General features: G+C 73.1%; 54 protein-coding genes and 1 pseudogene (1 of these 55 cut by a window edge). 45 read left to right on the top strand and 10 right to left on the bottom strand.

The annotated features are described in order from the left end of the window. The 23 genes and pseudogenes from AC1DT4_RS12440 to whiG all read left to right on the top strand — a co-directional run. Window positions 1-345, top strand: partial view of a DUF4233 domain-containing protein gene (locus AC1DT4_RS12440; RefSeq protein WP_477090104.1) — the 3' portion only. 57 nt of this gene lie to the left of the window's left edge; 345 of the gene's 402 nt are visible here — the last part of the coding sequence; its start codon lies off the left edge, out of view; its stop codon occupies window positions 343-345. A 43-nt stretch (window positions 346-388) separates the two neighbouring features. Then, complete coding sequence (ndk, locus tag AC1DT4_RS12435) at window positions 389-823, top strand: nucleoside-diphosphate kinase (RefSeq protein ID WP_477090103.1); 435 nt, start codon at window positions 389-391, stop codon at window positions 821-823. 46 nt (window positions 824-869) lie between these two features. Further along, window positions 870-4,436, top strand: coding sequence for a chromosome segregation protein SMC (gene smc / locus AC1DT4_RS12430; protein ID WP_477090102.1), 3,567 nt, complete (start codon window positions 870-872; stop codon window positions 4,434-4,436). Between the two features lie 115 nt (window positions 4,437-4,551). Beyond that, window positions 4,552-4,881, top strand: coding sequence for a hypothetical protein (locus AC1DT4_RS12425; protein ID WP_477090101.1), 330 nt, complete (start codon window positions 4,552-4,554; stop codon window positions 4,879-4,881). A 76-nt stretch (window positions 4,882-4,957) separates the two neighbouring features. Continuing rightward, complete coding sequence (ftsY, locus tag AC1DT4_RS12420) at window positions 4,958-6,145, top strand: signal recognition particle-docking protein FtsY (protein ID WP_477090100.1); 1,188 nt, start codon at window positions 4,958-4,960, stop codon at window positions 6,143-6,145. A 155-nt stretch (window positions 6,146-6,300) separates the two neighbouring features. Next, window positions 6,301-7,608, top strand: coding sequence for an ammonium transporter (locus AC1DT4_RS12415; protein ID WP_477090099.1), 1,308 nt, complete (start codon window positions 6,301-6,303; stop codon window positions 7,606-7,608). After that, window positions 7,608-7,949, top strand: a complete 342-nt coding sequence (locus AC1DT4_RS12410; protein ID WP_477090098.1) for a P-II family nitrogen regulator — start codon at window positions 7,608-7,610, stop codon at window positions 7,947-7,949. Before AC1DT4_RS12415 ends, AC1DT4_RS12410 begins: the two co-directional genes overlap by 1 nt. Before the next feature lie 22 nt (window positions 7,950-7,971). Further along, complete coding sequence (locus AC1DT4_RS12405) at window positions 7,972-9,768, top strand: [protein-PII] uridylyltransferase (protein WP_477090097.1); 1,797 nt, start codon at window positions 7,972-7,974, stop codon at window positions 9,766-9,768. 35 nt (window positions 9,769-9,803) lie between these two features. Next, on the top strand, window positions 9,804-11,393 hold the full coding sequence (gene ffh, locus AC1DT4_RS12400) for a signal recognition particle protein (protein WP_477090096.1): 1,590 nt from the start codon (window positions 9,804-9,806) through the stop codon (window positions 11,391-11,393). 6 nt (window positions 11,394-11,399) lie between these two features. Beyond that, complete coding sequence (locus tag AC1DT4_RS12395; RefSeq protein ID WP_477090095.1) at window positions 11,400-12,494, top strand: amidohydrolase family protein; 1,095 nt, start codon at window positions 11,400-11,402, stop codon at window positions 12,492-12,494. A gap of 172 nt (window positions 12,495-12,666) precedes the next feature. After that, a complete protein-coding gene (gene rpsP, locus AC1DT4_RS12390; RefSeq protein WP_477090094.1) occupies window positions 12,667-13,095 on the top strand; it encodes a 30S ribosomal protein S16 in 429 nt (142 codons plus the stop codon). Beyond that, window positions 13,095-13,334: an RNA-binding protein gene (locus tag AC1DT4_RS12385; protein ID WP_055922281.1), complete on the top strand. Its 240-nt coding sequence runs from the start codon at window positions 13,095-13,097 to the stop codon at window positions 13,332-13,334. Before rpsP ends, AC1DT4_RS12385 begins: the two co-directional genes overlap by 1 nt. A gap of 76 nt (window positions 13,335-13,410) precedes the next feature. Further along, window positions 13,411-13,968, top strand: coding sequence for a ribosome maturation factor RimM (rimM, locus tag AC1DT4_RS12380; protein WP_477090093.1), 558 nt, complete (start codon window positions 13,411-13,413; stop codon window positions 13,966-13,968). Between the two features lies 1 nt (window position 13,969). Beyond that, entirely contained in the window at window positions 13,970-14,740 is a 771-nt protein-coding gene (gene trmD / locus AC1DT4_RS12375) for a tRNA (guanosine(37)-N1)-methyltransferase TrmD (RefSeq protein ID WP_477090092.1), read from the top strand. Between the two features lie 234 nt (window positions 14,741-14,974). Next, window positions 14,975-15,343 carry a 50S ribosomal protein L19 gene (gene rplS / locus AC1DT4_RS12370; RefSeq protein WP_477090091.1) on the top strand — a complete coding sequence of 123 codons (369 nt, stop codon included), beginning with the start codon at window positions 14,975-14,977 and terminating at the stop codon, window positions 15,341-15,343. Between the two features lie 185 nt (window positions 15,344-15,528). Beyond that, a complete protein-coding gene (lepB, locus tag AC1DT4_RS12365; RefSeq protein ID WP_477090090.1) occupies window positions 15,529-16,395 on the top strand; it encodes a signal peptidase I in 867 nt (288 codons plus the stop codon). A gap of 2 nt (window positions 16,396-16,397) precedes the next feature. Next, window positions 16,398-17,093, top strand: a pseudogene (locus AC1DT4_RS12360) (ribonuclease HII); the annotation flags it as partial. A 417-nt stretch (window positions 17,094-17,510) separates the two neighbouring features. Next, window positions 17,511-17,834, top strand: coding sequence for a DUF2469 domain-containing protein (locus AC1DT4_RS12355; RefSeq protein WP_055922267.1), 324 nt, complete (start codon window positions 17,511-17,513; stop codon window positions 17,832-17,834). A 101-nt stretch (window positions 17,835-17,935) separates the two neighbouring features. Next, window positions 17,936-18,292 carry a YraN family protein gene (locus AC1DT4_RS12350; protein ID WP_477090089.1) on the top strand — a complete coding sequence of 119 codons (357 nt, stop codon included), beginning with the start codon at window positions 17,936-17,938 and terminating at the stop codon, window positions 18,290-18,292. After that, window positions 18,293-19,816 carry a YifB family Mg chelatase-like AAA ATPase gene (locus tag AC1DT4_RS12345; RefSeq protein ID WP_477090088.1) on the top strand — a complete coding sequence of 508 codons (1,524 nt, stop codon included), beginning with the start codon at window positions 18,293-18,295 and terminating at the stop codon, window positions 19,814-19,816. A 171-nt stretch (window positions 19,817-19,987) separates the two neighbouring features. Continuing rightward, window positions 19,988-21,199: a DNA-processing protein DprA gene (dprA, locus tag AC1DT4_RS12340; protein ID WP_477090087.1), complete on the top strand. Its 1,212-nt coding sequence runs from the start codon at window positions 19,988-19,990 to the stop codon at window positions 21,197-21,199. A gap of 198 nt (window positions 21,200-21,397) precedes the next feature. Continuing rightward, window positions 21,398-22,330, top strand: a complete 933-nt coding sequence (locus AC1DT4_RS12335) for a tyrosine recombinase XerC (RefSeq protein ID WP_477090086.1) — start codon at window positions 21,398-21,400, stop codon at window positions 22,328-22,330. Between the two features lie 20 nt (window positions 22,331-22,350). Further along, complete coding sequence (gene whiG / locus AC1DT4_RS12330) at window positions 22,351-23,289, top strand: RNA polymerase sigma factor WhiG (RefSeq protein ID WP_477090085.1); 939 nt, start codon at window positions 22,351-22,353, stop codon at window positions 23,287-23,289. Between the two features lie 17 nt (window positions 23,290-23,306). Here whiG and AC1DT4_RS12325 read toward each other — a convergent pair whose 3' ends face one another. Beyond that, on the bottom strand, window positions 23,307-23,858 hold the full coding sequence (locus AC1DT4_RS12325) for a murein hydrolase activator EnvC family protein (protein WP_477090084.1): 552 nt from the start codon (window positions 23,856-23,858) through the stop codon (window positions 23,307-23,309). A gap of 562 nt (window positions 23,859-24,420) precedes the next feature. On the opposite strand from AC1DT4_RS12325, the gene rpsB reads away from it, so the two are divergent. The 7 genes from rpsB (at window position 24,421) to AC1DT4_RS12290 (ending at window position 30,385) form a co-directional block, all read left to right on the top strand. Beyond that, window positions 24,421-25,455, top strand: a complete 1,035-nt coding sequence (gene rpsB, locus AC1DT4_RS12320; RefSeq protein WP_477090083.1) for a 30S ribosomal protein S2 — start codon at window positions 24,421-24,423, stop codon at window positions 25,453-25,455. 108 nt (window positions 25,456-25,563) lie between these two features. Beyond that, window positions 25,564-26,409, top strand: coding sequence for a translation elongation factor Ts (gene tsf / locus AC1DT4_RS12315; protein ID WP_477090082.1), 846 nt, complete (start codon window positions 25,564-25,566; stop codon window positions 26,407-26,409). 83 nt (window positions 26,410-26,492) lie between these two features. Further along, the gene (gene pyrH / locus AC1DT4_RS12310) at window positions 26,493-27,236 is read left to right on the top strand and encodes a UMP kinase (protein WP_477090081.1); all 744 of its coding nucleotides are present in this window, start codon (window positions 26,493-26,495) and stop codon (window positions 27,234-27,236) included. A 47-nt stretch (window positions 27,237-27,283) separates the two neighbouring features. Further along, window positions 27,284-27,841: a ribosome recycling factor gene (gene frr / locus AC1DT4_RS12305; RefSeq protein ID WP_477090080.1), complete on the top strand. Its 558-nt coding sequence runs from the start codon at window positions 27,284-27,286 to the stop codon at window positions 27,839-27,841. After that, the gene (locus tag AC1DT4_RS12300) at window positions 27,841-28,683 is read left to right on the top strand and encodes a phosphatidate cytidylyltransferase (protein ID WP_477090079.1); all 843 of its coding nucleotides are present in this window, start codon (window positions 27,841-27,843) and stop codon (window positions 28,681-28,683) included. Before frr ends, AC1DT4_RS12300 begins: the two co-directional genes overlap by 1 nt. Window positions 28,684-28,706: 23 nt before the next feature. Then, window positions 28,707-29,834, top strand: coding sequence for a dual-specificity RNA methyltransferase RlmN (gene rlmN, locus AC1DT4_RS12295; protein WP_477090078.1), 1,128 nt, complete (start codon window positions 28,707-28,709; stop codon window positions 29,832-29,834). Next, entirely contained in the window at window positions 29,831-30,385 is a 555-nt protein-coding gene (locus AC1DT4_RS12290) for a DivIVA domain-containing protein (RefSeq protein WP_477090077.1), read from the top strand. Before rlmN ends, AC1DT4_RS12290 begins: the two co-directional genes overlap by 4 nt. Before the next feature lie 62 nt (window positions 30,386-30,447). Here AC1DT4_RS12290 and AC1DT4_RS12285 read toward each other — a convergent pair whose 3' ends face one another. The 3 genes from AC1DT4_RS12285 to AC1DT4_RS12275 all read right to left on the bottom strand — a co-directional run bounded on the left by AC1DT4_RS12285 (window position 30,448) and on the right by AC1DT4_RS12275 (window position 32,989). After that, on the bottom strand, window positions 30,448-31,260 hold the full coding sequence (locus AC1DT4_RS12285) for an ABC transporter permease (RefSeq protein ID WP_477090076.1): 813 nt from the start codon (window positions 31,258-31,260) through the stop codon (window positions 30,448-30,450). Next, window positions 31,257-32,246 carry an ATP-binding cassette domain-containing protein gene (locus tag AC1DT4_RS12280; RefSeq protein WP_477090075.1) on the bottom strand — a complete coding sequence of 330 codons (990 nt, stop codon included), beginning with the start codon at window positions 32,244-32,246 and terminating at the stop codon, window positions 31,257-31,259. The genes AC1DT4_RS12285 and AC1DT4_RS12280 overlap by 4 nt, the downstream gene beginning before the upstream one ends. 65 nt (window positions 32,247-32,311) lie before the next feature. Further along, window positions 32,312-32,989 carry a PadR family transcriptional regulator gene (locus AC1DT4_RS12275; RefSeq protein ID WP_477090074.1) on the bottom strand — a complete coding sequence of 226 codons (678 nt, stop codon included), beginning with the start codon at window positions 32,987-32,989 and terminating at the stop codon, window positions 32,312-32,314. Window positions 32,990-33,020: 31 nt separating this feature from the next. Here AC1DT4_RS12275 and dxr point away from each other — a divergent pair, with 31 nt between their 5' ends. After that, on the top strand, window positions 33,021-34,187 hold the full coding sequence (gene dxr, locus AC1DT4_RS12270; protein ID WP_477090073.1) for a 1-deoxy-D-xylulose-5-phosphate reductoisomerase: 1,167 nt from the start codon (window positions 33,021-33,023) through the stop codon (window positions 34,185-34,187). 78 nt (window positions 34,188-34,265) lie between these two features. Here dxr and AC1DT4_RS12265 read toward each other — a convergent pair whose 3' ends face one another. The 3 genes from AC1DT4_RS12265 to AC1DT4_RS12255 are packed head-to-tail and all read right to left on the bottom strand — an operon-like array spanning window position 34,266 to window position 37,470. Then, complete coding sequence (locus AC1DT4_RS12265) at window positions 34,266-35,624, bottom strand: NAD(P)/FAD-dependent oxidoreductase (protein ID WP_477090072.1); 1,359 nt, start codon at window positions 35,622-35,624, stop codon at window positions 34,266-34,268. Next, complete coding sequence (locus AC1DT4_RS12260; RefSeq protein ID WP_477090071.1) at window positions 35,621-36,997, bottom strand: aspartate aminotransferase family protein; 1,377 nt, start codon at window positions 36,995-36,997, stop codon at window positions 35,621-35,623. The genes AC1DT4_RS12265 and AC1DT4_RS12260 overlap by 4 nt, the downstream gene beginning before the upstream one ends. Beyond that, complete coding sequence (locus tag AC1DT4_RS12255) at window positions 36,994-37,470, bottom strand: Lrp/AsnC family transcriptional regulator (RefSeq protein ID WP_477090070.1); 477 nt, start codon at window positions 37,468-37,470, stop codon at window positions 36,994-36,996. The genes AC1DT4_RS12260 and AC1DT4_RS12255 overlap by 4 nt, the downstream gene beginning before the upstream one ends. 173 nt (window positions 37,471-37,643) lie before the next feature. On the opposite strand from AC1DT4_RS12255, the gene AC1DT4_RS12250 reads away from it, so the two are divergent. The 6 genes from AC1DT4_RS12250 to AC1DT4_RS12225 all read left to right on the top strand — a co-directional run bounded on the left by AC1DT4_RS12250 (window position 37,644) and on the right by AC1DT4_RS12225 (window position 44,731). Next, window positions 37,644-39,092, top strand: a complete 1,449-nt coding sequence (locus AC1DT4_RS12250; RefSeq protein WP_477090069.1) for a gamma-aminobutyraldehyde dehydrogenase — start codon at window positions 37,644-37,646, stop codon at window positions 39,090-39,092. 153 nt (window positions 39,093-39,245) lie between these two features. Beyond that, a complete protein-coding gene (locus AC1DT4_RS12245; protein ID WP_477090068.1) occupies window positions 39,246-40,469 on the top strand; it encodes an ABC transporter substrate-binding protein in 1,224 nt (407 codons plus the stop codon). Continuing rightward, on the top strand, window positions 40,466-41,644 hold the full coding sequence (locus tag AC1DT4_RS12240; protein ID WP_477090067.1) for an ABC transporter ATP-binding protein: 1,179 nt from the start codon (window positions 40,466-40,468) through the stop codon (window positions 41,642-41,644). The genes AC1DT4_RS12245 and AC1DT4_RS12240 overlap by 4 nt, the downstream gene beginning before the upstream one ends. Further along, the gene (locus tag AC1DT4_RS12235) at window positions 41,641-42,564 is read left to right on the top strand and encodes an ABC transporter permease (RefSeq protein ID WP_477090066.1); all 924 of its coding nucleotides are present in this window, start codon (window positions 41,641-41,643) and stop codon (window positions 42,562-42,564) included. Before AC1DT4_RS12240 ends, AC1DT4_RS12235 begins: the two co-directional genes overlap by 4 nt. 86 nt (window positions 42,565-42,650) lie before the next feature. Then, window positions 42,651-43,427: an ABC transporter permease gene (locus AC1DT4_RS12230; RefSeq protein WP_477090138.1), complete on the top strand. Its 777-nt coding sequence runs from the start codon at window positions 42,651-42,653 to the stop codon at window positions 43,425-43,427. 17 nt (window positions 43,428-43,444) lie between these two features. Beyond that, the gene (locus AC1DT4_RS12225; RefSeq protein ID WP_477090065.1) at window positions 43,445-44,731 is read left to right on the top strand and encodes a saccharopine dehydrogenase family protein; all 1,287 of its coding nucleotides are present in this window, start codon (window positions 43,445-43,447) and stop codon (window positions 44,729-44,731) included. Here the strand turns inward: AC1DT4_RS12225 and gabT are convergent. Continuing rightward, entirely contained in the window at window positions 44,728-46,074 is a 1,347-nt protein-coding gene (gabT, locus tag AC1DT4_RS12220; RefSeq protein ID WP_477090064.1) for a 4-aminobutyrate--2-oxoglutarate transaminase, read from the bottom strand. The genes AC1DT4_RS12225 and gabT overlap by 4 nt on opposite strands. Before the next feature lie 213 nt (window positions 46,075-46,287). Here gabT and AC1DT4_RS12215 point away from each other — a divergent pair, with 213 nt between their 5' ends. From AC1DT4_RS12215 to AC1DT4_RS12205, 3 genes are all read left to right on the top strand, one after another. After that, window positions 46,288-47,598, top strand: coding sequence for a M50 family metallopeptidase (locus AC1DT4_RS12215; RefSeq protein ID WP_477090063.1), 1,311 nt, complete (start codon window positions 46,288-46,290; stop codon window positions 47,596-47,598). A gap of 106 nt (window positions 47,599-47,704) precedes the next feature. After that, complete coding sequence (ispG, locus tag AC1DT4_RS12210) at window positions 47,705-48,841, top strand: flavodoxin-dependent (E)-4-hydroxy-3-methylbut-2-enyl-diphosphate synthase (protein WP_477090137.1); 1,137 nt, start codon at window positions 47,705-47,707, stop codon at window positions 48,839-48,841. A gap of 80 nt (window positions 48,842-48,921) precedes the next feature. Beyond that, window positions 48,922-49,851 (top strand): GNAT family N-acetyltransferase, encoded by a 930-nt coding sequence (locus tag AC1DT4_RS12205; protein ID WP_477090062.1) that lies wholly within the window; start codon window positions 48,922-48,924, stop codon window positions 49,849-49,851. A 3-nt stretch (window positions 49,852-49,854) separates the two neighbouring features. On the opposite strand, the gene AC1DT4_RS12200 is transcribed toward AC1DT4_RS12205, so the two are convergent. Continuing rightward, entirely contained in the window at window positions 49,855-50,745 is an 891-nt protein-coding gene (locus AC1DT4_RS12200; RefSeq protein WP_477090061.1) for an Fpg/Nei family DNA glycosylase, read from the bottom strand. A gap of 67 nt (window positions 50,746-50,812) precedes the next feature. Here AC1DT4_RS12200 and AC1DT4_RS12195 point away from each other — a divergent pair, with 67 nt between their 5' ends. Next, the gene (locus AC1DT4_RS12195; protein WP_477090060.1) at window positions 50,813-52,609 is read left to right on the top strand and encodes a proline--tRNA ligase; all 1,797 of its coding nucleotides are present in this window, start codon (window positions 50,813-50,815) and stop codon (window positions 52,607-52,609) included. Window positions 52,610-52,741: 132 nt separating this feature from the next. Here AC1DT4_RS12195 and AC1DT4_RS12190 read toward each other — a convergent pair whose 3' ends face one another. After that, complete coding sequence (locus AC1DT4_RS12190) at window positions 52,742-53,803, bottom strand: DUF4439 domain-containing protein (protein ID WP_477090059.1); 1,062 nt, start codon at window positions 53,801-53,803, stop codon at window positions 52,742-52,744. Window positions 53,804-53,932: 129 nt separating this feature from the next. On the opposite strand from AC1DT4_RS12190, the gene AC1DT4_RS12185 reads away from it, so the two are divergent. The 4 genes from AC1DT4_RS12185 to AC1DT4_RS12170 form a co-directional block, all read left to right on the top strand. Further along, window positions 53,933-54,511: a ribosome maturation factor RimP gene (locus tag AC1DT4_RS12185; RefSeq protein ID WP_477090058.1), complete on the top strand. Its 579-nt coding sequence runs from the start codon at window positions 53,933-53,935 to the stop codon at window positions 54,509-54,511. Between the two features lies 1 nt (window position 54,512). Beyond that, complete coding sequence (gene nusA, locus AC1DT4_RS12180; protein ID WP_477090057.1) at window positions 54,513-55,574, top strand: transcription termination factor NusA; 1,062 nt, start codon at window positions 54,513-54,515, stop codon at window positions 55,572-55,574. Beyond that, a complete protein-coding gene (locus AC1DT4_RS12175; protein WP_477090056.1) occupies window positions 55,571-55,960 on the top strand; it encodes a YlxR family protein in 390 nt (129 codons plus the stop codon). Before nusA ends, AC1DT4_RS12175 begins: the two co-directional genes overlap by 4 nt. A 148-nt stretch (window positions 55,961-56,108) precedes the next feature. Continuing rightward, a partial coding sequence (locus AC1DT4_RS12170) for a translation initiation factor IF-2 N-terminal domain-containing protein (protein ID WP_477090055.1) occupies window positions 56,109-56,374 on the top strand: 266 nt, incomplete at its 3' end.

Genomic DNA, 56,374 nt, shown 5'->3' with positions numbered 1-56,374 from the left:
CAGTTCACGCAGACGATCCTCATCCTCGAGGCCGTCGTCGTGTTCTTCGCGACGCTCGTGGCGTACGGCCTGCGGGTCGCCCCCGTGTCCACGATCTGGCTGGTCGGTGGGTGCCTGTCCGTGGTGCTGATCCTGCTGTCCGGCCTGGTCTCGCGGCCGGGCGGCTACCTCGCCGGCTCGATCGTCCAGGTGTTCGTGCTGGCGGGCGGGTTCGTCATCCCGATGATGTTCGCGGTGGGCGTGATCTTCGTCGTCCTGTGGGTGGTGGCGCTGCGGCTGGGCGGCCGGATCGACCGCGAGCGGGCGGAGTACGACGCCGCCCACCCGGGTGCGGTCGGGCCCTGACGCACGGCGCCTGACGTCCCTGACGCGACATAGGGTTGCGCCCATGACTGACGCACCCGCCACGCAGCGCACCCTCGTCCTCGTCAAGCCGGACGGTGTCCGCCGCGGGCTGTCGGGGGAGGTCGTGCGCCGCATCGAGGCCAAGGGCTACACGCTCGTCGCCGTCGAGCTGCGCGAGGCCGACGAGGCCCTGCTGGCCGAGCACTACGCCGAGCACGCCGGCAAGCCGTTCCTCACGCCGCTCATCGAGTTCATGCGCTCGGGTCCGGTGCTCGCCGTCGTGGCCGAGGGGCACCGCGTGATCGAGGGCTTCCGCTCGCTCGCCGGCGCGACCGACCCGACGGTGGCGACCCCGGGCACGATCCGCGGCGACCTGGGCCGCGACTGGGGCCTCAAGGTCATCCAGAACCTGGTGCACGGGTCGGACTCCGAGGAGTCCGCCGCGCGCGAGATCGCCCTCTGGTTCCCCGCTCTCTGAGGGCAGCCTCCCGGGAGCTGGGGTGCGCGCACCTTAGGCTTCGTGCGTGCACCTCAAGACCCTCACCCTGCGGGGGTTCAAGTCGTTCGCCTCGGCGACGACCCTGAACTTCGAGCCGGGCGTCACCTGCGTGGTCGGGCCCAACGGCTCGGGCAAGTCCAACGTCGTCGACGCCCTGGCCTGGGTGATGGGGGAGCAGGGCGCCAAGTCGCTGCGCGGCGGCAAGATGGAGGACGTCATCTTCGCCGGCACGGCGGGCCGGCCGCCGCTGGGCCGGGCCGAGGTCGCGCTCACCATCGACAACTCCGACGGCGCCCTGCCGATCGAGTACTCCGAGGTCACCATCTCGCGGACGTTGTTCCGCAACGGCGGCTCCGAGTACGCGATCAACGGCCAGGGCTGCCGCCTGCTCGACATCCAGGACCTGCTGTCGGACTCCGGCCTGGGCCGGGAGATGCACGTCATCGTCGGGCAGGGCCAGCTCGACGCGGTGCTGCGCGCGACCCCCGAGGAGCGCCGCGGGTTCATCGAGGAGGCCGCGGGCGTCCTCAAGCACCGCAAGCGCAAGGAGAAGGCGCTCCGCAAGCTCGAGGCGATGCAGGCCAACCTCACGCGCCTGTCCGACCTCACGGGGGAGATCCGCCGCCAGCTCGGCCCGCTCGGCCGGCAGGCGGAGGTCGCGCGCAAGGCGGCGGTGGTCCAGGCGGACCTTCGCGACGCCCGCGCCCGGCTGCTGGCCGACGACCTCGCCCAGCTGACCTCCACGCTCGAGCAGGAGATCGCCGACGAGAGCGCGCTGCGTGTCCGGCGCGAGGAGGTCGAGGGCGCGCTGGCCGCCACCCGCGCGCGCCTGGCCACGCTCGAGCGCGAGGCCGCAGAAGCCGCTCCCGCGCTGAGCGAGGCCAGCGAGGTCTGGTACCGGCTGTCGTCGTTGCGCGAGCGCCTGCGCGGGACGGCTTCCCTGGCCGCCGACCGCGTCCGCCTGCTCGGCAGCGCGGGCCCCGAGCGGACCGGCGGCTCCGACCCCGACGACCTCGCCGCGCAGGCCGAGCGCGTGCGCGCCGCGGAGGCCGAGCTGGCCTCCGAGGTCGAGCTGTCGCGGGCCGCGCTCGAGGCCGCTGTCACCGCCCGGCAGCAGGCCGAGGCCGAGGCCGTCGCCGCCGAGAAGGAGGTCGCGACCGCGCTGCGCGGCGCCGCCGACCGCCGCGAGGGCGTGGCACGGCTGGCCGGCCAGGTCGCGGCCCGCCGCAGCCGCGTCGAGGCCACGCAGTCCGAGCTCGGTCGGCTCCGGGAGTCCCTGGCCGCCGCCGAGCAGCGCGGGCAGGAGGCCACGACGCAGTTCGCGGTCCTGGAGTCGCAGGTCGCGGGCGTCGAGGAGGGCGAGGAGGGGCTGGACGCGGAGCACGAGGCCGCCGTCGAGGCCCTCGAGCGGGCGAGCGAGCGGCTGGGCGCGCTGCAGGAGCAGCTGTCGGCCGCCGAGCGCGAGCGTGCCGCCCTGGAGTCCCGCGCCGAGACGCTCGAGCTGAGCCTCACGCGCAAGGACGGCGTGGGCGCGCTGCTCGCCGCGGACGGTCAGCCCGGGCTCGTCGGTTCCGTGGCGGCGCTGCTGGCGGTCGACCCCGAGAACGAGGAGGCGATCGTCGCCGCGCTCGGTGCGGTGGCCGACGCGGTCGCCGTGGACTCGGTCGACGCGGCCGTCGACGCCATCCGCTACCTGCGCACCGAGGACGCCGGTCGCGCGACGCTGCTGGTCTCCGGCGCCTCCACACCGACGACGCCCCTGGCAGACGTGCCCGCCGGCGCCGACCGCGCCGTGGACCTCGTGCGCGCGCCGGACCACGTGCGCGCGGCCGTCGAGACCCTGCTCGCCGACGTCGTCGTCGTCGACGACCTGGCCGCCGCCCGCGCGATCGTCGCGGCCCGCCCCGACCTGGTCGTCGCGACGCGCACGGGCGACGTGCTGTCCCGGCACCGCGCCTCGGGCGGCTCCGCCACGGCCCCGAGCGCGCTGCACCTCCAGTCGGCGCTCGACCAGGCCCGTGCGGGTGTCGCGCAGGCCACCGCCGACGCGGAGCGCGTGCGGTTCGAGCTCGTCGGCGCGACCGAGGCGCAGGCGGCCGCCCGCGCAGCGCACGAGGCCACCCTGGACCGCCTCAACGAGTCGGACGCTGCCCTGGCCGCCGTCGCGGAGCAGCTGGGCCACCTCGGCTCCACGGCCCGCGCCGCGAACGCCGAGGCCGCGCGCCTGCAGCAGTCCCTCGAGGCCGCGTCGCGCACGCTCGAGGACGACAGCACGCAGCTCGCGGAGCTGACCGCGCGGCTCGCCGCGGCCGAGGTCGAGCCCGCCGAGAGCGAGGCGGCGATCGCCGAGGGCAGCGAGCGGCGCGACCGGCTGACGGAGCTGGCGTCGGCGGCACGGGCGCGCGAGACCGAGGCGCGGCTGACGCTGCGCACCGGCGAGGAGCGGGCGCGGGCGCTGTCGGGCCGCGCCGAGTCCCTCGAGCGCGCCGCCCAGGCCGAGCGTGTGGCCCGCGAGCGCGCCGCCGAGCGCGAGCGCGCGCGGTCGCGGCAGGCCACCGTCGCCCAGGCCGTGCGGGACGGCGCCACCCAGGCCCTCGTCGTGCTCGACGAGTCGCTGCGGCGGGCGTCGGCCGAGCGCGACGCCGCGGAGGCGGCCCGGGGCGAGCGGGACCGCGAGGTCACGGCCGCGCGCGCCGAGGTCGACGTGCGCGCCGCGGAGCTCGCGCAGCTCACGGACGTCGCCCACCGCGACGAGGTCGCCCGCACCCAGCAGCGGCTGCGGATCGAGGCGCTCCAGTCCCGCGCGGTCGACGACCTCGGCCTCGACCCGGCCGTGCTGCTCGAGGAGTACGGCCCGCACCAGGACGTCCCCGTGATCCCGGTCCCGGGGGCGGAGATCGACCCGGAGGCCCCGACGGCGGTCCCGTACGTGCGCGAGCAGCAGGAGAAGCGGCTGCGCGCCGCCGAGCGTGCGCTCTCGCTCCTGGGCCGCGTCAACCCGCTCGCGCTCGAGGAGTTCGCCGCACTCGAGGAGCGCCACCAGTTCCTGGTCGAGCAGCTGGCGGACCTGAAGAAGTCGCGCGCGGACCTGCTGGAGATCGTCAAGGAGATCGACGAGCGCGTCGAGCAGGTGTTCGCCGAGGCCTACCGCGACACCGCGGCCGCGTTCGACGTCGTCTTCCCGCGGCTGTTCCCCGGCGGCGAGGGCCGACTGGTCCTCACGGACCCCGACAACATGCTGACCACGGGCATCGAGGTCGAGGCGCGCCCGGCCGGCAAGAAGGTCAAGCGGCTCTCGCTGCTCTCCGGCGGCGAGCGGTCGCTCACCGCGGTCGCCCTGCTGGTCGCGATCTTCAAGGCACGGCCGAGCCCGTTCTACGTGATGGACGAGGTCGAGGCCGCGCTCGACGACGCCAACCTGGGCCGGCTGCTCGAGATCTTCCGCGAGCTCCAGGAGGACTCGCAGCTGATCGTCGTCACGCACCAGAAGCGCACGATGGAGATCGCCGACGCGCTCTACGGCGTGACCATGCGCGGCGACGGCGTCACCACCGTGATCAGCCAGCGGATGCGCGAGGACGTCGCGGTCTGACGAGGCCGGCGCGCGGTGCGGGCTCGCCGCTCGGCGTGTGGAGATTGTGTGCTGTTTGGCGTTCCCTGTGCGCGGGGCGCTCCCGCTTCCAGGTTCGGCACGGAGACTGGGGCACATGGCCATCCTCGTCGCGATCGTTCTCGCACTCCTCGTCGCCGCCGGTGTCCTGCTCGCCGCGAGCGTCACCAGCTCCGCCCGAGGCACGGGCGAGTCCCCGCTGCGCGCGTTCCGCGCCGGTTGGGCCGCGCGCAAGAACCCCGACACCGACCAGCGCGCGGCTGCGGCGGCCGCCTCGGTCGAGCCCGTCGACATGTCGCTGGCGCAGTTCCTGCGGGAGACGGTCGACGAGGGCGAGGCGTACCTGCAGGTCGACGACCTGGCGACGACGCTGCAGCGGGCCCGCGACAAGGCCGTCGGTGTCCTGCCGGGGAACCACCGCCGCTGAGCCCCGCCGCCGGACCGACCGGTCCGGCTGACGCGTCGGCTCGCTTCGGCGGCCCGCCGCCCGACAGACTGTCCCGGTGACCAACGAGACGCTCGAGATCCTCCTGGCCGCCGGTATCCCGACGGCCATCGTCGTCGCGCTGGCGACCGTGTTCGTCCGGCGACGCCGCACCTCGACCACCGACGAGGCGCCGACCGCCGTCGACGTGCCGAGCCAGGCACCCGCGCCCGACGTCGAGGCCACCGTCCCGGCGCCGGAGGAGGTCCTCCCCGAGGAGGTCCTCCCCGAGGAGGCCGAGGCCGCCCCCGAGCTCGAGGTCCCCGCACCCGTCGCGGGGCGCCTCGCCCGCCTGCGCGACCGGCTCGCGCGCTCCGGCTCGCCGCTCGGCGCGCGCCTCCTCGCCGTGCTCTCCAAGGACCACCTCACCGAGGACGACTGGGACGAGCTCGAGGAGACGCTGCTGCTGGCGGACGTGGGCGCGGGACCGTCCGGCGAGCTCATCGACGCCCTGCGCACCCGCGTCCGGGTGGAGGGCCTCAAGAACCCCGCCCAGGTCCGCGCCCTCCTGCGCGAGCAGCTCCTGGCCCTCGTCGACCCGTCCCTCGACCGCGGGCTGAACACCGAGCCCGGCGCGGCCGCCGACGGGTCACGGGTGCCCGCCGTCGTGCTCGTCGTGGGCGTCAACGGCACCGGCAAGACGACCACGGTGGGCAAGCTCGCCCGCGTCCTGGTCGCCGAGGGTCGGACCGTCGTCCTCGGCGCGGCGGACACGTTCCGCGCGGCCGCCGCGGACCAGCTGCAGACGTGGGGCTCCCGCGTGGGCGTGCACACGGTCCGGTCGGACCGTGACGGCGCCGACCCGGCCGCCGTGGCGTTCGACGCCGTGCGCACCGGCAAGGCCGACGGCATCGACGTGGTGCTCGTGGACACCGCCGGGCGGCTCCAGAACAAGGCCGGCCTCATGGACGAGCTGGGCAAGATCACGCGCGTCATCACACGGGAGGCGCCCCTGTCCGAGGTGCTCCTGGTCCTCGACGCGACCACCGGCCAGAACGGCCTCAACCAGGCCCGCGTCTTCGGTGAGGTCGCGGGCGTGACGGGCATCGTGCTCACCAAGCTGGACGGGACGGCGAAGGGCGGCATCGTCGTCGCGGTGCAGCGCGAGCTCGGCGTCCCGGTCAAGCTCGTGGGCCTGGGGGAGGGCCCCGACGACCTGGCCCCGTTCGACCCGGAGGCCTTCGTCGACGCACTGCTCGAGGGCTGACGTTCCTGGACGTCCGCTCACCACGAAACCGAACGTTTACGTGCGCGTGAGGCTTGTCACATCGACGTAACGTCCCCCGCGCATGTCCGAAACCCGCCTCGTCGACTGTGATCCCGACCAGCCACCCCCGGCTGGCGAGTGGAGAGGCGATCTCGATGGAATTCGCTTTGGACAGCGGGAACACGGCGTGGATGCTCACCGCCGCGTCGCTCGTGCTGCTGATGACGCCGGGGCTGGCGTTCTTCTACGGCGGCATGGTGCGCGGCAAGAGCGTCCTGAACATGATGATGATGAGCTTCGCGGCGATCGGCGTCGTCGGGCTCATCTGGGTGCTCTACGGGTACTCCGGCACGTTCGGCCCTGACCTCGGCGGTGGCTGGCTCGGCAACCCGTTCACGTACTTCGGCCTGCAGGGCTTCACCGACAACGACAGCCTGATGGTCGCCACCGGCGTGCCGTTCCTCGTGGCTGCCGGCTACCAGGCGACGTTCGCGATCATCACGGTCGCGCTGATCTCCGGTGCGGTCGCCGACCGCATGAAGTTCAGCGCCTGGCTGGTCTTCGCCGCGATCTGGGTGACCGTCGTCTACATGCCGCTGGCGCACTGGGTGTGGGGTGGCGGCCTGCTCAGCGCGACCGGCATCACGGAGGGTCTGTCCACACCGATCGACTTCGCCGGTGGAACGGTGGTCCACATCGACGCCGGTGTCGCCGGCCTGGCGCTCGCCATCCTGCTCGGCCGCCGCAAGGGCTGGCCCAGGGAGCCCATGCGGCCGCACAACCTGCCGTTCGTCATGCTCGGCGCCGCCCTCCTGTGGTTCGGCTGGTTCGGGTTCAACGCGGGCTCGGAGTTCGGTGCCGACAGCACGGCCGGTCGCGCCTGGCTCAACACCATGCTCGCCACCTGCGTCGCCATGCTCGCCTGGCTCGCCACGGAGAAGCTGCGTGACGGTCACGCGACGTCGCTCGGTGCGGCGTCGGGCGTCGTCGCCGGCCTGGTCGCCATCACTCCGGCCGCCGCGGCGGTCGACACGTGGGGCGCCATCGCGATCGGCGTCGTCGCGGGCGTGCTCTGCGCCCTGGCAGTCGGCCTGAAGTTCAAGTTCGGCTTCGACGACTCGCTCGACGTGGTCGGCGTGCACGCCGTCGGCGGCCTCGTGGGTACGCTCCTCATCGGCTTCTTCGCCACCGACCAGAACGGCGGCTGGTACCCCGACGGAGCAATGAACGGCCTGTTCTACGGCGGTGGGCTGACGCAGCTCGCCACGCAGGCCATCGTCGCCGGCTGCGCGGTGCTGTTCAGCTTCACGGCGACCTACGTCATCGCGCTCATCCTCAAGAAGACCATCGGCCTGCGGGTGTCCGACGAGGCCGAGGTCGGCGGTATCGACCTGGCTGTGCACGCTGAGACCGCATACGAGACGCTGGGCGTCGGCGCCCGTGTCGTGACGGAGGTGAAGTGATGACGAAGCTCGTGACGGCTGTCATCCAGCCGCACCGGCTGGACGATGTGAAGTCGGCCCTCGAGGCGGCAGGCGTCCGCGGTCTCACCGTGAGCGAGGCGAGCGGCTACGGCCGTCAGCGCGGTCACACCGAGGTCTACCGCGGTGCCGAGTACACCGTCGACCTGGTGCCCAAGGTCCGGATCGACGTGCTCGTGACGGACGAGGACGTCGCCGGCGTGACCGAGGTCATCGTCCGCGCCGCCCAGACCGGCAAGATCGGCGACGGCAAGGTCTGGGTCGTGCCGGTCGAGGACGTGGCTCGCGTCCGCACCGGTGAGCACGGCGACGACGCCCTCTGATCAGGACGGTCGACCGCTACACATGACACAGGAACGGCCGCCCGCGGGGGGCGCGGCCGCGAACGGGTCGCCCGAGGTCCCGCACCCCGCGATCGGGGTGCGGGACCTCCGCGTCGAACGGCTCGAGCTCGCGGCCGGGCTGACCGGCCCGGGTGCGGACGGCATCGCGCGCCGGGCCGCCATCGTCGAGCTCGTCGTCGGGCGCCTGCGCGAGCAGTGGGAGATCGCGACCGCGGGCGAGGACGTGTCCGGCATCGCGCTGGGCGCCGTCGGCAGCGTCGGGCGCGGCGACGCCAGCCCGGTCAGCGACCTCGACCTGCTCCTCGTCCACGAGGGGCGGGGCCACTCGCCCGAGGAGCTCTCCGCCCTCGCGCAGAAGCTCTGGTACCCCATCTGGGACGCGGGGCTCGACCTGGACCACTCCGTCCGGTCGCTCGCGCAGTGCCGCCAGGTCGCGTCGAAGGACCTGCCGGCCGCGGTCGGGCTGCTGGACCTGCAGCCGGTCTCCGGCGACGCCGTCGTCATCGCGCGGGCCAAGTCGGCGCTGCTCGAGGACTGGCGCTCCGCCGCCCGTCGGCGACTGCCCGAGCTGCTCGCCTCGACCCGGCAGCGCGCCGAGCGGCACGGCGAGCTGGCCTACCTCATCGAGCCGGAGCTCAAGGAGGCCCGCGGCGGCATCCGGGACGCGGTCGTGCTGAGCGCGCTGGCTGCCACCTGGCTCACCGACCGCCCGCACGGCGCGGTCGACATGGCCTACGCGCACCTGCTCGACGTGCGCGACACGGTCCAGGTGGTCACACGGCGGCACACCAACCGGCTCCTGCTGGCCGACCAGGACGAGGTCGCGGCCCTCGTCGGGTTCGACGACCGCGACGACCTGCTGGCGAGCGTCGCCGAGGCCGCGCGCGTGATCTCCTACGCGCTGGACACCACGGTGCGCAACGCCCGGCAGGCCCTCCAGCGGCCGGCGCGGACGGCGAGGCTGGTCCGCGGGAGGCGCACGGCCCCGCGGCTGCGGACCATCGCCGAGGACCTGGTCGAGCACGACGGCGAGATCGTGCTCGCCGTCGAGGCCCGACCGGCCGAGGACCCGCTGCTCTCCCTGCGTGCGGCGGCGACCGCCGCGCGCACCGGCCTGAGCCTCTCGCCCGTGACCGTCGCGAGCCTCACGGCCACCCCGCCGCTGCCGACGCCGTGGCCCAAGGCTGCGCGCACCTACCTGCTGCAGCTGCTGGGGTCCGGGCCGGCGCAGGTGCCCATCTGGGAGGCCCTCGACCTGGCCGGCGTCGTGACCACCTGGATCCCGGAGTGGGCGGGCGTCCGCAACCGCCCGCAGCGCTCGGCGATCCACCGGCACACGGTCGACCGGCACCTGGTCGAGACGGTCGCCCGCGCCGGCCGCGACAAGCGGGTGGTGGAGCACGGCGAGACGCTGCTGCTGGCGGCGCTGCTGCACGACATCGGCAAGCGCGCGGGAGCGGGCGACCACTCGACGGAGGGCGCGCGCCTCGCGGGGCCGATCGTGCTGCGGATGGGCTTCGACGAGCAGATGGCGGCCGACGTCACGCGGCTCGTGCGCGAGCACCTCACGCTGTCGGAGCTGGCCACGACGGCGGACCCCGACGACCCGACGACCATGACGCGCCTGCTCGACGCCGTCGACCACCGGCCGGACCTGCTCGCCCTGCTGCGCGCGCTGACCGAGGCGGATGCCGGCGCCGCCGGGCCGCAGGCATGGAGCACGTGGCGCGCGACCCTCGTCGACGACCTGACGGCACGAGCCACCCGGGAGCTGGCAGGTACCCTAGGTCGTCCGTAAGACCGTCTGTTTCCCCGAAGCGTGAGGACCGCCAGGTGTTCGCCACCCTGTCCGACCGACTGACGTCGACCTTCAAGAACCTGCGTACCAAGGGCCGTCTGTCCGAGGCGGACATCGACGCCACCGTGCGCGAGATCCGCCGGGCGCTGCTCGACGCCGACGTCGCCGTCCCGGTCGTCCGTTCGTTCACCGGCGCCGTGCGCGAGCGCGCGCTCTCGGCCGAGGTGTCCGGCGCGCTCAACCCCGCGCAGCAGGTCGTCAAGATCGTCAACGAGGAGCTCGTCGCCATCCTCGGTGGCCAGACGCGCACGCTGAACCTCGCCAAGAACCCGCCGACCGTCATCCTGCTCGCGGGCCTGCAGGGTGCGGGCAAGACGACGCTCGCCGGCAAGCTCGCGCTGCACCTCAAGGGCCAGGGCCACACGCCGCTGCTCGTCGCGGCGGACCTGCAGCGCCCGAACGCCGTCACCCAGCTGCAGGTGGTGGGGGAGCGCGCGGGCGTGCCCGTGTTCGCCCCGCACCCCGGCAACCAGGGCAGCGACGACGTCATGCCGTTCGGCGCCGACCCGGTCGCGGTCGCGCGCGAGGGCCTGGCCACCGCCAAGACCAAGCTGCACGACGTCCTGATCGTCGACACCGCCGGCCGCCTGGGCGTCGACGCCGAGCTCATGCAGCAGGCGTCGGACATCCGCGACGCGCTCGACCCGGACGAGATCCTCTTCGTGATCGACGCGATGATCGGTCAGGACGCGGTCACCACGGCCCAGGCGTTCCAGGACGGGGTCGGGTTCACCGGCGTCGTGCTGACCAAGCTCGACGGCGACGCGCGCGGCGGCGCCGCCCTCTCGGTGGCCAGCGTGACCGGCAAGCCGATCATGTACGCGTCCACCGGTGAGAAGCTCACCGAGTTCGAGGTGTTCCACCCGGACCGCATGGCGTCCCGGATCCTCGACATGGGCGACATCCTCACGCTCATCGAGCAGGCCGAGAAGGCGTTCGACGCCGGCCAGGCCGAGGAGATGGCGGGCAAGCTCGCCGCCGGCCAGGACCTCACGCTCGAGGACTTCCTCGTGCAGATGCAGCAGCTGCGCAACGCCGGCCCGCTGAAGAAGATGATGGGCATGCTGCCCGGCATGGGCCAGATGCGGGAGGCGCTCGACAACTTCGACGAGCGCGAGGTCGACCGCATCGAGGCGATCATCCGGTCGATGACCCCCGCCGAGCGCCGGACGCCCAAGATCATCAACGGCTCGCGCCGATCGCGCATCGCCGCCGGGTCGGGCACCAAGCCGAGCGACGTCAACCAGCTGCTGGAGCGCTTCGACGGCGCGCAGAAGATGATGAAGCAGATGGCCAAGGGCGGCGGCATGCCCGGCATGCCCCCCGGCATGGGCAACCTGCCGGGCATGGGCGGCAAGAAGTCGCGCGGTCGCCAGGCGCCGGCCCGCAAGGTCAAGGGCAAGTCGGGCAACCCGGCGCGGCGGGCCGAGCAGGAGCGGGGGATCACCAGCCGGCCGGCTGCGCCGCAGGGGTCGGCGTTCGGCCTCGCCCCGAAGGCGCCCGACGCGGCTCCCACGGAGCTGGAGCTGCCCGCCGGTCTCGACCGCTACCTCGGCGGACGCTGAGGGACCGTGCTCCTGCACCTGCGCGGCACCGTCGTGCTCGACGACGAGCGCGAGGTCGGCGAGGCGTGGGTGCGCGACGGCCGGATCACGTTCGAGCGGCCGTCGTCGGCCCCCGACGCCGTGCTCGAGGGCTGGGTCCTGCCCGGGCTGGTCGACGTGCACTGCCACATCGGGCTGGCCTCCGACGGGCCGGTCGACGACGGGACCGCGGAGAAGCAGGCCCTCGCGGACCGTGACTCCGGGGTGCTGCTGGTCCGCGACGCGGGCTCGCCCGCCGACACCGGCTGGGTGCACGACCGCGACGACCTGCCGCGCCTGATCCGGGCGGGCCGCCACCTCGCGCGCCCCAAGCGCTACCTGCGGCACTACGGTCGCGAGCTCGCGGAGGTCGGCGAGCTCCCGGACGCCGTCCGCGAAGAGGCCGCGCGCGGCGACGGCTGGGTCAAGCTCGTCGCCGACTGGATCGACCGTGACCTGGGCGCCGAGGGCGACCTGCGCCCGCTGTGGCCGGCGGACGTCCTCGCCGACGCCGTCGCGGCCGCGCACGCCACCGGCGCGCGCGTGACCGCCCACACGTTCGCCACGGAGTCGCTCGACGCCCTGCTCGACGCCGGCATCGACTGCCTCGAGCACGCCTGCGGCGCGACGCCCGACCACATCGACCGCATCGCCGCCGCCGGGATCCCGGTCACGGCGACACTGCTCCAGGTCGGCCAGTTCGAGGCCATCGCCGCGCAGGGTGCGCGGTACCCGCTCTTCGCGGCGCGCATGCGCTCGCTGTACGCGCACCGGTACACGCTGGTCCGCGAGCTGCACGACGCGGGGGTGCCGGTGCTCGTCGGCACCGACGCGGGCGGCACGCTGGCGCACGGCCGGATCGCCGACGAGGCCGCGGAGCTGGTCCGGGCGGGGCTCCCGGCCCGCGACGTCGTCGCCGCCGCGAGCTGGCGCACCCGCGAGTGGCTGGGCGTCCCGGGCATCGCCGAGGGCCAGAGCGCCGACGTCGTCGTGTACGACGCGGACCCGCGGACGGACGTCGGCGTGCTCGCCGCGCCGCGTGCCGTGGTGCTGCGGGGGACGGTCGTCGCCGGGGGCCTGTGACCTGCGGGACATGGTTGGGAGTGCCGTCCCGGATCTGGCACAATGGTCGGCTGTACCCGACGTCTGCAGCCCCTCTACCTGCGTTCGTCGTGTCCCTGACCTTCCCGGCGCGCCCACCCCACGGGCAATGCGCGGGCAGGTCACCCAGCAGACCTCAGGAGAAGACCACACCGTGGCCACCAAGATTCGTCTCAAGCGTTTCGGCAAGATCCGTCAGCCGTACTACCGCGTCGTCGTCGCGGACTCGCGCACCAAGCGCGACGGCCGCGTGATCGAGGAGATCGGCAAGTACCACCCCACCGAGGAGCCGTCGTTCATCGAGATCTCCTCGGAGCGCGCGCAGTACTGGCTCGGCGTCGGCGCGCAGCCGACCGAGCAGGTCCAGGTGCTCCTCAAGATCACCGGTGACTGGCAGAAGTTCAAGGGTCTCCCGGGCACCGAGGGCACCCTGCGCACCAAGGCCGACAAGGTCGACCCGAAGACCGCCATCGACGCCGTCGCGCTCGACGCCGAGAAGGCCAAGGCCAAGGCGTCCGAGAAGAAGTCCGCCGCCGCTGCTGCCGAGGCTCCCGCCGAGGCCGCCGAGGACGAGCAGGCCTGATGCTCGCCGACGCTCTCGAGCACCTGGTGCGTGGCATCGTCGACCACCCGGACGACGTCCGCGTGAACGCGTCGACGCTGCGTCGTGGCGACCTGCTCGAGGTGCGCGTGCACCCCGACGACCTCGGCCGGGTCATCGGCCGCGGGGGTCGCACCGCTCGCGCGCTGCGGACCGTCGTCGGTGCGCTCTCGACGGACGGCGCGGTCCGCGTCGACGTCGTGGACGTCGACCGCCGCTGAGTCATCGTCGAAGGCCCGGTCCCCTAGCCTGGGGACCGGGCCTTCGCCATTCCCACCCCCGAACGTGAGGACTCCCATGCAGCTGACCGTCGCGCGGATCGGCCGTGCCCACGGCCTGCGCGGAGAGGTCGCCCTCGACCTGCGGACCGACAACCCGGAGGACCGCTTCGGCGACGGCGCGGTGCTGACCACCGAGCCGGCCGCCCGCGGGCCGCTGACGGTGGTGAGCACGCGCATCCAGCAGGGCCGCTGGTACGTGACGTTCGCGCAGATCAACGACCGGACGACCGCGGAGGCGATGCGCGGGACCGAGCTGGTCGTGGACGAGGACGCGTCCGACGAGGACGACGCCTGGTACCCGCACGAGCTCGCCGGCCTGCGCGCGGAGCACGTGGACGGTCGCGTGCTCGGCGAGATCATCGGCCTGGAGCACCTGCCGGCCCACGACATGCTGCTCCTGCGTGAGCCCGACGGCGCCCGCACGCTGATCCCGTTCGTGCGCGCGATCGTGCCCGTGGTGGACGTCGCCGGCGGCCGCGTCGTGCTCGACCCCCCGGGCGGGCTGCTCGCCTCGGACGCGGCGAACCTGGTGGTCTCGGACGAGACGGTGTCGCCCCGAGACGCAGACGACTGACGTGCGCATCGACGTCGTCTCGATCTTCCCCGAGTACCTGGCACCGCTCGAGCTGTCCCTGGTCGGCAAGGCGCGGACCGGGGGGCTGCTCGACCTGCGCGTGCACGACCTGCGGGACTGGACCACCGACCGCCACCGGACGGTCGACGACACCCCGTTCGGCGGCGGCGCCGGCATGGTCATGCGGCCGGACGTGTGGGGGTCCGCGCTGGACGAGCTGCTCGACGCCGACGCCCACCTGCTGGTGCCGACGCCGTCGGGGGAGCCGTTCACGCAGCGCACCGCCGAGGCGCTGGCGGGGGAGCGGCACCTGGTCCTGGCCTGCGGCCGGTACGAGGGGATCGATGCCCGGGTGGCCGAGCACTACCGGTCCCGCGGCCGGGTCACCGAGTTCTCCCTCGGCGACTACGTGCTGAACGGCGGCGAGGTGGCCGCGCTCGTCGTCGTCGAGGCCGTCGCGCGCCTGCTGCCGGGCGTCGTCGGCAACCCGGAGTCGCTGGTGGAGGAGTCCCACGGGGCCGCCGGCCTGCTCGAGTACCCCGTCTACACCAAGCCACCCGTCTGGGCGGAGCTCGAGGTGCCCGACGTGCTCCTCTCCGGCCACCACGCGCGCATCGCCCGCTGGCGCCGGGACACGGCGCTGCAGCGGACCGCCGACCGTCGCCCGGACCTCATCGCGGCCCTGCCCGTCGACGAGCTGGACGCGCACGACCTCGCCCTGCTCGCGTCGCTCGGCTGGTCGCCGGTCGAGGGGCGCCTCGCCCGCGCGTGAGGTCGTCGTGAGGTTGAGCACGCGATTGTCCGTGGGTGCCGCCCGTGTGGCAGACTTGCCCGTTGGTGCGCGCAGGTCGCGTCTCTGCCACAGGGGAGACGAATCACGACCACCGGGGTTCGGCCCCGACGCACCGGACCATCAGACCAAGGACGCCGGTCCTGCCTGCACAGGGCAGCCGTGACGCCCTCGACGACGTTCCTGACCTGTGGCAGGGCGGGGAAGTGACATCACATGCACACGCTCGACAGTGTCGACGCAGCATCGCTGCGCTCCGACATCCCGGCCTTCCGCGCCGGTGACACGCTCAAGGTCAACGTCAAGGTCGTCGAGGGCAACCGCTCGCGCATCCAGGCGTTCCAGGGTGTCGTCATCGCCCGCCAGGGCAACGGCGTCCGCGAGACGTTCACGGTCCGTAAGGTCAGCTTCCAGGTCGGCGTCGAGCGCACGTTCCCCGTGCACTCCCCGAGCCTGGAGTCGATCGAGGTCGTGACGCGTGGTGACGTGCGCCGCGCGAAGCTCTACTACCTGCGCAAGCTCCGCGGCAAGAAGGCCAAGATCAAGGAGAAGCGCGAGTTCGCTCCCGCCGCGAAGAAGGCCTGAGCCTCCTCGCACGCGACGTCCTGACGGGCGGGCACCGATCCGGTGGCCGCCCGTCGGCGTCTCCGGATCGGTGCCCGCTGGTCACGGGACAAGCAGGTCGGGGCACGGGACGCGCCGCGTGAAACGCCCGATCTCGGACGGTGATCGTGTGCGCGAACGGGCCTGGCGCGTGCGAGAGTGTGCGGGTGATCGACCGACCCGCCCGAGACCTCGACGAGGACTCGTCGCCCACCTCGTGGCCGGGCCGGGCGACGCCCAGCGGCACCACCTCCGCGGGCGAGCCGACGCAGCAGGGCCCCCAGCTGCCCGATCTGACGGGTGACGACGGGCCGTCCGAGCCTCCCGGGTCCACCCGCCGGCACGCCGCGGCCCGACGCCCGAGCGGCGCGGGCTCGCTGCTGCGCGAGACGGTCATCATCCTCGTCAGCGCGATCATCCTGTCGCTGCTGGTCAAGACGTTCCTCGTGCAGGCCTTCTTCATCCCGAGCCAGTCGATGCACGACACCCTGATCGAGCACGACCGCATCCTCGTCAGCAAGCTGACGCCCGGCCCGTTCGACCTGCGCCGCGGGGACATCGTCGTCTTCAAGGACCCGGGTGGCTGGCTGCCGGCGGACGTCGCACCCGATCCCGGGCCCGTCCGCGGCGCGATCAACTCCGCACTGACCTTCATCGGGCTCTACCCGGCCGACGCCAACGAGCACCTGGTCAAGCGGCTCATCGGGCTGCCGGGGGACCACGTCGCCTGCGCCGGCCCGGGCGAACCGGTGACCGTGAACGGCGTCCCGCTCGACGAGCCCTATCTCGCGGCCGGCGTGCTGCCCAGCGACATCGCCTTCGACGTCACCGTGCCCCCGAACAGCATCTGGGTCATGGGAGACAACCGGTCGCACTCGTCGGACTCCCGGTACAACCAGGGCAAGCCCGGCGGCGGCTCGGTACCCGTCGCCAACGTGGTCGGCATGGCCTTCGTGACCGTGTGGCCCATCGAGCGCTGGGGCATCCTGCACAACCCGACCAGCACGTTCGCGGACGTGCCCGACCAACCGTGACCATGCTCGCAGCGGGCCGGCGTCCGGCGCCGCCGCGGACGGCGCCGCACCTGCGGCACGAGCGCCTGCTGCTGCGCGACGGCGCGCGCCTCCTGGCCGGCATGGACGAGGTCGGCCGCGGCTCGCTCGCCGGTCCGGTGAGCGTCGGCGTGGTCGTCGTCGACGTCACGACGAGGTCCGCCCCCAAGGGCGTGGCCGACTCCAAGCTCCTCGCCCCCGCCGCCCGCACCCGGCTGCTGCCCGCGCTCAACCGCTGGGGGCTCGCCCGCGCGGTCGGCCATGCGAGCGCCGACGAGATCGACGCGATCGGGATCATCGCCGCCCTGCGACTCGCGGGCAACCGCGCGCTGGCCGCGATCGCCGCGGCCGTCGGCCCCGTGGACGTCGTCCTGCTCGACGGCTCGCACGACTGGCTCAGCCGCCCCGCGCAGGGCGACCTGTTCGCGCTCGACGACGCGCCCGACCTCCCGGCGCCCCGCGTGCACATGCGCGTGAAGGCCGACCGGACGTGCGCCTCGGTGGCGGCCGCGAGCGTCCTCGCGAAGTGCGAGCGGGACGCGATGATGGTCGCCCTGGCCGCCGACCACCCCGCGTACCGGTGGGACGAGAACAAGGGCTACGCGTCGCCCGAGCACATGGCCGCCCTGCGCGAGCTGGGCCCGAGCGTGCTGCACCGGCGGTCGTGGCGGCTCCCCGGCGTCGGGGACGTACTCGACGAGGACGGTGACCTCGACCCGGCCGCGCTTCTCGACGAGGACGCGCTTCTCGACGAGGACGCGCTTCTCGACGAGGACGCGCTTCTCGACGAGGACGCGGGGCTCGACCGGGAGGCGCTTCTCGACGAGGACGCCGACGACGACGCGGCCGAGGTCCTCGACGACGACGCCGACCTCGGCGAGGACGATGCTCTCGACGCGGTCGCGGGGCTCGATCGCGACGGCGGCTTCGATCAGGTCGACGCGGTCGACCAGGACGCCGATCTCGGCCACGCACGCTGATCTCGATCGAGGTCGCGGTTCTCGATGGCCTCGGGCGACCCGCTGGCGACGGCGTCCGACCGTTCGTCCGCGTGGCGTCGCGCGGCCGGGACCTCGGGCATGGGGGATGATGTCCCGGTGAGCGCGGAGGACCTGGAGAACTACGAGACCGACATGGAGCTCGCGCTGTACCGCGAGTACCGCGACGTCGTGGGGCTCTTCTCCTACGTCGTCGAGACCGAGCGGCGGTTCTACCTGGCGAACCAGGTGGACCTCCAGGTGCGGTCGGCGGCGGGCGAGGTCTACTTCGAGCTGACGCTCGCCGACGCCTGGGTGTGGGACGTGTACCGCTCCGCGCGGTTCGTGAAGTCGGTGCGGGTGGTCACGTTCAAGGACGTGAACGTCGAGGAGCTGGCCAAGGCCGAGCTCGATCTCGGAGGCAGCGCGGGCTTCGCCCGCTGACCCGCCCACAGCCCACCGGCTGGCGGTCGCGCCCACAGATCTGCCCGGGTGCCCGGGTGGTCCGACCGGCCGCTGGCAGCGTCCTGCCCGGAGGTGGTCCGGTGCGCGCGAAGGACGCAGTGGGGCGGTACGGCGAGGACGTGGCGGAGGCGCACGTCCGGGACCGCGGGTGGGACGTGCTCGACCGCAACTGGCGGACCCGGGAGGGCGAGCTGGACCTGGTCGCGCTCGACGGTGACGAGCTCGTGGTCGTCGAGGTCAAGACCCGCCGGTCTGTCGCGTTCGGGCACCCTGCGGAGGCGGTGACGCCGCGCAAGCTCGCCCGGGTGCGGCGGCTCGCGGCACTGTGGCTGGCCGCGCACGACGTGCACCCGCGGTCGGTGCGGGTCGACGTCATCGCGGTGCTGCTGCCCGCGCGCGGTGCGGCCGAGGTCGACCACCTCGTGGGGGTGGTCTGAGTGGTCCTCGGACGCACTCTGGGCGTCGCGCTGGTCGGCCTGACGGGGCACGTGGTCGAGGTCGAGGCCCATCTCGCACCCTCCCTGCCCGCCTTCACGCTGGTCGGGCTGCCGGACGCGTCGCTGGCCGAGTCCCGGGACCGCGTGCGTGCCGCCGTGACCTCGTCGGGGCTGCCGTGGCCCAATCGGCGCATCACCGTCAACCTGTCGCCCGCCACCCTGCCCAAGTCCGGGTCCGGGTTCGACCTGGCGATCGCGGTCGCCACGCTGGCCGGGGCGGAGGCGATCGACCCCGCGGTGACGCACGGTGTGGTGCACCTCGGTGAGCTCGGTCTGGACGGTCGGCTCCGGCCCGTGCGCGGGGTGCTGCCGGCGGTTGCCGCGGCGGTCGCGGCCGGGTGGTGCCGGGTGGTCGTCGCCGAGGGGAACGCCGCGGAGGCGCGGTTGGTCCCCGGTGCGCAGGTCGTCGGCGCGGCGAGCCTCGCGCAGGTGGCGGCCGGCTACGGTGCAAGCGTCGAGGCGCCCGAGGTGCCACCGGTCGCGGCCGAACCGGTCGTCGCTCCGCAGCGCGCCGCGAGGCTCGACCTTGCGGACGTCGTCGGCCAGGAGGACGCGCGCGCCTGCCTGGAGGTCGCGGCGGCGGGCGGCCACCACCTGCTCATGGTGGGGCCGCCCGGGACCGGCAAGACCATGCTGGCGGCGCGCCTGCCGGGGCTGCTGCCGGACCTCACGGAGGCGGACGCGGTGGAGGTCACCGCGGTGCACTCGGTGGCCGGAGCCTTCGATCCCGGCGGTGGCCTGCTGCGCCGGCCGCCGTTCGAGGACCCGCACCACACGGCCACGCCCGCGAGCGTGGTGGGTGGCGGCTCCGGCATGCCCCGGCCCGGCGCCGCCTCCCGGGCGCACCGTGGAGTCCTCTTCCTCGACGAGGCCCCGGAGTTCTCGACCGCGGTCCTGCAGACCCTCCGGCAGCCGCTCGAGCACGGCGAGCTCGTGCTCCACCGCGCGGCCGGCACGGCCCGCTACCCGGCCCGGTTCCAGCTCGTGCTGGCCGCCAACCCGTGCCCGTGCGGGCAGGCGGTCGGCAAGGGGCTCGCGTGCACGTGCCGCGCAGAGCAGCGCCGCCGGTACTTCGGCAAGCTCTCCGGGCCCCTGCTGGACCGCGTGGACCTCCAGGTCGAGCTGGCCCCGTCCCGGGCGGGCGCGGTGGCGGGGGAGTCCACGACGACCGTCGCCGCGCGGGTCGCCGACGCACGCGCCGCGCAGGTCGACCGGCTCGCCGGCACGCCGTGGCGGACCAACGGGGACGTGCCGGGCGGCTGGCTCCGGGACCGCCTCGGCCCCGACCGCTCCCTCGTCTCCGACCTCGACCGTGCCCTCGACCGCGGCACCCTGAGCCTGCGCGGCGTGGACCGGGTCCTGCGCGTGGCCTGGACGCTGGCCGACCTGGCCGGGCGCCCGGCCCCCGGCCGGGCAGATGTCGGGCAGGCGCTGCTGCTGCGCACACGTGGGCAGGGCGCATGAGCGGCGTGGCGTCCGACGTGCTCGCGCACCAGCCGCACACGCGGGCGGGGCGCGTGAGCGCCGTGGAGTCCGACGTGCTCGCGCGCACCACTCGCGCCCGCGGGCGGGGCGCGTGAGCGCCGTGGAGTCCGACGTGCTCGCGCGCACCACTCGCGCCCGCGGGCAGGGCGTATGAGCGCCGTGGAGTCCGACGTGCTGGCACGCACCACCTGGAGTGCGCTGGTGGAGCCCGGGGATGTCGTCGCGGGCGCCCTGGTGGGCCTCCTGGGAGCGACGGAGGCCCTCGGGTGGGTCCGGACCGCTATCGAGTCCGGTCACGGACCTGACCTGGGTCCTCTCGAGGACGCGCGCGGCCCGCTCTCGCCGGCGGAGCGCGCGAGGATCGGCCGGGCGCTGGCCCGCTGGGCGGTGCGGCTGCCCGACTGCGACGCGCGCCGCGATCGCGACCGCCTCGACCGGCTCGGCGGCGTGGTGCTGGTCCCGGGCGACCCGCGGTGGCCGGTCGCGATGGACGACCTCGGCGTCGAGGCTCCGTTCTGCCTCTGGGTACGCGGCGACCTCGACGTCGCCGCGGCCGGCGCGCGATCGATCTCGATCGTCGGGTCCCGGGCCGCCACGTCCTACGGCGAGCGCGTCGCGTTCGACCTCGCCGACGGCGTGACGGCGGCCGGCGGGTGCGTGGTCTCCGGTGGCGCGTACGGCATCGACGCCGCCGCGCACCGCGGTGCCGTCGCCCGCGGCGGTCCGACCCTGGTCGTGCTCGCGGGCGGCGTCGACCGCGCCTACCCGGCGGGCAACGCGCGGCTGCTGGAGTCCGTCGTGGCCGCCGGGGGAGCGCTGGCCTCGGAGGTGCCGCCCACGAGCCTGCCCACCAAGAGCAGGTTCCTGCAACGAAACAGACTGATCGCCGCCGCCGGCCGGGCCACCGTCGTGGTCGAGGCGGCGTGGCGGTCGGGCGCCATGAGCACCGCGCACCACGCGGCACGGCTGCTGCGCCCGGTCGGGGCCGTGCCCGGACCGGTGACGTCGATGGCGTCCGCGGGCTGCCACCGGCTGCTGCGCGAGGGTGTCGCCGTCTGCGTGACCGACGCCGCCGAGGTGCGGGAGCTGGCGGCGTCGAGCGACGCGGACCTGGGCGCCGCGGTCGCGGCCGAGCTCGCCGCCGACGAGAGGGCGGCGCTGCCACGCGACGGCCTCGACCCCCTCGCTCGGCGCGTGCTCGACGCCATGCCGCGGCGGGTGCCGGCGGACCTCGAGCGCGTGGCGAGCGTCGCGGGCGTCTCCGTGTCCGAGGCGCGGGGGTCGCTCGGCCTCCTGGAGCTCGACGGGTGGGTCGTCCGGCGCTCGGGTGGCTGGCTCGCCGTGAGTCGTCTCACACCATGACGCCCGCGGCCTGTCCAGAAGGCGCGCCGAGAAGCGCGTGAAGAAGGTGCGGGTGAGGTGATCTGCGGGTGAAAAAATCGCGCAACCGGGCATTTCTTGGTCGGCGAATCGGACATTGCACCGGGATTCGCCCAGCGTTAGGCCGGGTAGGTGAAAGCACTGCTTGTTCCCGGCTGTGTTTCAGGTCACCGTACTCACATGGACGTGGTCGAGATCACTGCAGAGGCGCCGAATCGTGTGCGCCTGCTGTCTGATTTCTCGGCGCACCTCGCCGCTCAGCGCGGATTGTCGGCGCACACCAACCGCGCATATGTCGGAGATGTCGACCTGCTGCTCGGATATGCCTCCCGGCACGGCAGCGCCACCCTCGACGCGATCGACCTCGGCGTCCTGCGCGGCTGGCTCGCCTCGATGGCGACGACCCACCGCAGCCGCGCCACGCTCGCCCGGCGTGGTGCCGCAGTCCGGACGTTCTTCGCCTGGGCCGCCCGCACGCACCGGGTCCCGGTGGACCCCGCGCTGCGCCTCGCGACCGCCCGCAGCGCCTCGCCGCTGCCGACCGTGCTGCGGGTCGAGCCCGTCACCCAGATGCTCGACCTGGCCCGCGACCGTGCCGCCGAGGGCGACGCCGTCGCGCTGCGCGACTGGGCCCTCCTCGAGCTCCTGTACGCCACGGGCGTCCGGGTCGGCGAGGTCTGCGGTGCGGACCTGCACGACGTGGACGTGCACGAGCGGACGCTGCGGGTCGTCGGCAAGGGCGACAAGGAGCGCGTCGTCCCGTTCGGCAAGCCCGCGGCGACGGCCCTGAGCGCCTGGCTCGAGCGTGGCCGTCCGCAGCTGGCGGGGCCGACGTCGCCGTCGGCCCTGCTGCTCGGCCTCCGCGGCGGGCGTCTCGACCAGCGCCAGGCGCGCACGGTCGTCCACCAGGCCGCCGCCCTCGCCGGCGTCGACGACGTGGCGCCGCACGCGCTGCGTCACACCGCCGCCACCCACCTCCTCGAGGGTGGGTCGGACCTGCGCAGCGTCCAGGAGCTCCTCGGTCACGCGAGCCTCGCCACGACGCAGCGTTACACCCACGTCTCGGCTGACCGCCTCCGGTCCGCCTTCCAGCAAGCGCACCCCCGAGCATGACGCACAAGATGGAGTCGACGATGACGACGCAGCTGGACGCCGCCTTCCCGGTGCGCACCCGCATGACGAGCACGGCCCCCGAGGGAGTCATCCCTCAGCCGTGGCCCGCCGCCGGCGAGCAGGTCGCCGCGCCGACCGTCCCGATCACGCGCGGCGTCCCGACGCCCCGTGGTCCGGTCGCGCCGACCCGGTCCGTCGAGGAGGTCGACGCCCTGTGGGAGGACTACAAGGCGACGCAGTCCCCCCGGGCGCGTGAGGGCCTGATCCTGAACTACGCGTCCCTCGTGTCGGCCGTCGCCGGCCGGGTCGGGATGCGGCTGCCCAGCACCGTCGAGCAGGCCGACCTCGTCTCCTACGGCATGTTCGGCCTGATCGACGCCATCGAGAAGTACCAGACCGACCGCTCGGTGAAGTTCGAGTCCTATGCGTCGTCCCGCATCCGCGGCGCGATCATCGACGAGCTGCGCGCTATGGACTGGGTCCCGCGCTCGGTCCGCACCAAGGCCCGCTCCGTCGACCGCGCCTACGCCGAGCTCGAGGCCAAGCTGCACCGCACCCCGACCGAGGACGAGGTCGCCCGTCACCTCGAGATGCCCGTCGAGGACCTGCGTGCCATCTACTCCCAGCTGTCCACGGTGAACGTGGCGGCGCTGGACGAGCTGCTCGGCGGCGGCGACGACCGCCCCGGCGGCGTCTCCCTCGGCGACACCCTGGGCGACGAGCGCACGCTCGACCCGGCCGGCTCGGTCGAGGCCGCGGAGACGAAGTTCCTGCTGGCCCGCGCGATCGAGTGTCTCGGCGAGCGCGAGCGCATCGTCGTCGTCCTCTACTACTACGAGGGCATGACCCTCGCCGAGATCGGCCGGGTGCTCGGTGTCACCGAGTCCCGCATCTCGCAGATGCACACCGCCGCGATGGTCCGGCTCCGCACGCGCCTCCTCGAGGCCGAGCGGGTCTGACTCCCCGGGCGCGTCCTTCACCGAGGGACGCGCGTCGGGCCCGCGTCGTCCAGCGGAAGCAGGACCACGGGGCCCGCGCCGGGAAGCAGCGCGAGCGGGTCGACGTAGACGTCGCTCACCCGCACGCCCCAGTGCAGGCACGTGGCGGGGGCGCAGTGCGAACCCTCGGCCAGCACGACGCCGAGGACCTGCCCGGCGCCTACGACGTCCCCCGTCCGGACCGACGCGAGGACGGGCTCGACGCTCGACCGCCGACCGTTCCCGTCGGTGACGGTGACGACGCCGCGCCCGGCCACCGGACCCGCGAACGTGACGACACCGGCGACGGGGGAGACTGCCGGCGATCCGGGTGCCGAGCGCAGGTCGACGCCGCGGTGGCCGGCGGCCCACGGCTGCGGGGGTGGCTCGAACCCCCGGGCGACGTCGGCGGGGCCGGCGAGCGGGAGGCGATACGTGCCCGCAGGCGTCGGCGGCTGCGGCTCGTCGGCCGAACCGGCCGACGCGAGCGCGGCGACCGAGAGCACCGCGACCGCCAGCACCCCGAGCGCGGTGGCGGCGGTTGTGCGCACCAGTCGTCGCTCCCTCGCGGGCGGGTGCGCGGGACGGGCGGCGGACGTCGCGGTGACGGCGCCTGACCGCACCGTGCGACGGCGTCTCGGGGCCCCGTCGGCGACGTCGCGCGGTCGCACCCGACGGTTGCCGGCCCGGGAGTCGGTGGAGGTGTCGGGTGTGCTCGTCATGGCGGCGATCCTCCGGGCGGGGGGCGCCCCGCGGGGGTGCTCGGGTCGATCGTGTGGACGTGCCGCGCCGCCACCGGGGCTGTGGGAGGTTCGCTGGTGCGGACCAGGCCCGGCCATCGGCTAAACTTCTGGTGCGACCGGTCCGTACCGGTCGACTTCGCGCGTCATCCACCTGACCCGGGACCCGACGGCCACAGCGCCGGCGAGCACCAGGACGGGGTCGATCGCCGCAGCGGTCCGAGAACCTGCACGAGTGGCAGGGTCCGGAGCGGACGACGACATGACGCCAGGGGCGCCGACCAGCTGGTCGGAGCCGACAACCGAGATGCGGGCCCCGAGACGGGTCCGCCTTGACGCGTGCACCCTGCGGTGCGCGCCGGAAGGACGTGCCATGGCCGTCGTGACCATGCGCCAGCTGCTCGAGAGCGGTGTCCACTTCGGGCACCAGACCCGCCGCTGGAACCCCAAGATGAAGCGCTTCATCTTCACCGAGCGCAACGGCATCTACATCGTCGACCTGCAGCAGTCGCTGTCGTACATCGACAACGCCTACGACTTCGTGAGCCAGACCGTCGCGCACGGCGGCACCATCCTCTTCGTCGGCACGAAGAAGCAGGCGCAGGAGCCGGTCGCCGAGCAGGCCGCCCGCGTCGGCATGCCGTACGTCAACCAGCGCTGGCTCGGTGGCATGCTCACCAACTTCAGCACGGTGCACAAGCGTCTCCAGCGCCTCAAGGAGCTCGAGCAGATCGACTTCGACGACGTGGCGGGCTCGAACCTCACGAAGAAGGAGCTGCTCGTCCTGCGCCGCGAGAAGGACAAGCTCGCGAAGACGCTCGGCGGCATCCGCGACATGGCCAAGGTCCCCTCGGCCGTGTGGATCGTCGACACGAACAAGGAGCACCTCGCCGTCAACGAGGCGCGCAAGCTCGGCATCCCGGTCGTCGCGATCCTCGACACCAACTGCGACCCCGACGTCGTCGACTACCCGATCCCGGGCAACGACGACGCGATCCGCGCCGTGCAGCTGCTGACCCGCGTGATCGCGGACGCCGCGGCCGACGGTCTGCTCAAGCGTCACTCGGGTCGCACCGCGGCCGCCGAGGGCACCGAGGCCGACGCCGAGCCGCTGGCCGAGTGGGAGCGCGAGCTGCTCGCCGGCGCCGAGGCCGACCTGGCGGGCACCGAGGTCGCCGCTGACGCGACCGAGGCCGTCGCCGAGGCGAAGACCGAGATCGCCGAGGAGGTCGCTGAGGTCGTGGCCGAGGAGGTCGTGGCCGAGGCTGCGGCCGAGGTCATCGCGGAGGAGATCGCCGAGGAGGTCGTGGCCGAGGCTGTGGCCGAGGAGATCGCCCCCGAGGTCGTCGCCGAGGAGATCCCCGAGATCGCCGAGGCCGACGCCGAGGGCGACGCCGGCTCCAAGTGATCCTGCCGGTGCCGGTGGCCCTCTGACGGGCCACCGGCACTGCAGCACGTCACCGGACCCGCACGGGTCCCGCACGAACTCACGACTCAAGAGGAACGGACACGACTGATGGCGAACTACTCGCTCGCAGACATCAAGGCGCTGCGCGAGAAGACCGGTGCCGGAATGATGGACGTCAAGAAGGCGCTCGAGGAGGCCGAGGGCGACTCCGACAAGGCGCTCGAGCTCATCCGGGTCAAGGGCCTGAAGGGCGTCGGCAAGCGTGAGGGCCGCGCGGCCTCGGACGGCCTCGTCGTCGCTCACGTCGGCCCGACGGCCGACGGTGAGGGTCAGACCGGCGTGCTGGTCGAGATCAACTCGGAGACCGACTTCGTCGCGAAGAGCCCGAACTTCGTCGCCCTCGCGGACCGCGTCCTCGCGGCCGCGGTCGACAGCCCCGCGCGCGACGCGGACGCGCTGCTCGCCACGGAGGTCGACGGCTCCAGCGTGCAGACGATCGTCGACGAGACGGCCGCCACCCTGGGTGAGCGCGTCGTCGTGCGCCGCCTGGCCCGCGTGGCCGGCGAGCACGTCGAGGTCTACCTGCACAAGGTCAGCAAGGACCTGCCCCCGCAGGTCGGCGTGCTCGTCGCGACCGACGCGGCCGGCGCCGGCGTGGCCCGGGACATCGCGACGCACATCGCGGCGTTCTCGCCCACGTACCTCACGCGCGAGGAGGTCTCGGCCGACGTCGTCGCGAACGAGCGCCACATCGCCGAGGAGACGGCCCGCAACGAGGGCAAGCCCGAGGCCGCGCTGCCGAAGATCATCGAGGGCCGCCTCAACGGCTTCTTCAAGGAGAACGTCCTGCTCGAGCAGGCGTTCGCCAAGGACAACAAGAAGACGGTCGCGCAGGTCCTCGCCGAGGCCGGCGGCACGTTGACGGGCTTCGTGCGTTACCGCGTGGGAGCCTGACCTCAAGTGATCGACGGTGGCCCCGGCCCTGCGGGGTCGGGGCCGCCGTCGCACCAGCCCGATCCGACTCTTGTGGAGGCGCCGTGACCTTGGACCCGGACTCGACGCGCGGGGCCGTGCCGGACCGCCGCGTCCTGCTCAAGCTGTCGGGCGAGACGTTCGGCGGCGGTGACGTGGGCCTCGCGGCGGACGTCGTGCAGCGCGTCGCCGCCGAGATCGCGGTCGCCGTCCGGGCCGGTGTCCAGGTGGCGATCGTCGTCGGCGGTGGCAACTTCTTCCGCGGCGCCGAGCTGTCGCAGCGGGGCCTCGACCGTGCCCGTGCCGACTACATGGGCATGCTCGGCACGGTGATGAACTGCCTGGCGCTCCAGGACTTCCTCGAGCAGGCCGGCGTGAGCACACGCGTGCAGACCGCGATCGCGATGGGCCAGGTGGCGGAGCCGTACATCCCGCTGCGGGCCATCCGGCACCTGGAGAAGGGCCGCGTCGTGATCTTCGGCGCCGGCGCGGGGATGCCGTACTTCTCGACGGACACGGTCAGCGTGCAGCGCGCCCTCGAGACGCACTGCCACGAGGTGCTGATGGGCAAGAACGGCGTGGACGGCGTCTACTCGGCCGACCCGCGGACGGACCCCGACGCCGTGAAGCTCGACCACCTGACCTACACCGACGCGCTGGTCAACGACCTGGGCGTGATGGACGGATCGGCACTCAGCCTGTGCCGCGACAACGACGTGCGCATGCGCGTGTTCGGCCTCGAGGAGGCCGGCAACGTCACGCGCGCACTGCAGGGTGAGAAGATCGGCACGCTGATCACGGCGAACTGAGAAGCACAGCACGACCCCCCCACGACCATTCGCACGAAGGAGCTCCGGTGATCGACGAGACCCTCTTCGAGGCTGAAGAGAAGATGGACAAGGCCGTCGAGGTCGCCAAGGAGGACTTCTCGACGATCCGCACCGGCCGCGCCAACGCCGCGATGTTCTCCAAGGTGTTCGTCGACTACTACGGCAGCCCGACGCCCCTGCAGCAGCTCGCGTCCTTCAACGTCACCGAGGCGCGCACCATCCTCGTGTCGCCGTTCGACAAGTCGTCGACGGCCGCCATCGAGAAGGCGCTGCGCGACTCCGACCTCGGCGTCAACCCGACGAACGACGGGAACGTCATCCGCATCGTGCTGCCCGCCCTGACGCAGGAGCGCCGCAAGGACTTCGTCAAGCTCGCCAAGACCAAGGCCGAGGACGCCCGCGTCTCGGTGCGCAACGTGCGCCGCCGCGCCAAGGAGGAGCTGGACCGGATCGTCAAGGACGGCGAGGCCGGCGAGGACGAGGTCGGTCGCGCCGAGAAGGAGCTCGAGGCCCTGACGAAGAAGCACGTGGACCTCATCGACCACCTGCTCTCCTCCAAGGAGAACGAGCTCCTCGAGGTCTGATGAGCCAGACAGCCATCGCCGCCACCCGGACCCCCCGCCCTGGTCGTGACCTGCCGGTCGCGATCGTCGTCGGCGTCGCCATGCTCGTGGCGGTGGTCGCGTCGCTGTTCATCCGCAAGGAAGCGTTCGCCGTCGTCGCCGTGCTCGCGGTGTGCGCGGGGCTGTGGGAGCTGGCGCAGGCGTTCACGCGCCGGGCCATCCACCTGCCGCTGCTGCCGCTGCTCGTCGGCGCGATCGGCATCCTGGTCTCCGCGTACACCGCGGGGCCGGAGGCCCTGTTCGTCGCGTTCATGCTGACGGTCGGCGGCGTCGTCGTCTGGCGCGTGCTCGACGGGAGCGGCCAGCCCGCCCTGCGCGACGCCACCGCCGGGGCGTTCGCGGCCGCGTACCTGCCGTTCCTCGGCGGGTTCGTCATGCTCATGCTCGCGGAGCCCGACGGCGCGTCCCGGGTGATGCTCTTCATCCTCCTGTGCGTTGCCAGCGACGTCGGCGGCTACACGGTCGGCGTGCTGCTCGGCCGGCACCCGCTCGCGCCGTCCGTGAGCCCGAAGAAGACCTGGGAGGGCCTGGCCGGCTCCATCGTGCTGGCCTGCGTGGTCGGCGTGGTGGGCGTGCAGGTCGCCTTCGGCGGCGAGCCCCTGGTCGGTGTCGTCCTCGGCCTGGCCACCGTCGTCACCGCGACGCTCGGCGACCTGGCCGAGTCGCTGCTCAAGCGCGACCTCGAGCTCAAGGACATGGGCCGGCTGGTGCCGGGCCACGGCGGGCTCCTGGACCGGCTCGACTCTCTCGTCCTCACCGCGCCCGCCGTGTACGTCGTCCTCACCCTCCTCCAGCCCGCCTGAACTATCTGAGAGGGGGTACCGCGATGACCGGTACACCCGTGCGCCTCGACCTGTCCTCGCCCAGCCGGGGACCCCGTGGCAAGCCGCCCAAGCACTTCGTCGACCTCACGCCCGAGCAGCGCGTCGAGGCGGTGACCGACCTGGGGGAGAAGCCGTTCCGCGCCAAGCAGCTGGCGACGCACTACTTCACCCACCTGACCAACGACCCCGCGCTGATGACGGACCTGCCGAAGGCCACGCGCGACAAGCTGGTGGAGGGGCTGTTCCCGCAGCTGCTGACCGCCCACCGCACCCAGACGGCGGACCAGGGCACGACGGTCAAGACGCTGTGGCACCTGTTCGACGGCGCCAAGGTCGAGTCCGTCCTCATGCGCTACGCCAACCGCACGACCCTGTGCGTGTCCAGCCAGGCGGGCTGCGGGCTCGCGTGCTCGTTCTGCGCGACGGGCCAGCTGGGTCTGACCCGCAACCTCTCGACGGCGGAGATCGTCGAGCAGGTGCGCGCGGCTGCCCGGTCCCTGGCGGACGGCGAGGTGCCGGGCGGTCCGACGCGCCTGTCGAACGTCGTGTTCATGGGCATGGGTGAGCCGCTGGCCAACTACAAGTCGGTCATGGAGACGGTGCGCCGGCTCGTCGCGCCCACCCCGGACGGTCTCGGCATGTCGGCGCGCAACGTCACGGTCTCGACCGTGGGCATGGTCCCGGCGATGGACAAGCTGGCCAAGGAGGGCATCCCGGTGACCCTCGCGCTGTCGCTCCACGCACCCGACGACGAGCTCCGCAGCGAGCTCGTGCCGGTCAACACGCGGTGGAGCGTCGACGAGGCGCTCGACTCCGCGCACCGCTACTTCGAGATCACCGGCCGGCGCGTCTCGATCGAGTACGCGCTGATCCGGGACATCAACGACCACGCCTGGCGCGCCGACCTGCTCGGCGAGAAGCTCAACGCCCGCGGGCGCGGCTGGGTGCACTGCAACCCGATCCCGCTGAACCCCACGCCGGGCTCGAAGTGGACGGCGAGCGATCCCCGGGTCGAGCAGGAGTTCGTGGCACGCTTGCGTGCGCACGGGATCCCGACGACCATCCGGGACACCCGCGGCAGTGAGATCGACGGCGCCTGCGGGCAGCTCGCAGCGGAGGAGGACGAGTGAGCGACGGGATGTTCCGGACCGTGTCGGGTCTGAAGCAGGGGTACGACCCCGACGAGGTCGACGACTTCTTCTCGCACGCCCGGTCGGTCTACGAGCAGGGTCCCGCCGGCGGCCTGGCCAGCAAGGACGTGCGCGGGGTCGCGTTCGACATGGTGCGCGGCGGGTACGTCACCGCGGCCGTCGACGCCGCGCTCGACCGGCTCGAGGCCGCGTTCGTCGCACGCTCGCGGGCGGAGTACATCGCGACGCAGGGCCAGCAGGCGTGGATGAACCGCCTGAGCGAGCAGGCCCGCACGCTCTACGGCCGGCTCGGCCGCCCGGACGGCGACCGGTTCGCCGCGCCCGACGGTCGTCACCAGGGCTACGAGCCCGCCGACGTCGACGAGCTGTGCCAGCGCCTGGTGGCCTACTTCGACAAGGGCACGCCCCTGTCGGCCGCGGAGGTGCGGGCCGCGACGTTCCGCCGCCGCAAGGGCCGCAACGCCTACGCCGAGGGTCCGGTCGACGCGTTCCTCGCGCGCGCAGTCGAGGTGCTGCTCGGCGTCGAGTGAACGTGAACGAGAACGGCCGCGTCCCCGACGAGGGGACGCGGCCGTTGTCGTTCCTGGGGACGTCAGCCGTCCTCGCGCTTGAACGTGCGGGCGCCGAACCAGAGGCCGAGCCCGGCGAGCACGATGGTCAGGACGGAGCCCCACAGGGCGGTGGGCGTGCCGATGTCGCCGTTGAACTGGGCGCGGATGCCCGAGACCACGTGCTTGATCGGGTTGAGGTTGGACAGCGTGTTGAGCCACGCCGGCGCGGAGGCCGCGGTGATCGGCAGCAGGATGCCGGACAGCAGGAGCAGCGGCAGCGCGACGCCGTTCATGAGCGGGGCCAGCGCGTCCTCGCTCTTGAGCGTGAGCGCGACCGCGTAGGACGCCGACGCGAAGGCCGCGGCCAGCAGAGCCGCGGTGACGATGCCGAGCACGATGCCCCAGAACGGCGCCTCGAGCCCGAACAGGAACGCGACCGACACGAGCACGACGCCCTGCACGGCGACGACGATCACGTCGCGCAGCACCCGACCGAGCACGAGCGCGGATCGCGGTGCGGGGCTGACCCGCTCGGCCTCGATGACGCCGTCGCGCCACTCGCCGATGAGTCCGAAGCCGACGAAGAGCGCGCCGAACATGCCGAGCTGCACGAGCAGGCCCGGCACGAACAGCTGGTACGCGTTGGTGGCGCCCAGCTGGGGGGCGAGCGGCTCGAGCAGCGGGCCGAACAACGACAGGTAGAGCACCGGCTGCAGGAGCCCCATGACGGACCAGACGGGATTGCGCAGCGAGATCCGCATGGCGCGCCGGAACACGGTCAGGGTGTCGCGGACGAACGTATTCCGGCCGCTCTGCTCGTCGGTGAACGTGGGGGTGGTGGCGATGGCGGTCATGCTGCGGCTCCGTCGGTGGTGGTCTGCTGCGAGCTCTCGCCGTCGCGCAGGGAGCGGCCCGTCAGGGTGAGGAAGACGTCGTCGAGGGTCGGCCGGCGCAGCTCGACCCCGTCGAGCTCGAGTCCCTCGGCGTCCAGGGACCGGAGCAGGCCCGAGATCAGGGTGCGGCCCTGCGGGACGCGGACCTCGACCAGCGAGCCGTCGACGGTGGGTGCGTCCGCTCCGGGCAGCTGGGCGGCGATCGCCGCGATGCGGGCGACGTCGGCGGGCTGGGACGCGCTGAGCAGGACGGCGTCGCCGCTGACCCGCTGCTTGAGCTCCTCGGGCGAGCCCTGGGCCACGATCGTGCCGTGGTCGATGACGAGGATCCGGTCGCACAGGGCGTCGGCCTCGTCGAGGTAGTGCGTGGTGAGGAACACGGTGCTGCCGCGCTCGTCGCGCAGCCCACGCACGTGCGTCCAAAGGTTCGCGCGCGCCTGGGGGTCGAGGCCCGTGGTCGGCTCGTCGAGGAACACGAGCCGCGGGGTGTGGATCAGGCCCATCGCGATGTCGAGGCGGCGGCGCTGGCCGCCGGACAGCGACGAGCACTTGCGGTCCCAGAGGCCGTCGAGCTCGAGCTGGTCGAACAGCTCGCGGCCGCGGGCGGCGGCGACCGTGCGCTCGACGCCGTAGAGCAGCGCGTGGTCGATGACCTCCTCGCCGGCGCGGGCCTCGCCCGACGTCGAGCCGGACTGCGCGACGTACCCGATGCGGCGGCGGACGGCGCCGGGGTCGCGACGAAGGTCGGCGCCGGCCACGGTCGCCTCGCCGCGCGTCGGGCGCAGCAGGGTGGTGAGCATGCGCAGGGTGGTGGTCTTCCCGGCGCCGTTGGGGCCGAGGAAGCCGACGATCTCGCCGGCCTCGACGTCGAGGTCGACACCGCGCACGGCGTCGACGTCCCCTCGGCGGGTCTTGTAGGTGCGGGCCAGGCCGCGGGCATGGATCATGCGGGGTCTCCTTCGGATGAAGACCCCAGTATTCAAGATGATCTATTACTCGTCAACCTTGACTATTACGTGTCTTCGTCGGTCATCGCGTAGACGACCCACGGGCCGACGCCCGCCGCGCGGGCGACCTCGAGCTGTTCCGGGGTCGGGTTCCACAGCGGCGGCTCGCCCTGGAACGCGTACGCGCCGCCGCGCACGCGGTCGAGATAGCCCGCCGCCCACTCGAGCTCGCCGCGGGTCCGGGCGGTGATCAGCCGGGCCACCTCGGTCGCCGTGTCGGGGGTGTCCTTCGCCCCGAGGATCTCCTCGATCTGCGTGGCCAGCGAGGACAGCAGGTCCTCCAGGAGTCGCACCCGCGTCTCGACGGCGCGGACGACCTCGTCCCGGGGCAGCGCGAACGCCATGTTGACCGCGGTGAGGAACAGCGTCGGATCGTCGACCGTGAGCAGGCCCGTGCGGACCAGCGAGAGGAACTCGTCCTCGCCGGCCGCGGTCAGCCGGTACGTCGTCCGCGGCGGTCGCGGGCCCTCGGCCACCACGCCCACCTCCTCGAGGAGGCCCGCCCGGGTCAGCGACTTGAGCGCGTTGTAGATCGACCCCGGGTGCACGTGCGCCCACCGGTCGACCTCCCAGCTGACCAGCTCGCGGCGCAGGAAGTAGCCGTGCACGGGCTGGAAGATCCGTACGCACCCCAGCACGAGCAGGCGGGTCGACGAGCCCTGGGGCGTCGCGGGAGCGGGCATGCGGCGATCCTGCCACGGGCGATGCACGAAGATGGGCACCGTGACACAGCGCAGCGTCGTCCTCCTCGGGTCCACCGGATCGATCGGCACCCAGGCCGTCGACGTCATCACCCGCAACCCGGACCGGTTCTCCGTCGTCGGCCTGTCCGCGGGTGGCGGGGACGTCGACCTGCTCGCCCGGCAGGCGCGTGAGCTCGGCGTGCCCGTGGTCGCCGTCGCGGATCCGCGCGCCGAGGGTCCGCTGCGCGACGCGCTCCCGGGTGTCGAGGTCCTCGTCGGCCCGGACGCGTCGACCGACCTGGCCGGCCGCGGCGCCGACGTGGTGCTCAACGGGGTCACCGGCTCGGTCGGGCTGGGCCCGACGCTCGCGGCCCTGCGCGCCGGCAGCACGCTCGCGCTGGCCAACAAGGAGTCGCTCGTCGTCGGCGGGCGGCTCGTGCACGCCGCGCGGCAGCGGCCGGACCAGATCGTGCCGGTGGACTCGGAGCACTCCGCGATCGCGCAGGCGCTCCGCGGTGGGACGCACCCCGAGGTGCGGCGGCTGATCCTCACGGCGTCCGGTGGCCCGTTCCGCGGCTGGTCGCACGACGACATCAAGGCCGTGACCCCGCAGCAGGCGCTCGCGCACCCGACGTGGTCGATGGGACCGGTCGTGACGATCAACTCCTCGACCCTCATGAACAAGGGCCTCGAGCTCATCGAGGCGCACCTGCTCTTCGACGTCCCGGTCGAAGACATCACCGTCGTCGTGCACCCGCAGTCGGTCGTGCACTCGATGGTCGAGTTCGTCGACGGGTCGACCCTCGCGCAGGCGTCGCCACCCGACATGCGGCTGCCGATCGCGCTCGGGCTGTCGTGGCCGGACCGCGTCGCGGACGTCGCGCCGCCGTGCGACTGGACGCAGGCGACCGCGTGGACGTTCGAGCCCCTGGACGAGGAGGTCTTCGGCGCGGTGCGGCTCGCGCGCGAGACCGTCGCCGCGTCAGCCACCCACCCGGCGGTCTACAACGCGGCGAACGAGGAGTGCGTCGAGGCGTTCCTCGCCGGGCGCATCGGCTTCCTCGACATCGTGTCGACGGTCGAGCGGGTGCTGGGCGAGCACGACGGCACCGCACCGGACGCGCTGACCCTGGACGCCGTCCTCGCGGCGGAGACGTGGGCGCGGGCCCGGGCGCACGAGCTCCTGGCGCGGGCCTGAGGGATTTCGACGGATCCGGTCGAAGAACGGCCCGATCCTTCGCATTCCCGGGCCCGGCGGCCGCGGACTCGCGCGGCCTCAGTGGCCGAGCACCTGGTGGAGCAGGCCGCCGAGGCGGCTCGGGCGGCCGGTCCGGGTCTCCGTGCGGTCCGCCCACACCGTGGCGCGACGGGTCGCGGTGATGCCGGCCCACCGCACCGGCTCGGGCTCCCAGGCGGGGGACCGGTGGTCGACCCACGGCAGCCGGACGAGCGGGCTGTCCGCGCCGCTGATCAGGTCGGCCAGCGTCCGGCCGGCCAGGTTGGTCAGCGCGACGCCGTCCCCCACGTACCCGCCGGCCCAGCCGATCCCCGTGTCGGGGTCGAGCCCGACCGACGGCTGCCAGTCGCGGTGCACGCCGAGCGGGCCGCCCCAGTGGTGCGTGATCTCCGCGCGGTCGAGGACGGGGAACAGGTCGACCAGCTCGCGGTGCAGGTGCGCCGCGGTGGACCCGGTCCGGTCGTACGCGGGCAGGATCGACGAGCCCAGGTGGTACGGGGCGCCGCGGCCCCCGAAGGCGAGCCGGTCGTCGGTGGTCCGCTGGCCGTAGACGATGAGGTGCCGGGCGTCGGTGAACGTCTGCGCGCGGGAGAGCCCGATCTCGGCCCAGACCTCGGGCGGCAACGGCTCGGTAGCGATCATGTGCGAGTACACCGGCGCGACGTCGCGACGAGAGCCCGGCAGGTGGGCGCTCCAGGCCTCGGTCGCCCGCACCACGAACCGGGCGCGCACGATGCCGTGGTCCGTGACGACCGCCCGCGGCGAGAGGCGCAGGGCGCGCGTGCCCTCGGCCACGCGGGCGCCGCGGGACAGCACCACCTCGAGCAGCCCCCGGACCAGTCGGAGGGGCTGGATGCGCGCGCAGTCGGGCGTGTACGAACCGCCGACCACTCCCGCCGCGCGCACGTGCTCCGCGACGCCGTCGGGGTCGAGGAGGTGGGACTCGTCGCCCCACCGCGCGTCCGTCGCCACATCCGATGCGACGCGCTCGAGCTGCGGCCCGTTGCGCGCGAGCGTGACGGTGCCGCCGAAGGCGAAGCCGCAGTCGATCTGCTCGGCCGCGGCCACGCCGCCCACCTCGACCACGGTGTCGCGCATCGCCGCGCGCATCGCGGCGGCGGCGTCGTGCCCGTGCGCGCGGGCGAGCTCGTCGCCGGACACCGGCAGCAGCGCGGAGCACCAGCCGCCGTTGCGCCCGCTCGCCCCGAACCCCGCGACCTGCGCCTCGACCACGAGCACGTCCAGCGACGGGTCCGCCTCGAGCAGGTAGTACGCGGTCCACAGCCCCGTCAGCCCCGCGCCCACGATGACGACGTCGGCCTGCGCGTCCCCGTCGAGCGGGTCCAGGGGGTCGAGGTCGTCGAGCTGGTCGAACCAGAGCGAGAGGGGAGCCGTCACAGGCGCGCCCACGCCTCGGTCAGCACGCCCCGCAGGATGCCGGTGATCTCGTCGAACTCGGCCTGCCCGCACGTCAGCGGCGGCGCGAGCTGGATGACCGGGTCGCCGCGGTCGTCGGCCCGGCAGTACAGGCCGGCGTCGTACAGGGCCCCGGACAGGAACCCGCGCAGCAGACGCTCGCTCTCGTCGTCGTCGAACGTCTCGCGGGTGGCCTTGTCCTTGACCAGCTCAATCCCGTAGAAAAACCCCTCGCCGCGGACGTCGCCGACGATCGGCAGGTCGAGCAGGCCCTCCAGCGAACGCCGGAAGGCGGGTGCGGACTCCTTGACGTGCTGGTTCAGGCCCTCGCGCTCGAAGAGGTCGAGGTTGGCGTTGGCGACGGCCGCGGACACGGGGTGCCCGCCGAACGTGTAGCCGTGCGCGAACGACGCGTTGCCCTTGGCGAACGGCTCGTACAAGCGGTCCGAAGCGATGAGCGCCCCGATGGGGGAGTAGCCCGAGGTCAACCCCTTCGCGCACGTGATCATGTCCGGGACGTACCCGAAGTCGTCGCACGCGAACATCGAGCCGATGCGCCCGAACGCGCAGATGACCTCGTCGGAGACCAGCAGGACGTCGTACTGGTCGCAGATCTCGCGGACCCGCTCGAAGTACCCGGGCGGCGGCGGGAAGCAGCCGCCGGCGTTCTGGACGGGCTCGAGGAACACGGCCGCGACGGAGTCGGGCCCCTCCATCTCGATGGCCTCGCCGATGCGGTCGGCGGCCCAGCGCCCGAACGCCTTCGGGTCGCCGCGCAGGTGCTCCGGCGCGCGGTACTCGTTGGTGTTCGGCACCTTGTGCGCGCCGGGGACCAGCGGCTCGAACTGCTCCTTGAGCGCCGGCAGACCGGTGATCGACAAGGCCCCGTGCGGCGTGCCGTGGTAGGCGATCGCGCGCGAGATCACCTTGTACTTGTTGGGCTTGCCGGTGAGCTTGAAGTAGTTCTTGGCCAGTTTCCAGGCGGTCTCGACGGCCTCGCCGCCGCCCGTGGTGAAGAAGACGTGGTTCAGGGTGCCGGGCGCGTAGGCGGCCAGGCGCTCCGCGAGGTCGATGGCCTGCGGGTGGGCGTACGACCACAGCGGGAAGAACGCGAGCTGCTCGGCCTGGACCCGTGCGGCCTCGGCCAGCTCGGCCCGGCCGTGCCCGGCCTGCACGACGAAGAGTCCCGAGAGCCCGTCGATGTACTTGCGGCCCTGGTCGTCCCAGATGTGGTGGCCCTCGCCGCGCACGATCGTCGGGACGCCGTGGTCCCAGGCGCTCTGCCGGGTGAAGTGGCCCCAGAGGTGGGACCTGGCAGCCTCGGAACGGTCGGTGCCGCGAGGTGTGGTGCTCATCGGGTCCCCCAGTTGTAGAGCTGCTTGCGCAGCCGCAGGTACACGAACGTCTCGGTGGTCCGGACGCCGGGGAGCGAACGGATCTTCTGGTTGAGGACCTCGAGCAGGTGGTCGTCGTCCTCGCACACGATCTCGCAGAGCAGGTCGAAGCCCCCGGCGGTGATGACGACGTAGTCCACCTCGGGCAGCTCCGCCAGCGCGTCCGCGACGACGGACAGGTCGCCCTCGCACTTCAGCCCGATCATCGCCTGCCGCGTGAACCCGACCTGCAGGGGGTCCGTGACGGCGACGATCTGCATGACGCCCGAGTCGGTCAGGCGCTGCACGCGCTGCCGGACGGCGGCCTCCGACAGGCCGATCGCCTTGCCGATGGCGGCGTAGGGGCGCCGTCCGTCCTCCTGGAGCTGTTCGACGATCGCCTTCGAGACGTCGTCGAGTGCCGGGTGCCCCGGTGCTGGTCTGCGTGTGCCCACCCGCCGATGGTGGTCGGCCGGGCGCCTCAATGCAAGGAATCCGTTGCGACAGGCCGTGTGAACTTCTGATTTCGGCGTCCGTGCCCCTCCGATTGGCCGAATGCCCCGTCCAGACCTCCCGCGCGGACCCGTTGCGGCGTAGCGTGCGGCCCACCGACTGTGAGGAGACTCCCGTGAGCCAGGCCCCCGACCAGACGCTCGAGCTGCGGAACGTGATCGGTGGCGCGCAGCGCCCCGCCGCGGACGGCCGCACGACGTCCGTCATCGACCCCTCGACCGGGGTGGAGTACGCCCGCGCGCCCCTCTCGGGGGCCGAGGACGTCGACGCCGCGTACGGCGCGGCCTCGGAGGCGTTCACGACGTGGGGCCGCACGACGCCCGCCGAGCGCCAGCTCGCGCTCCTGCGGCTGGCCGACGCCGTCGAGGCGCGGGCCGACGAGTTCGTCGCGGTCGAGTCGCGCAACACCGGCAAGCCGCTGCACCTGACCGCCACGGACGAGGTGCCGCCGTGCGTGGACCAGCTGCGCTTCTTCGCCGGCGCCGCGCGCGTGCTCGACGGGCTCAGCGCGGGGGAGTACATGGCCGGCCACACGTCATGGGTGCGCCGGGAGCCGGTCGGCGTCGTCGGCCAGGTCACCCCGTGGAACTACCCGCTGATGATGGCCATCTGGAAGATCGCCCCGGCGCTCGCGGCGGGCAACACGATCGTGCTCAAGCCGTCCGACACGACGCCGGCCTCGACGCTGCTGCTCGGGCAGGTCGCGGCCGAGGTGCTTCCCCCGGGCGTCCTCAACGTGATCTGCGGCGACCGCGACACCGGTCGCGCCCTCGTCTCCCACCAGCGCCCCGACATGGTGGCCATCACCGGTTCGGTCCGCGCCGGCTCCCAGGTGGCCGAGGCCGCCGCGGCCAACGTCAAGCGCGTGCACCTCGAGCTCGGCGGCAAGGCCCCGGTGATCGTGTTCGCCGACGCGGACCTCGCCGCGGCCGCCGAGGGCATCGCCGGCGCCGGCTACTACAACGCCGGTCAGGACTGCACGGCCGCCACGCGCGTGCTGGTGCACGCGTCGGTGCGCGCCGACTTCGTCGCGGCCCTCGCCGAGGCGGCCAAGGGCCAGCGGACGGGGATGCCGGACGATCCGGACGTCGCGTTCGGCCCGGTCAACAACGCCCTCCAGCTCGAGCGCGTCACGGGCTTCCTCGACCGGCTCCCCGACCACGCGTCGATCGTGGCCGGCGGCCACCGCGTGGGTGACGCGGGCTACTTCGTCGAGGCCACGGTCGTCGACGGCCTGCGCCAGGACGACGAGGCCGTGCAGGACGAGATCTTCGGCCCGGTCATCACCGTCCAGACGTTCACCGACGAGGACGAGGCGATCGCGCTGGCCAACGGCGTGCGCTACGGGCTGTCGAGCTCGGTGTGGACGCAGAACCACGGCCGGGCGCTGCGGATGTCCCGCGCGCTCGACTTCGGCGTGGTCTGGATCAACACCCACATCCCGTTCGTCGCGGAGATGCCCCACGGCGGCTTCAAGCACTCGGGCTACGGCAAGGACCTCTCGATGTACGGCTTCGAGGACTACACCCGGATCAAGCACGTCATGTCGGCTTTCGACGCGTAAGTCGACGGATACAGGATCCGCATGTTCCATCCGTGCAACATTTTCGTTGCGGACGGGTGTTTCCACGACGGATTCCTTGCTGGACGGCTGTCTGTTTGCGAAGATCCACCGACCGCCGTCACCGGCGGCCCCCTCCGGCACCCTAGGAGCCTCATGAGCCCCCTCCGCCGACCCGCCCCGGCCGACCCGCGCGTGCGCGCTCTCGTCGCCCAGGCGCAACGGGCCAACCTGTCGCGGCGATCGTTCCTCATCGGTGCCCTGGGCACGGCGGGCGCCGGGGCGCTGCTGGCGGCCTGCGGCACCGGCTCGCCCTCCGGGACCACGGAGACGGCCAAGGACGTCTCGGGCAGCGACAAGGTCGTCCGCTGGGCGAACTGGACGCAGTACCTCGACCAGGACGAGGACGGCACGGCCTACCCGACGCTCGTCGAGTTCGAGAAGCAGAGCGGACTCAAGGCCACGTACGCCGAGGACATCGACGACAACGACTCGTTCTACGGCAAGGTCTCGGGCCAGCTGAAGAACGGCCAGGACATCGGGTACGACATCGTCACGCTGACCGACTGGATGGCGGCGCGGATGATCCGGCTCGGCTACACCCAGGAGCTGGACAAGGAGCGGATCCCGAACGCCGCCAACATCCTGCCCAACCTGGCGAACGTCGACTTCGACCCGGGCCGCAAGCACTCGCTCACGTGGCAGTCGGGCTTCGCGGGCTTCGCGTGGGACAAGGAGAAGGTGCCGAGCGGGGTGCACACGCTGAGCGACCTGTGGGCGCCCGAGCTGGCGGGGCGCGTCGAGGTCCTCTCGGAGATGCGCGACACGATGGGCATCATCATGCTCGACCAGGGCGTCGACCCGTCGGGCGACTGGAGCGACGACGACTTCTACGGCGCGCTCGAGATCCTCAAGGGCAAGATCGACTCCGGCCACATCCGCCAGGTCCGCGGCAACGCGTACACGCAGGACCTGGCGTCGGGCGACGCGATCGCGGTCATCGGCTGGTCGGGCGACATCACGTCGCTCAACTACGAGGCGGACGACAAGTTCGAGTTCGCCATCCCCGAGGCCGGCGGCACGCTGTGGAGCGACAACCTGATGGTGCCCGTCGGCTCGCCGCACCTGGGCAACGCCGAGGACCTCATGAACTACTACTACGACCCGGCGGTCGCGGCGCAGGTCGCGGCATGGGTCAACTACATCACCCCCGTCGAGGGTGCCCGCGAGGAGATGGAGAAGATCGACCCGGACCTCGCGGAGAACCCCTACATCTTCCCGACCGAGGAGATCCTGTCCAAGGTCAGCGTGTTCCGGACGCTGACGCCCGACGAGGAGGAGCGCTACAACGGCGAGTTCCTCACCGTGATCGGCGCATGACCAGCACGTCGACCGATGCCGTGGCGGACGCCACGGCGGCCTCGGGGGGCGCCGCGCTCGAGATCGTGGGCGTCACCAAGGAGTTCGGCTCGTTCGTCGCGGTGGACGACCTCACGCTCACCGTGCCCTCGGGGTCGTTCTTCGCCCTGCTCGGCCCGTCGGGCTGCGGCAAGACGACGACCCTGCGGATGGTGGCCGGTCTCGAGCAACCGAGCGCGGGCACCCTGTCGATCGGCGGCCGGGACGTCACCGGCACGCGGGCGCACCAGCGACCGGTGAACACCGTGTTCCAGAGCTACGCGCTGTTCCCGCACCTGACCGTGGGGGAGAACGTGGCGTTCGGGCTCAAGCGCTCGCGCGCCGACGGCATCGCGAAGCGCGTGGCCGACGGCCTGGACCTGGTCGAGCTGGGCCACCTCGCCGACCGCAAGCCGGCCCAGCTCTCCGGCGGCCAGCAGCAGCGCGTCGCGCTCGCTCGCGCCCTGGTGAACCGCCCGTCGCTCCTGCTCCTCGACGAGCCGCTCGGCGCGCTCGACCTGAAGCTCCGCCGGCAGATGCAGCTCGAGCTCAAGCGCATCCAGACCGAGGTCGGGCTCACGTTCGTGCACGTCACGCACGACCAGGAGGAGGCCATGACGATGGCCGACACGGTCGCGGTGATGAACCACGGCCGGATCGAGCAGATGGGCTCGCCGGCCGATCTCTACGAGCTGCCGCGCACCGCCTTCGTGGCCAACTTCCTCGGGCAGTCCAACCTGGTCGCCGGGACCGTCACCGAGCGGCTGACGAAGCGCGGCCTGCTCGGGGTGGACGTCGGCGGCACGCGCATCCTCGTGCCCGAGTCCCGGGCCGTGAGCACCGAGGGTGCCGTGCTCGTCGGCGCCCGGCCCGAGAAGATGCGGCTGCTCGTCGACGACCAGGACCCCGGAAGCGAGGAGAACGTCCTCGGGCCCGGGATCGTCACCGACGTGTCGTTCATGGGCGTCAGCACGCAGTACCAGGTCGAGGTCCCCGGGATGGGCACGTTCGGGGTCTTCGCGCAGAACCTCCTCGGCGGTGCCACCGTCACGGTGGGCTCGTCCGTGCGCCTCGCCTGGGCCGTCGACTTCACGTTCGGCCTGGACGGCGCGCAGGCCGCCGACGAGGGCACGGTCGACCTGGACGACGAGCCGTGAGCATCGCAGCCGCGTTGGGCGACAGCGTCGCCAGCGGCCCGGACGCGCCGCCGCCCCGCCGCACCGCGCAGCGCGCCCACCTCGTCCTGCTCGGCCCGGGGCTGCTGTACCTGGTGCTCTTCTTCGTCGTGCCGGTCGGTGCGCTGCTGGCGACGTCGCTGTACGTCCCGGTGCCCGGCGGCGACGTCGGTCAGTACCAGCCCGCGTTCCACTGGCAGAACTACGTCGACGCCATCGCCCAGTTCTGGCCGACGATCCTGCGCTCCTTCTGGTTCGCGCTCCTGGCCACGGGCGCCGCGTTGGTGATCGGCTACCCGATGGCCTACGTGATCGCGGTCCGGGCGCGGGGGCGCAAGCTGCTGCAGGGCCTCCTGCTCGTGCTCGTCGTGGCGCCGTTCTTCACCAGCTTCATCCTGCGGACGATCGCGTGGAAGCAGATCCTGGCCGACGACTCGCTCGTGGTCGCGGTCCTGCACTTCCTGCACCTGCTTCCCCCGGACGCCCGGCTCACCGCGACGCCGTTCGCCGTGGTCTGCGGCCTGACGTACAACTTCCTGCCGTTCATGGTGCTGCCGATCTTCGCGGCGCTGGAGCGGCTCGACTCCCGGCTGCTCGAGGCGGGCGCGGACCTGTACGCCTCGCCGACCACCACGTTCCGCACGGTCACCTGGCCGTTGTCGATGCCCGGGGTCGTCGCCGGCACGCTGCTCACGTTCATCCCGGCGGCGGGCGACTACGTGAACGCCTCGCTGCTCGGCAACAACACGAACACGACGATGGTCGGTCAGGTCATCGACGCGCGGTTCTTCAAGGTGCTCGACTACCCGACCGCCGCGTCTTTGTCGGTCGTGCTCATGGTGGCGATCCTGCTGCTGGTCGGCGCGTACATCCGGCGCGCCGGGACCGAGGACCTGCTGTGACGGCGGTGCTCGAGCCCGTCTCGGCGACGACGGCACCGAGGGCCGTCGCCCCCGCGCGTCGCACGCCGCGTCGCCGGCTCGGGGACATGATCGTGCCGATCTTCGCGGCGCTCGCCTTCGTGTACCTGCTGGTCCCGGTGGCCTACACGGTCGCGTTCTCGTTCAACGACGCCGGCAAGACCAACCTCGTGTGGCGCGGCTTCACGCTGGACAACTGGCAGAACCCCTGCGGCGCGCCCCAGGTGTGCGAGGCGTTCGCCAACTCGCTGCAGGTCGGGCTGGTCTCGACGCTCGTCGCGACGGCGCTCGGCACGCTCGTGGCCATCGCGCTGGTCCGGTTCCGCTTCCGCGGGCGCTCCCTGACCAACCTCCTCATCTTCCTGCCGATGTCCACGCCCGAGGTCGTGCTCGGCGCGGCCCTGCTGGCCCAGTTCCTCTCGGTGCGCGTGCCGCTCGGGTTCGGCACCGTCGTCGCGGCGCACGTGATGTTCTGCATCAGCTTCGTCGTGGTGACCGTGAAGGCCCGGGTGTCGAGCCTCGACCCCGCGCTCGAGGAGGCCGCGGCCGACCTGTACGCCTCGCCGTGGCAGGCGTTCTGGCGCGTGACGTTCCCGCTCCTGCTGCCGGGCATCGCCGCCGCTGCCCTGCTCGCATTCAGCCTCAGCTTCGACGACTTCATCGTCACCAACTTCGCGTCGGGCGCGTACACGACGTTCCCGAAGTTCGTCTACGTGAGCGCGACCCGCGGCATCCCTCCGCAGGCCAACGTCATCAGCTCGTTCATGTTCGTCCTGGCCCTCGTGATCGTGGTCCTGGTCCAGGTGCTCGGCTACGCGCGGAGCAAGCGGCTCCGGGCACGGTGAGGTCGGAGGCAGTTCTCGTGCGGATCCTGGTGGTCGGTTCTGGTGGCGTGGGCGACGCGGTCGCCCGGATCGCGGCACGTCGGCGGTTCTTCGAGCGGCTCGTGGTGGCCGACGTGGACCTCGGGCGGTCGCAGCGCACGGTCGAGGCGGCGAGCGCGCACGACGTCGTGGGCGGCAGGTTCGTCGCGGCGGTCGTCGACGCCTCGAGCGCGAGCGCGGTGGAGGCGCTGGTCCGGGAGCACGGCGCGACGCACGTGCTCAACGCCGTCGACCCGAGGTTCGTGCTGCCGATCTTCGAGGGCGTGCGCGCCGCCGGTGCCCACTACCTCGACATGGCGATGTCGCTCTCGCACGCTCACCCGGAACGCCCGTACGAGCTGCCGGGCGTGAAGCTGGGCGACGAGCAGTTCGCGCAGGCCGCCGACTGGGCGGACGCCGGGCAGCTCGCACTCGTCGGCATCGGCGTGGAGCCGGGCCTGTCGGACGTGTTCGCGCGGTACGCGGCGGACCACCTGTTCAGCGCGATCGACGAGCTCGGCGTGCGGGACGGCGCCAACCTCGAGGTGCGCGGCGACGACGGCGAGCCGATCTTCGCCCCGTCGTTCTCCATCTGGACGACGATCGAGGAGTGCCTCAACCCGCCGGTGATCTGGTCGGCCGACCGGGCCGAGGCGGGCTCCGGGCTGGAGGACGGCTGGTTTACGGTCGCGCCGTTCCACGAGCCGGAGGTGTTCCGGTTCCCCGACCCCATCGGTGACGTCGAGTGCGTGCACGTGGAGCACGAGGAGGTGCTCCTGATGCCCCGGTGGGTGGACGCCCGGAAGGTGACGTTCAAGTACGGCCTGGGCGAGGAGTTCATCGGCGTGCTGCAGACGCTGCACCGCCTGGGCCTCGACCGGACCGAGCCGGTCACCGTGCGCGGTGTCGCGGTCAGCCCGCGTGACGTCGTCGCCGCGGCACTGCCCGACCCGGCGACCATCGGCCCGCGCATGACCGGCTCGACGTGCGCCGGCCTGCTGGTCACGGGCACCGGCACGGACGGCGCCCCGCGCGAGGTCTACCTCTACCACCTGGTCGACAACGCGTGGTCCATGGCCGAGTACGGCGCGCAGTGCGTCGTGTGGCAGACGGCCGTCAACCCCGTGGTCGCGCTCGAGCTGCTGGCGGCCGGCACGTGGTCCGGCGCCGGCGTGCTCGGGCCGGAGGCGTTCGACGCGGTCCCGTTCCTCGAGCTGCTGGCCGCACCGAAGCCCGAGGGCTACGGCTCGCCGTGGGGCCTGGAGGAGCGCGAGCCCTCCGCCTAGAGGGACCGGACCGCGTCCTCGAGGACGGTCAGCGCCTCGTCGAGCAGGTCGAGCCCGATGACCAGCGGCGGGAGCAGGCGCAGGACGTTGCCCCACGTGCCGCAGGTCAGCACCAGCACGCCCTGGGCGGCGCAGGCGGCGGCGACCTTCTGCGCGGCGGCCTTGTCGGGCTCGAGCGTGCCCGGCCGGACCAGCTCGAGCGCGAGCATCGCGCCCCGGCCGCGCACCTCGGCCACCGCGGGCACGTCGGCGAACGCCGCCGTGAGCCGGGGCAGCGCGGCCGCCTCGATGGCCCGGGCTGCCCCCGCCAGGTCGTCGCGCTCGTAGATCTCGAGGGATGCCAGCGCGGCCGCGCAGGCGATGGGGTTGCCTCCGAAGGTGCCGCCGAGCCCGCCCGGGTGCACCGCGTCCAGCAGCTCGGCGCGGCCGGTGACGGCGCCGAGCGGCAGCCCGCCGGCGATGCCCTTGGCCAGCGCGATCAGGTCCGGCACGACGCCCTCGTGGTCGCTCGCGAACATCGCCCCGGTGCGCGCGAACCCGGTCTGCACCTCGTCGGCGACGAACACGATCCCGCGTTCCTTCGCCCACGCGGCGAGCGCCGGCAGGAACCCCGGCGCGGGCACGACGAACCCGCCCTCGCCGAGGATCGGCTCGACCACGATCGCGGCCACCTGGTCGGCGCCCACCTGCCGCTCCGCGACGTCGATCGCGCGCGCGGCCGCCTGCTCGCCGGTCATGCCCGCGGGGTCGCGCACCGGGTAGGAGGCCGGGACGCGGTACACCTCGCCCGCGAACGGGCCGAACCCGGTCTTGTACGGCATGGCCCGCGCGGTCATCGCCATCGTCAGGTTGGTGCGGCCGTGGTACGCGTGGTCGAGGACGAGCACGGCGGGCCGGCCGGTCACGCGGCGGGCGATCTTGACGGCGTTCTCGACGGCCTCGGCGCCGGAGTTCACCAGCATCGACCGCTTGTCGTGGTCGCCCGGCGTGACGCGCGCCAGGCCCTCGCAGACCGCCACGTACTCCTCGTACGGGCTGATCATGAAGCAGGTGTGCGTGAAGTCGGCGGCCTGGGCCGCGACCGCCGCGGCGACCTCGGGCGCGCTCGCGCCGACGGACGTGACCGCGATGCCCGAGCCGAGGTCGACCAGCACGTTGCCGTCCACGTCCTCGATGACCGCCCCCGCCGCCCGGGAGACGTAGACCGGCAGCGTCGACGACACGCCCCCGGCCACCGCCGCCCGACGGCGCTCGCCGAGCGCGATCGAGAGGGGTCCCGGGATCGCGGTGCGGAGAACGCGCCGCTGCTCGAGCGGGGAGACGGGGGTGGAAACAGTGGTCATAGGGGGACGCTAATGCGGATCTCGTGGTTCGGGAAGCATCGGCGCGACGGAATCCGACGGCTCCGACAGCGGCGCCGTGCAGGTCCGATCGGGTGACCTGGGCACGCGTTCAGCCCGCTCCCAGGGAGCCGGGAGAGGATGGTGCCGCGGGCCGTCGGTGGACCCGCCCCCGGACGCGCCCAGGCGACGTGCGGACTGGTGACGGAGGGGTAGATGGCATACCTGATCGGCGTGCTGATCGTTGTGGTGGTCCTGCTGTTGTCCATCGGGCTCCACGAGGTCGGCCACATGGTGCCCGCCAAGAAGTTCGGCGTGCGGGTGAGCCACTACATGGTCGGCTTCGGCCCGACGCTCTGGTCCCGCACCAAGGGGGAGACGGAGTACGGTCTCAAGGCGATCCCGCTGGGCGGCTACGTGCGCCTGGTCGGTATGTACCCGCCCGACGCCGCCGTGGGCAACCCGCCCGCGAAGTCGTGGCCCGGGCGGCTCGCGCGCGACGCCCGTCAGGCCAGCGCCGAGGAGATCCGCCCCGGCGAGGACTCCCGCGCCTTCTACCACCTGTCCACGCCGAAGAAGCTGGTCGTGATGCTCGGCGGACCGGTCATGAACCTGCTGATCGCGTTCGTCCTCATGGGCATCGTGCTCGTCGGCTTCGGCCTGCCCGGCGCGAGCACCACTCTCGAGTCCGTCTCGCAGTGCGTGATCCCGGCCAGCGCCGACCAGACGCGCGGCTGCACGTCCTCCGACGAGGCCGCGCCCGGCGCCGCGGCCGGCCTGAAGCCCGGTGACACGGTCGTGTCCTACGACGGCACCGCGATCGAGTCGTGGGACCAGCTCGCGGCGCTGATCAGGAGCACCGGCACGGAGTCGGTGCCCGTCGTCGTCGAGCGGGACGGTGCGACCGTGGACCTCACGGTCACGCCGGTCGTCGCGGACCGTCCCACGTTCGACGAGAACGACGAGATGGTCGTCGACGCGGACGGCAACCCCGTGACGCAGCAGGTCGGCTTCCTCGGGGTCTCCCCGAAGAGCGAGCTGCAGCCGCAGTCCGTGCTCACCGTCCCGGGCGTCGTCGCCAGCACCACGTGGCAGACGATCACCGTGGTCGCGACGCTGCCTGCCCGGGTGGTCGACCTGGTCCAGGCGGAGGTGAACGACACCCCGCGCGACGTCAACAGCGTGGTCGGCGTGGTCGGCATCGGCCGGTTCGCCGGCGAGATCGCGGCGAGCGACGGCATCGACTGGGAGATCAAGGCCGCGTCGCTGCTGCAGATGCTGGCGGCCCTGAACATCGCGCTCTTCGTCTTCAACCTCATCCCGCTGCCGCCGCTCGACGGCGGGCACGTCGCCGCCGCGCTCTGGGAGGGTGGCCGGCGCCAGGTCGCCCGCCTGCGCGGCCTGCCGCGCCCGGGCCCGTTCGACTCGGCCAAGCTGGTGCCGCTCGCGTACTCGGTCTTCGTGGTGCTCGGCGCGGTCGGGCTGCTGCTCGTGTACGCCGACATCGTCAACCCGGTGCAGATCTGATCGGTGTGGGCCCTGGGGTGATCTCGTGCACACCGGACCCCCGGGGGCAGGCGCGTGACGTGCCGGGTGCGATGATGGCGGCGTGAGCATCCCGATCAGCCTCGGCATGCCGGAGGCGCCCCCCCTGGTACTGGCCCCGCGGCGCAAGACCCGCAAGATCAAGGTCGGCAAGGTCGAGGTCGGCGGGGACGCCCCGGTCAGCGTCCAGTCGATGTGCACGACGCAGACCACCGACATCAACTCGACGCTGCAGCAGATCGCGGAGCTGACGGCTGCGGGCTGCGACATCGTGCGCGTCGCGGTCCCCACCCAGGACGACGCTGACGCGCTCCCGGCGATCGCGCACAAGTCGCAGATCCCGGTGATCGCGGACATCCACTTCCAGCCGAAGTACGTCTTCAAGGCCATCGACGCCGGCTGCGCGGCCGTCCGGGTCAACCCGGGCAACATCCGGAAGTTCGACGACCAGGTCAAGGAGATCGCGCAGGCGGCGACCGACGCCGGCTGCTCGATCCGGATCGGCGTGAACGCCGGCTCGCTGGACCCGCGCCTGCTGGCCAAGTACGGCAAGGCCACTCCGGAGGCGCTCGTCGAGTCGGCCGTCTGGGAGGCGTCGCTCTTCGAGGAGCACGGCTTCCGCGACTTCAAGATCTCGGTCAAGCACAACGACCCGGTCATCATGGTGCGCGCCTACGAGCTGCTCTCCGAGCGCGGCGACTGGCCGCTGCACCTCGGCGTGACCGAGGCCGGCCCGGCGTTCCAGGGGACCATCAAGTCCGCCACGGCCTTCGGGGCGCTGCTGAGCAAGGGCATCGGCGACACCATCCGCGTCTCCCTGTCCGCCCCTCCGGTCGAGGAGGTCAAGGTCGGGATCCAGATCCTGCAGTCGCTCAACCTGCGGCCCCGCAAGCTCGAGATCGTGTCCTGCCCCTCGTGCGGACGCGCCCAGGTCGACGTGTACTCGCTCGCGGAGCGCGTCACCGCCGGCCTGGAGGGCATGGAGGTCCCGCTGCGCGTCGCCGTCATGGGTTGCGTCGTCAACGGGCCCGGCGAGGCCCGCGAGGCCGACCTCGGCGTCGCGTCGGGCAACGGCAAGGGCCAGATCTTCGTCCGCGGTGAGGTCATCAAGACCGTGCCGGAGGCGCTCATCGTCGAGACCCTCATCGAGGAGGCCATGCGCCTCGCGGAGAGCATGGACCCCGTCGAGTCGGGCGACGGGTCACCGGTCGTCACCGTCGGCTGAGGGGTGCCCGCACCCAACGTTCACTCGATCGACGCGTCAGAGACCGGGTGAAGCGGACACCTGTGGTGCAGGATCTACCCATGGTGCAACGCCGCGCTGCTCTGCTCGACGGTCGGGCCGGAGGTCGCGTCCTCGGGGACGTCGACCTCCAGAGCGCTCTGGGCGTGTGCGCCAGGGATGCGGTGGGCTCGGTCCTCGCGACGGCGCGGCTCGAACAGGCAGTCGGCAAGTCCCTCCGCTCGGCGGGTGGGGCGCTCTGGGGCTACGAGGAGGACGGCGAGCTCCTCGCCATCTGCTTCGCCGGCGCCAACATGGTCCCCGTCGTCCCGGTCGACGACTCCCGCATCGTGAGCCGCGCGCTCGACGCGTTCGCCGTGCTCGCGCGCGGCCAGGGCAGGCGCTGCTCCTCGATCGTCGGACCCGCGGACGCCGTCCTCGGCCTGTGGGGACGACTGCGGTACTTCTGGCCCGCCGCTCGCGAGGTCCGCGACGACCAGCCGTCGATGGTCATCGAGCACGCCCCGCTCATCGCGGCCGACCCGCGCGTGCGCCGGTCGCGGCCCGAGGAGTTCGACGTCGTGCTGCCGGCGTGCGTGCGGATGTTCACCGAGGAGGTCGGCTACTCGCCGGTCAGCGGGCCCGGCGGACCGTATGAGACGCGGGTGCACGGCCTCATCGCGCAGGGCCGCTCGTTCGTCCGGATCGACCCCGTCGGGCCGGTCGTGGAGGACCGGCGTCTCGCGCGGCGCCCCGCCGGGAACGTCGTCTTCAAGGCCGAGCTCGGCGCCGTCGCCGGGGGAGTGGCGCAGGTGCAGGGGGTCTGGGTGGCGCCCGACCGGCGCGGCGAGCGGCTCTCGGAGTCCGGGATGGCCTCCGTCGTCCAGATCGCGCGCGGCGAGGTCGCGCCGCTGGTGTCGCTGTACGTGAACAACTACAACGCCCGCGCCCTGGCGTCCTACCGCGCGGTGGGCTTCCGTCAGGTCGGGACGTACGCGACCGTCCTCTTCTGACCGTCAGCGCAAGAGGCGGGACATCCGGCGGTCCGCCAGCGGCTTGCCGCCCGTCTGGCACGTCGGGCAGTACTGCAGCGACGAGTCAGCGAACGACACCTCGTGCACCGTGTCGCCGCACGGCACGTCGTCCCAGCCCGGGCACGGCTGGCCCGTGCGGCCGTGCACCTTCATCCCGCGGCGCTTGGCGTCCTTGAGCTCCGCCGCGGGCTTTCCCGACGCCGAGGCGACCGCGCCGGTGAGCACCTCGCGGATCGCCTCCCAGAGCGTGCGGGTCCGGTCCGCGTCGAACGACTTCGTCATCGCGAACGGGCTCATCCGGGCGGCCAGCAGGATCTCGTCGGAGTAGGCGTTGCCGATGCCGGCGATCGTCCCCTGGTCGCGCAGCAGGCCCTTGACCTGCTGGTTGCGCGCCGCGAGCAGCTCCGCCAGCCGGTCCTCGGTGAACTCGTCCGACAGCGGCTCGACGCCCAGCGTCGCGATCTGCGGCACGTCCGACGGGTCCTCGACGACGTGCACGGCGAGCCGCTTGCGCGTCCCGGCCTCGGTGAGGTCGAAGCCCGAACCGTCGTCGATGCGCACACGCAGCGCGAGGGGCGACTTGCCGGGCCGCACGGGGTTGGTCGACACCTGCTCCGACCAGCGCACCCAGCCGGCGCGCGACAGGTGCCAGACGAGGTGCAGCGGCTCGCCCGTCGGCGTCGCGACCATCAGGTCCAGCCACTTCCCGTGCCGCTGCGCGTCCACGACGACGCCGCCGACCAGCGCGTCCGGCGCCGGCCGGAACGTCTTGAGCGCGCTGATCGCGCCGACCGACACCTCGGTCACCGCGTGACCGACCATCCGCCCGCGCAGGAACTGCGCGAGCGCCTCGACCTCGGGCAGCTCCGGCACGGGCACCATCGTGTCCTACGCCGGAATCTCGTGCGAGCCACTCGGCCGTGGGAACTAGGCTCCGTGCATGCTCATCCGCCTGTCCCAGCTCTTCTTCCGCACGCTGCGCGAGGACCCGGTCGACGCCGAGGTCGCCAGCCACCGGCTCCTGGTGCGCGCCGGCTACATCCGCCGCGCCGCGCCCGGCATCTACACGTGGCTGCCGCTCGGCCTGCGGGTGCTGGCCAAGGTGGAGCAGGTGGTCCGCGAGGAGATGGCCGCCGCCGGCGCGCAGGAGGTCCACTTCCCGGCGCTGCTGCCCAAGGAGCCCTACGAGGCCACGGGCCGCTGGAGCGAGTACGGGCCGAACATCTTCCGGCTGAAGGACCGCAAGGGCGGTGACTACCTCCTCGCGCCGACGCACGAGGAGATGTTCACGCTGCTGGTCAAGGACCTGTACTCGTCGTACAAGGACCTGCCGCTCGCGCTCTACCAGATCCAGACGAAGTACCGCGACGAGGCCCGCCCGCGCGCGGGGCTCATCCGCGGCCGCGAGTTCATCATGAAGGACGCCTACTCCTTCGACGTGGACGACGCGGGCCTCGAGGTGTCCTACCAGGCGCAGCGCGACGCCTACCAGCGCATCTTCGACCGCCTCGGGCTCCAGTACGTCATCGTCGCCGCGACGTCGGGGGCCATGGGCGGCTCGCGCTCCGAGGAGTTCCTCACGCCGACCGCGATCGGCGAGGACACCTTCGTGCGCTCGCCCGGCGGGTACGCGGCCAACGTCGAGGCCGTCACGACGGTCGTGCCCGACGCGGTGCCGTTCGACGACGCCCCGGCGGCCCACGTCGAGGACACCCCGGACACCCCGACGATCGACACCCTCGTCGCGGTCGCCAACGAGCGCTTCGCGCGGCCCGACCGGGCCTGGACCGCGGCGGACACCCTCAAGAACGTCGTGCTGGCGCTGGTGCACCCGAGCGGCGAGCGCGAGCTGCTCGTCGTCGGCCTGCCCGGCGACCGCGACGTCGACCTCAAGCGCCTCGAGGCCGCCGTCGCCCCGGCCGAGGTCGAGGCCGCCGGCGACGCGGACTTCGCCGCGCACCCCGAGCTGGTCCGCGGGTACCTCGGTCCGGGGGCGGTCGGGCCGAACGTGCCGGTCGCCGACGGCGCCGAGCGCACCGCGGTCCGCTACCTGCTCGACCCCCGGGTCGTGGCCGGGACGCGGTGGATCACCGGCGCGAACGAGCACGGTCGGCACGTGTTCGACCTCGTCGCCGACCGCGACTTCACCGCGGACGGCACGGTCGAGGCCGCCGAGGTGCGCGCGGGCGACCCGGCGCCCGACGGCTCGGGCCCGCTCGAGCTCGCGCGCGGCATCGAGATCGGCCACATCTTCGCCCTGGGCCGCAAGTATGCGCAGGCGCTCGGCCTGACGGTGCTCGACCAGAACGGCAAGGCGCAGGTGGTGACCATGGGCTCCTACGGCATCGGTGTCACGCGCGTGCTCGCCGCGCTCGCCGAGGCCAACAACGACGAGCGCGGCCTGGCGTGGCCGGCGCACGTCGCCCCGGCGCACGTGCACGTCGTGGCCACCGGCAAGGATCCGGCCGTCTTCGAGGCCGCGGAGGCGCTGGCCGTCGAGCTGTCGTCCCGCGGGGTCGAGGTGCTCTACGACGACCGCCCCGGCAAGGTCTCGCCCGGCGTGAAGTTCGCCGACGCCGAGCTGCTGGGCGTCCCGCTGGTCGTCGTCGTGGGCCGCGGGCTCGCCGAGGGGGTCGTCGAGGTGCGCCCGCGCGTCGGCGGCACCACCGAGCAGGTCGCGGTCACCGACGCGGCGGACCGCGTCGCGGCACTGGTCGCGGACCTGCTCGCGGCGTAGACAACCCCGCAACGTCCGAGCATCTGGGTGCTATAGCGCTCATCTGCTCGGACGTCCGGCACTGGGAACCGCGACGTCCGAGCATCTGGTTGCTGGAGCGCTCATCTGCTCGGACGTCCGGTGGGTGTGAGGTCAGCCGGTGGGTTGCTGGGCGCGCTCCGGGAGGCCCGGGAACGGGACCGGCGTCGCGCCCCAGAGCGTGGCGTCGTCCGTCGCGCGGCGCAGGCCCGCGATCAGCGTCGCGCGGTCGCCGGGGGCGGCCTGCCCGACGGCGTTCGCGTAGGCGTCCGCCACCGACGTCTCCAGGGTGCGGGCGAGCGCGGTCGCGACGGCTGGGTCGTCGAGCCCCGCGGGGAGCGTGTAGGACGCGCGGCGCGGGTCCTGCGCCGAGCCGTCGATGCCGGCGGCGCTCGCCCAGTCCTCGCTGCGCTCGCGGTGCGAGTCCGCCGAGATGAGGGCCGCCGTCCGCTGGTCGCCCGAGAGCTTGGCGGCGATGACCTCGAACCCGTAGCCGGCCTGGTCGTGGACCAGCGCGAGGGCTCCGAGCTCGTCCGTGGCGAGGCCGTCGGCGCCGGTGGCGTCGGCGGTCCCGGAGGAGGTCGGCGTCGGTGCGACCGCGTCGGACGTGGCCTCGTCGGGGACCAGCGACGGCACCTCGGCGCCCGTGGCGTGCGCGAGCCGAGTGGCCAGCTCGCCGCGGGAGGTCGCGACGGACGCGATCAGCCGCGCGAGCGGTCCGTCGGTGACGGCGTCGGCGTCGGCGAGCGCGGTCCGGGTCGCGGTGCCGAGCAGCGCGAGCACGTCGCTCACCGTGGCGGACGCGGTCGTCGGCGGGATCGAGGGGGAGTCCGTGGGCGTCGGCAGGCCGGAGACGTAGACGCCCCCGAGCTGCTCGGCGTGCTGGCCGGAGAACGACGTGACGTCGACGAGCACGGGCGCGACGGGGTCGACGGCGCCGTCGGGGAGCAGCGCGGCCGCCGTCGCGGCCTCGGCGAGGGCGAGCGAGTCGGCGACGGTGCGGGCGCGGACCTGCTCGACGGCGTCGGGACTGGGCTCGGTCGGGGGCGGTGTCTCGGCCCGCAGACCGCACGCGGCGAGCGTGAGAACCATCACCACGGCGGCGAGCGCGCGGACGATCCCGCGCCCCGGGCGCGCGAGATCCCGGGGGTCTGCGGGGTCCGGTCGCGCGCTCATCGCCGGTGATCCTGCCATGCCGCGGGGCCGCGGCCGTCGGGCACGCCCGGACTCGTTACTCTGGACCCACAACATCACAGGGTCGCACCGTCGCTCGCCGACGACCCGCTGGACCGACAGGAGGCTGACATGGTCGCGCCAGCGCACGCAGAGCGGGTCCGGCACGTCGTGGAGCCCGCCGTCGTGGCACAGGGTCTCGTGCTCGAGGACGTCACCGTCCGCAAGGCCGGGTCCCGCTCGGTCGTCGAGGTGGTCGTGGACGTGACCGAGGACGACGAGACCGACCTGGACCTCGAGCGCGTGGCGGAGGCGACCCGCGCGGTCTCCGACGCCCTCGACGCGGCCGACGTCATCGTCGGCGAGTACACGCTGGACGTCATGAGCCCCGGGGTCTACCGCCCGCTCACCGAGCGCCGCCACTTCACGCGGGCCGTGGGCCGGATGGTCACGGTGACACTGTCGGACGGCACGAAGCTGGCGGGTCGGCTGACCGAGGTGGACCGGGCGGACGAGGGGACGGCGGGCGACGCGATCGTCGTCGTCCCGGTCACGCCCGGGCGCAAGGGCCGCAAGGCCACGGTGGGTGACCCGGTCCGCGTGCTCCTCGCCGGGGTGCGCGAGGCGCACGTCGAGGTGGACCTCTCGGGCATCGGCCCTGTGGACGACGACGAGGCCGGCCGCGACGCCGCAGCCGGACAGGAGAGCTGAGATGGACATCGACATGAGCACGCTGCGGCTGCTCGAGCGCGAGCGGGAGATCAGCCTCGACGTGCTGGTCTCCGCGATCGAGCAGGCCCTGCTGTCGGCCTACCACCGCACGCCCGGCGCCCAGTCGCGCGCGCGGGTGGAGGTCGACCGCAAGACCGGGCACGTCACCGTGTGGGCGCGCGAGGCCGCGCCCCTGGGCGAGCCCGACGCCGAGGGGATCATGCCGCCCCCGGGGCCCGACGGCCCCGAGTACGACGACACCCCGGACGGGTTCGGCCGCATCGCGACCGCGACGGCGCGGCAGGTCATCGTGCAGCGCCTGCGCGACGCCGAGGACGACCAGGTGCTCGGCGCGTTCCGCGGCAAGGAGGGCGAGGTCCTCGGCGGCGTCATCCAGCAGGGCCGCGACCCGCGCACCGTGCTCATCGACGTCGGCGGGACCGAGGCCGTCCTGCCCGCGCACGAGCAGGTGCCCGGCGAGGAGTACGTGCACGGCGACCGGATCCGCGGCTACGTGCTCGAGGTGGCCCGCGGGCAGCGCGGACCGCAGGTGACGCTGTCGCGCACCCACCCGAACCTGGTGCGCAAGCTCTTCGCGCTCGAGGTGCCCGAGGTCGCCGACGGCACCGTCGAGATCACGGCGATGGCGCGCGAGGCCGGCCACCGCACCAAGATGGCCGTCCGCGCCACCGTCCCGGGTGTCAACGCCAAGGGCGCCTGCATCGGCCCGATGGGCGGCCGCGTGCGCGCCGTCATGGCGGAGCTGCACGGCGAGAAGATCGACATCGTCGATCACTCGGACGACCCGGCGGAGATGATCGGGCACGCGCTGTCGCCCGCCCGCGTGCTGTCCGTGACGGTCGTCGACGCCGAGGCGCGTGCCGCCCGCGTGGTCGTGCCGGACTACCAGCTCTCGCTCGCGATCGGCAAGGAGGGCCAGAACGCCCGCCTTGCCGCGAAGCTGACGGGCTGGCGCATCGACATCCGCTCCGACGCCGAGGTCCCCGGGGAGCGCGAGACCGCTTCGCAGGGGGCTCGCGACGGTGGGGACGGCAGTGAGTGACCTCACGAGTGACGCCGTCCGTGCCTCGGCGCGGTAGACTGACTGCGGCTGGGCCGGATGTCCGGCTCCTCCCGTCGAGCCGGCGGACCCCTCAGACACTCAACGATGTCTCAGGCGTGGGTCCGGTGCGCACGTGCGTGGGGTGCCGAGCCACCGGCCCGAGGTCAGCCCTGCTGAGGGTGGTCGTCGACCAGGACAACGAGATTGTCGTGGACGTCGGTCGCCGGATGCCGGGCAGGGGGGCATGGCTGCACCCCGATCCTGGATGTCTCGAGAAGGCCGAACGCCGGCGTGCGTTCGGGCGAGCCCTGCGTGTTGCAGGGCAGCCCGGCACGAGCGCGGTCCACCGCCACCTCGAGCAGCAGGAGCAGGACGTCGTCGGGTAGTTCCCGGCGGCGAGGCCGATCGTCGATACGGAAAGCGGGTTGGAAGCCGATGGCTGCCCGATGAGCACGCACCGATGAGTACCCAGCGATGAGTACCCAGCACTAACGACGGTCCGACCCTGTCCGGGCGGACCGAGACAGGAGAGATGTGGCCAAGGTCCGCGTCTACGAGCTCGCCAAAGAGCTCGGGGTCGACAGCAAGACCATCATGACCAAGCTGAACGAGCTCGGTGAGTTCGTCCGCTCGGCGTCCTCGACGATCGAGCCGCCGGTCGTGCGCAAGCTTCGTGACACCTACCCCGTGGGTGGCGGCGCCTCCGCCGCACCCGCCCCCAAGGCACCGGCACGCCCGGCGCCTGCCCCCGCACCTGCCGCACCGGTGACCGAGGCCCCGCGCCCGGCCCCCGTGGCGAC

The organism is Cellulomonas sp. P4_D11 (assembly GCF_056401915.1).
Note: the sequence above shows the minus strand (reverse complement) of the source record. Positions and strands in the feature narration are given on the sequence as shown.

What these genes read in the sequence shown, in the direction of transcription:
- ndk (WP_477090103.1), top strand. Translation starts at nt 389, where the DNA reads ATGACTGACGCACCCGCCACGCAGCGCACCCTCGTCCTCGTCAAGCCG.
- AC1DT4_RS12385 (WP_055922281.1), top strand. Translation starts at nt 13,095, where the DNA reads ATGCTCGCCGACGCTCTCGAGCACCTGGTGCGTGGCATCGTCGACCAC.
- dxr (WP_477090073.1), top strand. Translation starts at nt 33,021, where the DNA reads ATGGGCACCGTGACACAGCGCAGCGTCGTCCTCCTCGGGTCCACCGGA.
- AC1DT4_RS12280 (WP_477090075.1), bottom strand. Translation starts at nt 32,246, where the DNA reads ATGATCCATGCCCGCGGCCTGGCCCGCACCTACAAGACCCGCCGAGGG.
- ispG (WP_477090137.1), top strand. Translation starts at nt 47,705, where the DNA reads ATGCCGGAGGCGCCCCCCCTGGTACTGGCCCCGCGGCGCAAGACCCGC.
- AC1DT4_RS12285 (WP_477090076.1), bottom strand. Translation starts at nt 31,260, where the DNA reads ATGACCGCCATCGCCACCACCCCCACGTTCACCGACGAGCAGAGCGGC.
- nusA (WP_477090057.1), top strand. Translation starts at nt 54,513, where the DNA reads ATGGACATCGACATGAGCACGCTGCGGCTGCTCGAGCGCGAGCGGGAG.
- rimM (WP_477090093.1), top strand. Translation starts at nt 13,411, where the DNA reads ATGCAGCTGACCGTCGCGCGGATCGGCCGTGCCCACGGCCTGCGCGGA.
- AC1DT4_RS12215 (WP_477090063.1), top strand. Translation starts at nt 46,288, where the DNA reads ATGGCATACCTGATCGGCGTGCTGATCGTTGTGGTGGTCCTGCTGTTG.
- AC1DT4_RS12275 (WP_477090074.1), bottom strand. Translation starts at nt 32,989, where the DNA reads ATGCCCGCTCCCGCGACGCCCCAGGGCTCGTCGACCCGCCTGCTCGTG.
- AC1DT4_RS12185 (WP_477090058.1), top strand. Translation starts at nt 53,933, where the DNA reads ATGGTCGCGCCAGCGCACGCAGAGCGGGTCCGGCACGTCGTGGAGCCC.
- tsf (WP_477090082.1), top strand. Translation starts at nt 25,564, where the DNA reads ATGGCGAACTACTCGCTCGCAGACATCAAGGCGCTGCGCGAGAAGACC.
- whiG (WP_477090085.1), top strand. Translation starts at nt 22,351, where the DNA reads ATGACGACGCAGCTGGACGCCGCCTTCCCGGTGCGCACCCGCATGACG.
- AC1DT4_RS12190 (WP_477090059.1), bottom strand. Translation starts at nt 53,803, where the DNA reads ATGAGCGCGCGACCGGACCCCGCAGACCCCCGGGATCTCGCGCGCCCG.
- AC1DT4_RS12405 (WP_477090097.1), top strand. Translation starts at nt 7,972, where the DNA reads ATGACACAGGAACGGCCGCCCGCGGGGGGCGCGGCCGCGAACGGGTCG.
- rpsB (WP_477090083.1), top strand. Translation starts at nt 24,421, where the DNA reads ATGGCCGTCGTGACCATGCGCCAGCTGCTCGAGAGCGGTGTCCACTTC.
- rlmN (WP_477090078.1), top strand. Translation starts at nt 28,707, where the DNA reads ATGACCGGTACACCCGTGCGCCTCGACCTGTCCTCGCCCAGCCGGGGA.
- dprA (WP_477090087.1), top strand. Translation starts at nt 19,988, where the DNA reads ATGAGCGCCGTGGAGTCCGACGTGCTGGCACGCACCACCTGGAGTGCG.
- AC1DT4_RS12300 (WP_477090079.1), top strand. Translation starts at nt 27,841, where the DNA reads ATGAGCCAGACAGCCATCGCCGCCACCCGGACCCCCCGCCCTGGTCGT.
- gabT (WP_477090064.1), bottom strand. Translation starts at nt 46,074, where the DNA reads ATGACCACTGTTTCCACCCCCGTCTCCCCGCTCGAGCAGCGGCGCGTT.
- AC1DT4_RS12410 (WP_477090098.1), top strand. Translation starts at nt 7,608, where the DNA reads ATGACGAAGCTCGTGACGGCTGTCATCCAGCCGCACCGGCTGGACGAT.
- AC1DT4_RS12205 (WP_477090062.1), top strand. Translation starts at nt 48,922, where the DNA reads ATGGTGCAACGCCGCGCTGCTCTGCTCGACGGTCGGGCCGGAGGTCGC.
- AC1DT4_RS12195 (WP_477090060.1), top strand. Translation starts at nt 50,813, where the DNA reads ATGCTCATCCGCCTGTCCCAGCTCTTCTTCCGCACGCTGCGCGAGGAC.
- AC1DT4_RS12335 (WP_477090086.1), top strand. Translation starts at nt 21,398, where the DNA reads ATGGACGTGGTCGAGATCACTGCAGAGGCGCCGAATCGTGTGCGCCTG.
- AC1DT4_RS12230 (WP_477090138.1), top strand. Translation starts at nt 42,651, where the DNA reads ATGATCGTGCCGATCTTCGCGGCGCTCGCCTTCGTGTACCTGCTGGTC.
- AC1DT4_RS12425 (WP_477090101.1), top strand. Translation starts at nt 4,552, where the DNA reads ATGGCCATCCTCGTCGCGATCGTTCTCGCACTCCTCGTCGCCGCCGGT.
- AC1DT4_RS12240 (WP_477090067.1), top strand. Translation starts at nt 40,466, where the DNA reads ATGACCAGCACGTCGACCGATGCCGTGGCGGACGCCACGGCGGCCTCG.
- AC1DT4_RS12245 (WP_477090068.1), top strand. Translation starts at nt 39,246, where the DNA reads ATGAGCCCCCTCCGCCGACCCGCCCCGGCCGACCCGCGCGTGCGCGCT.
- AC1DT4_RS12415 (WP_477090099.1), top strand. Translation starts at nt 6,301, where the DNA reads ATGGAATTCGCTTTGGACAGCGGGAACACGGCGTGGATGCTCACCGCC.
- AC1DT4_RS12260 (WP_477090071.1), bottom strand. Translation starts at nt 36,997, where the DNA reads ATGAGCACCACACCTCGCGGCACCGACCGTTCCGAGGCTGCCAGGTCC.
- rplS (WP_477090091.1), top strand. Translation starts at nt 14,975, where the DNA reads ATGCACACGCTCGACAGTGTCGACGCAGCATCGCTGCGCTCCGACATC.